The sequence below is a fragment of the Pseudalkalibacillus hwajinpoensis genome (assembly GCF_015234585.1).
GTDB classification, from domain to species: domain Bacteria; phylum Bacillota; class Bacilli; order Bacillales; family Guptibacillaceae; genus Guptibacillus; species Guptibacillus hwajinpoensis_B.
In genome coordinates, this window is sequence record NZ_JADFCM010000001.1 from 57,672 (window position 1) to 115,342 (window position 57,671).

The 57,671-nt window shown below is 40.7% G+C and carries 50 protein-coding genes and 1 riboswitch (2 of these 51 cut by a window edge); of the genes, 33 read left to right on the forward strand and 17 right to left on the reverse strand.

The window, feature by feature from the left end; genetic code table 11:
- Nucleotides 1-1,313, reverse strand: partial view of an N-acetylglucosamine-specific PTS transporter subunit IIBC gene (gene nagE, locus IQ283_RS00285; protein ID WP_194218182.1) — the 5' portion only. The gene continues 553 nt to the left of window position 1, outside the view; 1,313 of the gene's 1,866 nt are visible here — the first part of the coding sequence; it begins with the start codon at nt 1,311-1,313; its stop codon lies beyond the left edge, outside the window.
- Nucleotides 1,314-1,498: 185 nt separating this feature from the next.
- On the opposite strand from nagE, the gene nagA reads away from it, so the two are divergent.
- From nagA to IQ283_RS00305, 4 genes are read left to right on the forward strand one after another with little or no spacing between them, the layout of a single operon-like run.
- A complete protein-coding gene (gene nagA, locus IQ283_RS00290) occupies nt 1,499-2,707 on the forward strand; it encodes an N-acetylglucosamine-6-phosphate deacetylase (RefSeq protein WP_408962572.1) in 1,209 nt (402 codons plus the stop codon).
- Entirely contained in the window at nt 2,694-3,428 is a 735-nt protein-coding gene (nagB, locus tag IQ283_RS00295; RefSeq protein ID WP_194218184.1) for a glucosamine-6-phosphate deaminase, read from the forward strand. Before nagA ends, nagB begins: the two co-directional genes overlap by 14 nt.
- A 15-nt stretch (nt 3,429-3,443) precedes the next feature.
- Nucleotides 3,444-4,166, forward strand: coding sequence for a GntR family transcriptional regulator (locus tag IQ283_RS00300; RefSeq protein ID WP_194218185.1), 723 nt, complete (start codon nt 3,444-3,446; stop codon nt 4,164-4,166).
- A gap of 21 nt (nt 4,167-4,187) precedes the next feature.
- A complete protein-coding gene (locus IQ283_RS00305) occupies nt 4,188-4,937 on the forward strand; it encodes an SIS domain-containing protein (protein ID WP_194218186.1) in 750 nt (249 codons plus the stop codon).
- A gap of 423 nt (nt 4,938-5,360) precedes the next feature.
- Here IQ283_RS00305 and liaG read toward each other — a convergent pair whose 3' ends face one another.
- Nucleotides 5,361-6,215: a LiaG family protein gene (liaG, locus tag IQ283_RS00310; RefSeq protein ID WP_194218187.1), complete on the reverse strand. Its 855-nt coding sequence runs from the start codon at nt 6,213-6,215 to the stop codon at nt 5,361-5,363.
- A 138-nt stretch (nt 6,216-6,353) separates the two neighbouring features.
- On the opposite strand from liaG, the gene IQ283_RS00315 reads away from it, so the two are divergent.
- A complete protein-coding gene (locus IQ283_RS00315; RefSeq protein ID WP_194218188.1) occupies nt 6,354-6,584 on the forward strand; it encodes an excisionase family DNA-binding protein in 231 nt (76 codons plus the stop codon).
- A 48-nt stretch (nt 6,585-6,632) separates the two neighbouring features.
- Here IQ283_RS00315 and IQ283_RS00320 read toward each other — a convergent pair whose 3' ends face one another.
- Together IQ283_RS00320 and IQ283_RS00325 are read right to left on the reverse strand one after the other, a co-directional pair.
- A complete protein-coding gene (locus IQ283_RS00320) occupies nt 6,633-7,001 on the reverse strand; it encodes a VOC family protein (protein ID WP_194218189.1) in 369 nt (122 codons plus the stop codon).
- Nucleotides 7,002-7,266: 265 nt separating this feature from the next.
- Nucleotides 7,267-8,721: a phospholipase D family protein gene (locus tag IQ283_RS00325; RefSeq protein WP_242057207.1), complete on the reverse strand. Its 1,455-nt coding sequence runs from the start codon at nt 8,719-8,721 to the stop codon at nt 7,267-7,269.
- 165 nt (nt 8,722-8,886) lie between these two features.
- Here IQ283_RS00325 and IQ283_RS00330 point away from each other — a divergent pair, with 165 nt between their 5' ends.
- The 3 genes from IQ283_RS00330 (at nt 8,887) to IQ283_RS00340 (ending at nt 12,997) form a co-directional block, all read left to right on the forward strand.
- A complete protein-coding gene (locus tag IQ283_RS00330) occupies nt 8,887-10,413 on the forward strand; it encodes an RQC-minor-2 family DNA-binding protein (RefSeq protein ID WP_194218190.1) in 1,527 nt (508 codons plus the stop codon).
- 161 nt (nt 10,414-10,574) lie between these two features.
- Nucleotides 10,575-11,369: an ABC transporter ATP-binding protein gene (locus IQ283_RS00335; RefSeq protein WP_194218191.1), complete on the forward strand. Its 795-nt coding sequence runs from the start codon at nt 10,575-10,577 to the stop codon at nt 11,367-11,369.
- Complete coding sequence (locus IQ283_RS00340) at nt 11,366-12,997, forward strand: hypothetical protein (protein WP_194218192.1); 1,632 nt, start codon at nt 11,366-11,368, stop codon at nt 12,995-12,997. The genes IQ283_RS00335 and IQ283_RS00340 overlap by 4 nt, the downstream gene beginning before the upstream one ends.
- A gap of 88 nt (nt 12,998-13,085) precedes the next feature.
- On the opposite strand, the gene IQ283_RS00345 is transcribed toward IQ283_RS00340, so the two are convergent.
- Complete coding sequence (locus IQ283_RS00345) at nt 13,086-14,420, reverse strand: MFS transporter (RefSeq protein ID WP_194218193.1); 1,335 nt, start codon at nt 14,418-14,420, stop codon at nt 13,086-13,088.
- Nucleotides 14,421-14,506: 86 nt separating this feature from the next.
- Nucleotides 14,507-14,629 carry a hypothetical protein gene (locus IQ283_RS24235; RefSeq protein WP_276511782.1) on the reverse strand — a complete coding sequence of 41 codons (123 nt, stop codon included), beginning with the start codon at nt 14,627-14,629 and terminating at the stop codon, nt 14,507-14,509.
- A 134-nt stretch (nt 14,630-14,763) separates the two neighbouring features.
- On the opposite strand from IQ283_RS24235, the gene IQ283_RS00350 reads away from it, so the two are divergent.
- Nucleotides 14,764-15,960, forward strand: a complete 1,197-nt coding sequence (locus IQ283_RS00350) for a class I SAM-dependent rRNA methyltransferase (protein WP_194218194.1) — start codon at nt 14,764-14,766, stop codon at nt 15,958-15,960.
- Between the two features lie 77 nt (nt 15,961-16,037).
- Nucleotides 16,038-16,655: an NAD(P)-dependent oxidoreductase gene (locus tag IQ283_RS00355; RefSeq protein WP_194218195.1), complete on the forward strand. Its 618-nt coding sequence runs from the start codon at nt 16,038-16,040 to the stop codon at nt 16,653-16,655.
- 33 nt (nt 16,656-16,688) lie between these two features.
- Here the strand turns inward: IQ283_RS00355 and IQ283_RS00360 are convergent, their stop codons facing one another.
- From IQ283_RS00360 to IQ283_RS00370, 3 genes are read right to left on the reverse strand one after another with little or no spacing between them, the layout of a single operon-like run.
- Nucleotides 16,689-17,903, reverse strand: a complete 1,215-nt coding sequence (locus IQ283_RS00360) for an iron-containing alcohol dehydrogenase (RefSeq protein ID WP_194218196.1) — start codon at nt 17,901-17,903, stop codon at nt 16,689-16,691.
- An 18-nt stretch (nt 17,904-17,921) separates the two neighbouring features.
- Nucleotides 17,922-19,448 carry an aldehyde dehydrogenase family protein gene (locus IQ283_RS00365; protein ID WP_194218197.1) on the reverse strand — a complete coding sequence of 509 codons (1,527 nt, stop codon included), beginning with the start codon at nt 19,446-19,448 and terminating at the stop codon, nt 17,922-17,924.
- Nucleotides 19,449-19,466: 18 nt separating this feature from the next.
- Nucleotides 19,467-20,357: a R2-like ligand-binding oxidase gene (locus IQ283_RS00370; RefSeq protein ID WP_194218198.1), complete on the reverse strand. Its 891-nt coding sequence runs from the start codon at nt 20,355-20,357 to the stop codon at nt 19,467-19,469.
- Between the two features lie 135 nt (nt 20,358-20,492).
- On the opposite strand from IQ283_RS00370, the gene IQ283_RS00375 reads away from it, so the two are divergent.
- The 3 genes from IQ283_RS00375 to IQ283_RS00385 all read left to right on the forward strand — a co-directional run bounded on the left by IQ283_RS00375 (nt 20,493) and on the right by IQ283_RS00385 (nt 23,850).
- On the forward strand, nt 20,493-21,188 hold the full coding sequence (locus IQ283_RS00375; RefSeq protein WP_194218199.1) for a helix-turn-helix domain-containing protein: 696 nt from the start codon (nt 20,493-20,495) through the stop codon (nt 21,186-21,188).
- Nucleotides 21,189-21,290: 102 nt separating this feature from the next.
- A complete protein-coding gene (locus IQ283_RS00380) occupies nt 21,291-23,561 on the forward strand; it encodes a molybdopterin-dependent oxidoreductase (protein ID WP_194218200.1) in 2,271 nt (756 codons plus the stop codon).
- A complete protein-coding gene (locus tag IQ283_RS00385; protein ID WP_194218201.1) occupies nt 23,533-23,850 on the forward strand; it encodes a DUF1330 domain-containing protein in 318 nt (105 codons plus the stop codon). Before IQ283_RS00380 ends, IQ283_RS00385 begins: the two co-directional genes overlap by 29 nt.
- Nucleotides 23,851-23,892: 42 nt before the next feature.
- Here IQ283_RS00385 and IQ283_RS00390 read toward each other — a convergent pair whose 3' ends face one another.
- Together IQ283_RS00390 and IQ283_RS00395 are read right to left on the reverse strand one after the other, a co-directional pair.
- Complete coding sequence (locus IQ283_RS00390; protein ID WP_194219541.1) at nt 23,893-25,005, reverse strand: NADH-dependent flavin oxidoreductase; 1,113 nt, start codon at nt 25,003-25,005, stop codon at nt 23,893-23,895.
- A 152-nt stretch (nt 25,006-25,157) separates the two neighbouring features.
- Nucleotides 25,158-26,015 (reverse strand): MurR/RpiR family transcriptional regulator, encoded by an 858-nt coding sequence (locus IQ283_RS00395; RefSeq protein WP_194218202.1) that lies wholly within the window; start codon nt 26,013-26,015, stop codon nt 25,158-25,160.
- A 154-nt stretch (nt 26,016-26,169) separates the two neighbouring features.
- Here IQ283_RS00395 and gnd point away from each other — a divergent pair, with 154 nt between their 5' ends.
- Together gnd and gntK are read left to right on the forward strand one after the other, a co-directional pair.
- Nucleotides 26,170-27,069, forward strand: coding sequence for a phosphogluconate dehydrogenase (NAD(+)-dependent, decarboxylating) (gene gnd, locus IQ283_RS00400; protein WP_194218203.1), 900 nt, complete (start codon nt 26,170-26,172; stop codon nt 27,067-27,069).
- Nucleotides 27,070-27,277: 208 nt separating this feature from the next.
- The gene (gntK, locus tag IQ283_RS00405; protein WP_194219542.1) at nt 27,278-28,810 is read left to right on the forward strand and encodes a gluconokinase; all 1,533 of its coding nucleotides are present in this window, start codon (nt 27,278-27,280) and stop codon (nt 28,808-28,810) included.
- 346 nt (nt 28,811-29,156) lie between these two features.
- Here the strand turns inward: gntK and IQ283_RS00410 are convergent, their stop codons facing one another.
- Nucleotides 29,157-29,642, reverse strand: coding sequence for a CarD family transcriptional regulator (locus IQ283_RS00410; protein WP_194218204.1), 486 nt, complete (start codon nt 29,640-29,642; stop codon nt 29,157-29,159).
- 173 nt (nt 29,643-29,815) lie between these two features.
- Between IQ283_RS00410 and IQ283_RS00415 the strand changes: the two genes are divergently transcribed.
- Both IQ283_RS00415 and IQ283_RS00420 read left to right on the forward strand, forming a co-directional pair.
- Nucleotides 29,816-30,787, forward strand: a complete 972-nt coding sequence (locus IQ283_RS00415) for a Gfo/Idh/MocA family protein (protein ID WP_242057208.1) — start codon at nt 29,816-29,818, stop codon at nt 30,785-30,787.
- A gap of 66 nt (nt 30,788-30,853) precedes the next feature.
- Nucleotides 30,854-32,017, forward strand: coding sequence for an iron-containing alcohol dehydrogenase (locus tag IQ283_RS00420; protein ID WP_194218205.1), 1,164 nt, complete (start codon nt 30,854-30,856; stop codon nt 32,015-32,017).
- Between the two features lie 47 nt (nt 32,018-32,064).
- Here IQ283_RS00420 and ade read toward each other — a convergent pair whose 3' ends face one another.
- Nucleotides 32,065-33,780: an adenine deaminase gene (ade, locus tag IQ283_RS00425; RefSeq protein WP_194218206.1), complete on the reverse strand. Its 1,716-nt coding sequence runs from the start codon at nt 33,778-33,780 to the stop codon at nt 32,065-32,067.
- 40 nt (nt 33,781-33,820) lie between these two features.
- A riboswitch (purine riboswitch) is annotated at nt 33,821-33,922 on the reverse strand.
- Between the two features lie 209 nt (nt 33,923-34,131).
- On the opposite strand from ade, the gene IQ283_RS00430 reads away from it, so the two are divergent.
- The 5 genes from IQ283_RS00430 (at nt 34,132) to IQ283_RS00450 (ending at nt 42,086) form a co-directional block, all read left to right on the forward strand.
- A complete protein-coding gene (locus IQ283_RS00430) occupies nt 34,132-35,793 on the forward strand; it encodes a glycoside hydrolase family 13 protein (RefSeq protein WP_194218207.1) in 1,662 nt (553 codons plus the stop codon).
- Nucleotides 35,794-36,009: 216 nt separating this feature from the next.
- Nucleotides 36,010-36,492, forward strand: a complete 483-nt coding sequence (locus IQ283_RS00435; protein WP_194218208.1) for a hypothetical protein — start codon at nt 36,010-36,012, stop codon at nt 36,490-36,492.
- 114 nt (nt 36,493-36,606) lie between these two features.
- Complete coding sequence (locus IQ283_RS00440) at nt 36,607-37,515, forward strand: HD-GYP domain-containing protein (protein WP_194218209.1); 909 nt, start codon at nt 36,607-36,609, stop codon at nt 37,513-37,515.
- A 164-nt stretch (nt 37,516-37,679) separates the two neighbouring features.
- Nucleotides 37,680-39,842, forward strand: coding sequence for a DNA topoisomerase III (locus IQ283_RS00445; protein ID WP_194218210.1), 2,163 nt, complete (start codon nt 37,680-37,682; stop codon nt 39,840-39,842).
- Between the two features lie 351 nt (nt 39,843-40,193).
- Nucleotides 40,194-42,086, forward strand: a complete 1,893-nt coding sequence (locus IQ283_RS00450) for a cation:proton antiporter (protein WP_194218211.1) — start codon at nt 40,194-40,196, stop codon at nt 42,084-42,086.
- A gap of 82 nt (nt 42,087-42,168) precedes the next feature.
- Here IQ283_RS00450 and IQ283_RS00455 read toward each other — a convergent pair whose 3' ends face one another.
- Nucleotides 42,169-43,245, reverse strand: a complete 1,077-nt coding sequence (locus tag IQ283_RS00455) for a CotH kinase family protein (protein WP_194218212.1) — start codon at nt 43,243-43,245, stop codon at nt 42,169-42,171.
- Between the two features lie 232 nt (nt 43,246-43,477).
- On the opposite strand from IQ283_RS00455, the gene IQ283_RS00460 reads away from it, so the two are divergent.
- Together IQ283_RS00460 and IQ283_RS00465 are read left to right on the forward strand one after the other, a co-directional pair.
- Nucleotides 43,478-43,819 (forward strand): hypothetical protein, encoded by a 342-nt coding sequence (locus tag IQ283_RS00460; protein ID WP_194218213.1) that lies wholly within the window; start codon nt 43,478-43,480, stop codon nt 43,817-43,819.
- 88 nt (nt 43,820-43,907) lie between these two features.
- The gene (locus IQ283_RS00465) at nt 43,908-45,239 is read left to right on the forward strand and encodes an NAD(P)/FAD-dependent oxidoreductase (protein ID WP_194218214.1); all 1,332 of its coding nucleotides are present in this window, start codon (nt 43,908-43,910) and stop codon (nt 45,237-45,239) included.
- A gap of 39 nt (nt 45,240-45,278) precedes the next feature.
- Here IQ283_RS00465 and IQ283_RS00470 read toward each other — a convergent pair whose 3' ends face one another.
- Nucleotides 45,279-46,676, reverse strand: a complete 1,398-nt coding sequence (locus IQ283_RS00470; RefSeq protein WP_194218215.1) for an MFS transporter — start codon at nt 46,674-46,676, stop codon at nt 45,279-45,281.
- A gap of 229 nt (nt 46,677-46,905) precedes the next feature.
- Here IQ283_RS00470 and IQ283_RS00475 point away from each other — a divergent pair, with 229 nt between their 5' ends.
- From IQ283_RS00475 to IQ283_RS00485, 3 genes are all read left to right on the forward strand, one after another.
- The gene (locus IQ283_RS00475; RefSeq protein WP_194218216.1) at nt 46,906-47,895 is read left to right on the forward strand and encodes a LacI family DNA-binding transcriptional regulator; all 990 of its coding nucleotides are present in this window, start codon (nt 46,906-46,908) and stop codon (nt 47,893-47,895) included.
- Between the two features lie 176 nt (nt 47,896-48,071).
- The gene (locus tag IQ283_RS00480; RefSeq protein ID WP_194218217.1) at nt 48,072-49,466 is read left to right on the forward strand and encodes a sucrose-specific PTS transporter subunit IIBC; all 1,395 of its coding nucleotides are present in this window, start codon (nt 48,072-48,074) and stop codon (nt 49,464-49,466) included.
- Between the two features lie 66 nt (nt 49,467-49,532).
- Nucleotides 49,533-50,978, forward strand: coding sequence for a glycoside hydrolase family 32 protein (locus IQ283_RS00485; RefSeq protein ID WP_194218218.1), 1,446 nt, complete (start codon nt 49,533-49,535; stop codon nt 50,976-50,978).
- A 51-nt stretch (nt 50,979-51,029) separates the two neighbouring features.
- Here IQ283_RS00485 and IQ283_RS00490 read toward each other — a convergent pair whose 3' ends face one another.
- Nucleotides 51,030-51,821: an SDR family NAD(P)-dependent oxidoreductase gene (locus tag IQ283_RS00490; RefSeq protein ID WP_194218219.1), complete on the reverse strand. Its 792-nt coding sequence runs from the start codon at nt 51,819-51,821 to the stop codon at nt 51,030-51,032.
- 331 nt (nt 51,822-52,152) lie between these two features.
- On the opposite strand from IQ283_RS00490, the gene qoxA reads away from it, so the two are divergent.
- The 4 genes from qoxA to qoxD are packed head-to-tail and all read left to right on the forward strand — an operon-like array spanning nt 52,153 to nt 56,000.
- Nucleotides 52,153-53,088, forward strand: coding sequence for a cytochrome aa3 quinol oxidase subunit II (gene qoxA / locus IQ283_RS00495; protein ID WP_194218220.1), 936 nt, complete (start codon nt 52,153-52,155; stop codon nt 53,086-53,088).
- Nucleotides 53,089-53,105: 17 nt separating this feature from the next.
- Nucleotides 53,106-55,049, forward strand: coding sequence for a cytochrome aa3 quinol oxidase subunit I (gene qoxB / locus IQ283_RS00500; protein ID WP_194218221.1), 1,944 nt, complete (start codon nt 53,106-53,108; stop codon nt 55,047-55,049).
- A 14-nt stretch (nt 55,050-55,063) separates the two neighbouring features.
- Nucleotides 55,064-55,672, forward strand: a complete 609-nt coding sequence (qoxC, locus tag IQ283_RS00505) for a cytochrome aa3 quinol oxidase subunit III (protein WP_194218222.1) — start codon at nt 55,064-55,066, stop codon at nt 55,670-55,672.
- A gap of 1 nt (nt 55,673) precedes the next feature.
- Nucleotides 55,674-56,000 (forward strand): cytochrome aa3 quinol oxidase subunit IV, encoded by a 327-nt coding sequence (gene qoxD / locus IQ283_RS00510; RefSeq protein WP_194218223.1) that lies wholly within the window; start codon nt 55,674-55,676, stop codon nt 55,998-56,000.
- 93 nt (nt 56,001-56,093) lie between these two features.
- Here qoxD and IQ283_RS00515 read toward each other — a convergent pair whose 3' ends face one another.
- Nucleotides 56,094-56,378, reverse strand: a complete 285-nt coding sequence (locus IQ283_RS00515) for a spore morphogenesis/germination protein YwcE (RefSeq protein ID WP_194218224.1) — start codon at nt 56,376-56,378, stop codon at nt 56,094-56,096.
- Between the two features lie 180 nt (nt 56,379-56,558).
- Between IQ283_RS00515 and IQ283_RS00520 the strand changes: the two genes are divergently transcribed.
- Nucleotides 56,559-57,140, forward strand: a complete 582-nt coding sequence (locus tag IQ283_RS00520; protein WP_194218225.1) for a hypothetical protein — start codon at nt 56,559-56,561, stop codon at nt 57,138-57,140.
- A 15-nt stretch (nt 57,141-57,155) separates the two neighbouring features.
- A protein-coding gene (locus tag IQ283_RS00525) for a GNAT family N-acetyltransferase (protein WP_194218226.1) crosses the window boundary here: on the forward strand, nt 57,156-57,671 show its beginning. Its footprint extends 660 nt past the window's final position; 516 of the gene's 1,176 nt are visible here — the first part of the coding sequence; the start codon lies at nt 57,156-57,158; the stop codon falls past the right edge of the window.

Below are 57,671 nucleotides of genomic sequence, written 5' to 3' on the forward strand. Positions count from 1 at the left end.
ATCTGCAAGTTGCGGTTGTTAACTTTCACTACACCTCGAGCACCGTGACGCTTTAATTCTGCTTCGTCTACTTTTGCCATGTCATTCATTTGTAAACGGAGTCTTGTTGTACAATTATCAATAGATGAGATGTTATCAATGCCACCAATGCTGCGGATAAAGTGACCTGCCATTACATCGTATTTGTCTTCTTTTGTAGCTGGTGCATTTGTTGGATATGACATGTCTTCATCTTCACGTCCAGGTGTTTTGAGATTTAATTTTTTAATAAGGAAATAGAATACAACAAAATAGATTCCTCCGTAAATGATCCCAATAACAAGGAGTAAACCTGCCTTCTGTGCCAAGCCGTAATTCAGGAAAAAGTCAATGGCTCCTGCAGAAAAACCGAAGCCGTGATGGATATCCAGCACATACGCCAGAACCATCGAACTGGCAGTTAATAGAGCGTGAATCCCATACAATAATGGTGATAAGAACATAAAGGCAAATTCAATTGGTTCAGTAATCCCTGTTAAGAAGGATGCAAATGCGATTCCGATTAACATTCCGCTTACTTCTGCTCTTCTATCCTTTTTAGCAGCTGCAATCATTGCAAAACACGCTGCCGGAAGTCCGAACATCATAATTGGGAAGAAACCAGCCATAAATATACCAGCGGTTGGATCTCCAGCAAAGAATCGATTCAAGTCTCCAGTTGCTCCGTTGTAATCACCAAAGACAAACCAAACTAAACTATTTAGGACATGGTGTAGTCCGAATGGAATAAGGAGTCGATTTAAGAATCCGAATGCACCAACACCAAGTGCTCCTGCATCGATAATCCATTGTCCGATCGAATTAATGCCCTCTTGAATCGGAGGCCAAACAAATCCAAATATCCCTGCTAGAATAACCATTGCTGTGGCTGTGACGATAGGGACAAAGCGTCGTCCACCAAAGAAACCAAGCCAGGTTGGAAGTTTAATATCATGAAATCGATTATAAAGAAGTCCCGCAACGATACCAGAAAGGATTCCTCCAAGTATCGCCATATTAATATTCTCATTAACTGCTTGAGTCCCCTGTGTAAGAACAAGATAACCGATGGCACCGGCTAGACCGGCCGCACCATTGCTATCTTTAGAAAATCCAATGGCTACACCTATTGCGAAGATAAGTGCGAGATTATCAAATATGGCTCCCCCTGCTGCTGCTACAAATGGAATACCAAGTAAGTCATCCTGCCCTAACCTCAATAGCAAGGCAGCAGCCGGAAGTACAGCAATTGGTAGCATTAAGGACTTACCAATACGTTGTAAAGCTCCGAGCATTTACGTTCAACCCCTTTCGAAATTTGAAAACGTTTTATTGTCATGTTCATCATAACAGCACTAAATATAGTTGTCTATACCAATTTCCTCGTACAGGACGAATTTGGGTTTATGCTGGTATAGACAACTGTACTTAATGGTGGTACGATTTTAATAACAAGATGAACCGAAAAAAGGAGTGTCTCATCGTGAATGAAACGTGTTTTGTTATTGATCATGTGACAGTTTATAGCGAAGAACAAACGATTCAAAACGGCTATCTTAAAGTCGATAACGGTAAAATTATTGAAATAGGACATACAGATGAACGTACTATAGCAGGACAAGAAAAAGTCTATTCGTTTAATGAAAGCGTATCTGTGCTTCCTGGAATGATTGATGTCCATATTCATGGCGTGAATGGAGCCGATACGATGGACGCTTCTACTGAAGCGCTTGATACTATTACGAAAGCACTTCCAGGTGAAGGAACAACGAGCTTTCTAGCAACGACTATTACTCAAGAAGCAAAGGCGATTGAGCGTGCTATTCAGAATGCAGGCGAGTACTTAATGGAGAGACAACAACCAGGACATGCGGAAGTACTTGGCATTCACTTAGAAGGTCCATTCCTTAATAGTAAGCGGGCAGGTGCACAGCCGCCACATGCCATGCAGCGACCAGATGTGGATGTATTTAAAACGTGGAATAAACTAGCAAATAACACGATTAAGCTAGTTACCCTGGCACCTGAAATAGAAGGTGGCATGGAACTTGTTCGATATTTAACAGAAAGAGGTATTGTGGCTTCAATTGGTCATTCCGATGCTTCATATGAGCAGGTCATGAAGGCAGTTGAATGTGGTGCCTCTCACGTTACCCACCTCTATAATGGGATGAGAGGTCTCCATCATCGTGAACCGGGTGTAGCAGGTGCTGCTCTGTTAAGTAAGCAATTGAAAACAGAAGTGATTGCAGATGGGTATCATGTGAGACCTGAAATGATTAAGTTAGCTTATTTTCAAAAATCAGATGCTGGGATGATTTTAATCACCGATGCGATGAGAGCCAAATGTCTAAAAAATGGTCGCTATGATTTGGGTGGACAAGATGTTGAAGTGAAAGATGGTAAAGCGCTATTAGATAATGGAACTTTGGCAGGTAGTGTGCTGAAAATGAAGGATGCACTTGCTAACATCCAGGCTTTTACCGGCTGTACTCTTGAAAACGCGATAAAAATGGCATCGGAAAATCCTGCGAAACAGCTTGGTGTTTTTGATCGAAAAGGAAGCCTTGCCGTGGGAAAAGATGCAGACTTTTTCTTACGATCCATTGATGGAGAAGTGATGATGACATTTTGTAATGGACATCTTGCATATACGAATAAAGGGGATGTAGAAAATGAGAATCATTGAAGCACATGACTATGAGCATATGAGTGAACTGGCAGCGAATTATCTTATTGATAAAATCCATACAAATCCAAGTATGGTTTTGGGACTTGCGACTGGAGGAACTCCGCAAGGGACTTATAAGCATTTAATTCAGGATCATCAACGAAATCATACTACCTACAAGGAGATTACTACTTATAACCTTGATGAATATGTCGGTTTTTCAGCTGATAATCCGAACAGCTACCATGCTTTCATGTATGAGAAACTTTTTGGGAAAATCGATATTCCAAGTGCGAATATACATCTTCCAAATGGTACGGCGATTGATCTTAATGATGAATGTAAAACATATGAAGAAAGCATTAAAGAGTCAGGTGGAATTGATGTGCAACTACTCGGAATGGGTAGTAACGGGCATATCGGATTTAATGAGCCTGGGACTTCTTTTGAAGCTACAACACAAATAGTTCAGCTAGCTCAATCTACTAGAGAAGCCAACGCTCGTTTTTTTCACGATATTAACGAAGTACCACATGAAGCTATTACGATGGGGATTGCAACCATTATGAAAAGCAAAGAGATTTTGCTACTTGTTGCTGGTGAAGCAAAGAACGAGGCAATGAGGAAATTGGTTGAAGGTGAAGTGGACGAATCCTTTCCTGCATCGGTGTTAAACAGGCATTCTCATGTTACAATTATTGCTGATAAAAAAGCGTTATCAGGCGTAACAGTGCGCTGAAAGGAGTTATTTCCGATGATTGATAAGACGTCCCCATTACCTATTTATTATCAGTTAGTTGAGTGGATAAAAGGACTGATTGAAAGAGGCGAGTTAACCCCAGGAGATTCGCTTCCATCCGAGCGAGAATATGCAGAGCGCTTTGGCATTAGTCGCATGACAGTAAGACAGGCCATTACAGAGCTCGTTAATGAGGGTTACCTCTATCGACAAAAGGGAGTAGGTACCTTTGTTGCTGAGAAAAAAATTGAGCAACAGCTGATGGGGTTAACAAGTTTTACCGAAGATATGAAATCACGTGGCATGGAACCAAGTAGTAAACTAGTAGGGTTTGAAATTGTACCTGCTCCACCTTATATATCGGAGCAGTTAAAAATACAGGATCACGCACCTGTTTACGAAATTAAACGGGTCAGACTTGCTGATGGTATCCCAATGGCACTTGAGAAGACGTACATCTCGGCTAACCTCGTAAAAGGGTTGACGGAAGAAACTGTACAGCACTCTTTATATCATCACATTGAAAATCAGCTAGCGATCAAGATTGAGGAAGCGACCCAAGTGTTAGAGTCTTCTGTAGCAACTCAGCAGGAAGCAGAATACCTAAATATACAAAAAGGAGCACCGATACTGCTCATTCAGAGGAATACGAAACTAGCGGATGATACACCGCTTGAAGTAGTGAAGTCTTCGTACAGAGCAGATCGGTATAAATTTATGATTACACTTAAGCGTTAATTTCATTGAGGAGGCGTTCATTTGTTTCATGATTACTTCAACAAAATTAGAACATCCCTTCAAGTAATTGAAGAGAAAGAAGCCGTTTCTATCGAGCGAGCAGCAGTCGCTCTAGCTGATAGCATCGAAAACGGAAAAATCATTCATGTATTTGGATGTGGACATTCTCATATGATGGCGGAAGAAGTTTTTTACCGTGCAGGTGGGCTTGTGCCAATTCGTCCTATTTTTATTGAAGACTTAATGCTCCATAGAGGCGGAACGAGATCTTCTGCTCTAGAGCGAACGAATGGATTAGCCCGGGAATTCATGGCGGACCAGGATATTCAAAAAGGCGATGTAGTGATCGTTGTATCGACGTCAGGTCGTAACCCGGTTCCGATTGATGTTGCCCTTCTTAGTAAAGAAAGAGGAGCGTACGTTATCGGCTTAACCTCACGAAAAGCTTCAAATGGACAATCATCTCGTCACAAAGAAGGAAAGTACTTGTACGATGTAGTAGATCAAGTGATTGATAACCATGTTGAGGTGGGTGATGCGGTGATTCAAGATACAGAGAATCAAGTCTCATTTGGTTCAATCTCTACCGTTATAGGAATGGGGATCCTCAACGGTATTACTGTAGAAACTATTCATCAGTTGATTGAACGGGGAATAACTCCTCCTGTGTTTAAGAGCGGGAATGTAGACGGGTCAGATGAATCGAATCAGGCATTGATTGAGAGATACAAATCACGTATTCCGCTCCTCGAAGGCAATCAAGATTTTTAGCAAAAAAATCTCTTATTTTAAAGACTATGTAATTGAATGTTGTTGATATTAGATTCATTTACGCCCTGTGGTGACCAATCGGATTGGTCATCATAGGGCGCCCTTTCAGCAGAGCTGAAAAGTGGTTTTTTTCTTTATAGCGAGGTATTTTGTAAGCTTGCTTTGTATGCTTTGTTTCTGATTTCTGAATGAAGAGAATGCTCAAGATTCCTATAATGGTAATGAGCGTTCCACCGAGTATAATTACGAAGGCAGGGCTATAAATATTACCTAGAACATGTTAAGGAATATTTTCATGGAAATAATTTGGTGATGTGAAATGATAAATGCCGTTAAAGTAACCGACGAGTAAACCAAATCGTTTATTTTCCATTGAAAACTCAAAAATAACCTGCCATCCTATTGGAAAGCAGGTGTTCCTTTTTAATAAACGCTGGCGCTTCCACTTGAAAGGGATATCTTCACGTGATACTTCCCTGAACCATGTACTCCTGATATTTCCTTATTGCTAATCGTCTGCTCTTCTAAAGTGAATTTGGTTGAGATGTCCCCGCTGCTTGCCTCACTATCCAATGTGAAATCAGCATTGTCCGGAAGGTCCAAATCGACATCACCTGAACTAAGGTCAAACGATACATCCCCTGTTAACTGATCCATTTGAACTTTCATGTCACCTGATGACATTTCTCCCTCAAGTGGGCCAGAATAATGGGTTAAAATCACGTCTCCAGAACTTATATCAAAGCTTCCCTTCTCGGTTGAAAGTCGATCAATGATAAGACGACCAGATGAGCCGTCATGCTCGAAGCTTTTTGTTTCCAGGTTGGAAAGTTCAACATCACCCGAACTCATATCAATATCTACTTCGTTTAAAATGGTAGGATTTTCTTCATTATTGAAGACAACACTTCCTGAGCCAACCTCAAGCTTGAGATCGTGTTTAAAGTCTTCTGGGAGGTAAACAGTAACATCTGATCCCCCGTTAAAGTTAAAAAACTTATACCACTTTCGCTTCACTTCAACTTCAATCGCATTTCCCTTCTTTCTCACCGAAAGCTCTCCACTACCATTTAAGGTTGCTTTCACATCATCACGTGATTCAGTGACTATGTTCATATCACTGCTGTGCGTCAAAATACTAACTTGATTAATTTTTTCACTTAACTCAATGCTGTTCTCATCACTTCCTCGTGCAAAAAGAGAGGTGTTTTCAAATAAAATTAATAAAACCGCCCCTACTGCAAGCAACCCAACAATGACCATAAATCCACTTCTCACTATATTTCCTCCCCGAGTTTCCGTCGTTATGCTATTCCCTATGGTAATCTTATAGTAGTTCAAGTCATCTAAACATCATCTAGAGTATTAAATTGGAATAAGACTTGAGACGTAATGACGTATATTGGAGGCAGGCGCATGTACCTCACTATTAAAGAAACGGCAGAATATTTATCTTTACCAGAATCCTATATCGAAACGCTCATTCGAGAGAAGCGCGTTCGCACCATTTTTGATGGTGAGCAATATTTGCTATATAAAGAGCAGTTTAATACTCATTTTGAACAGTTGGAAAAAATGAAGAGACGATTAGAAGAAGAAGCCAATGAGCCGCTTCCAGAAGATCCAGATGTAAAAGATGAAGATTAAGTAAGGTTTAGAACTCAAGTAAGAAAGGATGCCACCGGCATCCTTTCTTTATTTTGTTAGCACTTCACTCATGATGGCATGTGTGTTTTGCTCACTATCTTCAAAAAACGCCATCCACGTTTCAACGTCATCTGTTTTCGCAACTAGGTGAGGTTTACTAATGAAAATCACCCCATTCTTCATTAAACGTTCGTAGCTTTTCTCAATATGACTTACTTCAAAATAAAGAACTGAACTTGCATGTGCGAAAGTTTCTTTCTCTGGAAGACTTAGTAGCAAGCGCAGCCCATTACAATCAAAAAAAGCCATCTGATTTGTTTCAAATAATAATTTAAGTTCCAAATGCTCTTTGTAGAATTGGACCGCTCGCTCCATCTTTTTGACGGGAATCGCTATTTGGCTCACCTGTTTGATCATAAGAGAAATCGTCCTCCTAATTATCTGGTTATTTTCTATTTCTCTCCAGTCCATTGAATCTCCTCTAATCTTTCGTTTAGGTAATAAGAAATCGGGAATAAAGGATAGTACTAGAGGAGGGTATCCTTTTATGAGAAATTTGATTAAAAAAGCGATTAAATACGGTCCCATTATTTATCCGATTGTAAAGAAAATGCGAAATAAAAGAAGAACAAGGTAAGCTAAAAATCCCCGGGAAATTTTTCCCGGGGATTTTTAATGATAGTTAATATGTGGTTACTTGGAATAATTTTTGAAGAATATACATGACATATTTATAGGGGGAAAGAGAGTTTTGATATTTTTCGTAGTCAGCTGTATAGGTTCCATCTTTATTTGACCAAATTCGCTCAAAATAGCGGTCAACATCCTGGACGACTTTAGTATCGTTAGGTGCTTTTAAATGAATATTCGTTTCCATATTGTAATCATCCAGGTTTCTAGAGGTATAGTTGCCTGATCCACCGATGATTGTGCTCTCTTTATTTCCTTTTATATACAATAGTTTTGTGTGAAATTGCTCTTTATTTGTGTCATACCAGCGAATTGTAAGATGCTCACTTCCTTGTTTCTCTAGCTCAGCTGTCACAGGAAGGTTAGGTAAGCCGATTTTTTGCTGTCCAAAGGCATTTTGATTGGGATCTAGTACTAGACGTACGTCGACCTCTCGTTCGGTTGCGTCAACAAGCGCATCAACGATATCCCGGTCTGCCAGATAAAACATTCCAATATAGATAAGCTCTTCTTTTTTGGCATCATCAATAGCTGTCACAACACTATCCTGAATTTTATTTTCTGTCACAATTTGAGCTTTAACATTAGAAGGAGTCTCGGGACTCTCATCGGTCAACTTAGTGTCTGGAAATGAAGATACGTTTCCTCCAGAATAGGCGGCAACTGCTTTTTCAGTTTCGATAAGGTCATTTAGAATCTCGCCTTTCACTTTAAAGGCAATGTTAGAATGAAAACCGCTCGCATCATGAGGGTTTGCAGACATGATAATACCCGCATCTTCTGTAGTCACTGTTTTACGATGGTTCGCTTTCACATTAAGCAATTCTAGATAAGATCGTGCAGTGACTTTTGGTGCTGAGGGTGCCATTGGGTTTGGAAGCCATCCTTTGCCTTCTTGCCCAAACCAGGTGATCCCCATTCTCCAAAGCCCTGAATAAAATAAGTTTGGATCTCGCAGCCGATCAAGATCAGTGAAAATAACTTCGGCGCCCATTTCCTTAATTTTATTTATTTGGTCAGCCTCGTGAGATCCATATGTTGTGTTCACTTCATCGCTAATAAGGACAACCTTCAGGTTAGGCTTCGCCTTCATTACTTCAACTACTGTATTCGCTAAGTCTTCACTGATTTTTGGATAATCTCTTTTCCCATCCGTGTATCCGTTAAATAAGAAAAGGTCTAAAATAAGGAAATCATCGGCTTCTTGAATCGTACTGTTGATTTCATCAAAAATACTATGATCATAAACTTCTTTCTCCTTTTTGTCGTAAGTTAAGTCAAAAAGAAACTCGATGTCTTCATCATTTATTTGATGAACTTCACCTGCGTAGGATACGCCTTCAGGTAAAGGCTTGAAGCGGTGATAAGTGATAACGCCTACATAAATAACTAAAAATATAATGAATATCATCCAACGTTTTTTGCGATACCATGATCGTTTCTTCAATTGTAGTGCTCCTCAATTTCTATTTTCTCTTTATATACCCCGCATCGTACAAATGTATCCCTCCTCTGAATGTGTTTTTTTGCATGCTGTAAGGTTGTTTCCATACCAATTTCCGCCGTATACTGTTGGATAAACAGCTGAAAGACAGAAAGCGGGTTTTGCATAATGACAGTTGAACATCATACTTATCATTTTGATGCCTATCCGATGTTTGCGTTTGTTCCAATGGGAAAGAAAAATAAACGAATTAGAACGGTAGGTCAGAAAGTACAAAAAGGCATGATTCATCGTCTTCACGAACATGTGAAACGGAAGATTGGCGCTCTTATCCAGGAAGAGAAGCAGAAGTTGCAAACGTTTCTTGAACAGGAAAACGAAGCCGTTTTACCTATTCCTTTAAATAAAGAAGATGAGCTTTACCCACATCTTATCAAACCAGAGCAATTATTGTGGCAAACTTTTTCACCGATGCATGGCCTCCCCATCCATAACAATTCTACTTATCAAGAGTTTTATTTACAGTTATCAACGGAAGATCTTGATCGTCATCTCGATCGGGTTATTCGAGATTACCTTTTTTGCGCGGAGTTAGCTGAAAAGTCTCGTGTAGAATGGGAAGAGCGCATTATAGAGGCGTATCAACTTCATCCGTTTATTCAATTGGCTAGAGAGAAAGAAAACGTTGTAAAAGCGGTTGAAAGGATGAATCACTCGCCTCTTATCTCCCTTTTAAATTCTCCTGAAGATCTTGCTTACTGGCGACAACGAGTCGACATTGTGATGAGACCTTACCGCGAAGTTCCAGATGAATGGTTATGGACCGAAAAGGGAGTTTGTCATCATGAGAAGAAGATGATGCTTCACCCTTCTAGTAGTGATGTTGAATTTTATTGTGAGGCCTGCGGATATGCGATTTATTATGATATAGAGGAAAACCATGTCCATTTTAAAGAGGAAATTGACATGGACCGTGCGAAGAAACGTATCGGAACGATTGAACGACAATTCAATAAAATGGTAGACAAGACTCCACGTTTAGTAGAAAAAATAGAGGAAGTGTCTCAAGCGATTCAAGCATTCAAGCCGTATGCACCGCTTTATGCTGAAGTGCTACAAGTTCAGCATACTTTATCAGAAGAAGAACTTGCTTTATTTGAAGCGCCATCTACGGTTACGGTTTATCAGCAGCTCAAAAGCGTGAGACTGCCAGAAGATCGAGCAGGCTCACCACTTATTTGGTTTTCCCATGTATTAACCGATACCATAGCACCTTTTAAGCCTCGGACAGTTTTTCCGGATTTGGATCAAAGGGAAATCACCTTTGTTCGAGACTACCTGGAAAAAGTAAAGTCAATCAGTCAAAATGTCCCTTCGAATGAGGAAGAATACATGAATGTAAAGCAACATACGATGACATTTGGTCAGATGAAGTTATTGCTTCACTTCATTATCAGGCATGAAAATGAGCCACTTCATGTGCTCTCAAAAGTCTTTACCGGACAAGCAACAAATGCGATACGAGCACAGAGACTACATGAAAATGAGGTGTTCGGTCTTTTACAGAATTGGCAAGAAAAACATGTTGTCAAAGGGATCAAATACATGGAGAAAGACGGCTTGCTGCTTAAAATCTCCAAAGGCTATGGGCTGACAGAGAAGGCCAATCGAATGTTAAGTAGAGAGGGCGAATAGCTGGAAAGACGATGTGAGTAGCATCGTCTTTTTTGTTGACGAAATGAATTTTCGGTGGGAAAGTACCTGATTATACTACCTAAAGGGTTTGTGGACAGGATGAAACCTTTTATCGTAAGTTTCGTAGAAATAAGTAGAAGTTTACATATGGAGGGGATTGTATGGAACACGGACCGGGAAAAGTACTTTCTTTGAAAGGATTGACGAAGTGGTACGGAGAAAAGCTCGTTCTAGATAATATTGATCTTGATGTTTATGAAGGGCAAATTATTGGTTACATTGGTCCGAATGGGGCTGGTAAGAGTACCACCGTTAAAATCATGCTCGGATTAGAAGCTACTTACGCTGGTGAAGTTGAGATATTTGGAGAAAATATTAAAAAGAATAGCGTTGATTATAAAAAGAGAATCGGGTATGTTCCAGAATCGGCGGACCTTTATGATAACTTATCTGCGCAGGAGTACCTAACGTTTACAGGTGAACTCTACGGATTAGATGCTGATACAGCGGAATATAAAGCTAGATTGCTGATGAGAGTGTTTGAGCTTGAAGACGTTTATGAATCTCGTATTTCATCCTACTCAAAAGGTATGAAGCAAAAAGTCTTACTGATTTCTAGCTTGCTTCATGACCCTGATATTCTTTTTCTCGATGAACCGATCAATGGTCTTGATGCGAATAGTGTCATGGTGTTTAAAGAAATCCTTGCTCAGCTTGCGGCTCAGGGGAAAACGATTTTCTACTCTTCGCACATTATGGAGGTCGTTCAGAAAATTAGTAGCCGTATTCTCCTTCTAAATGATGGCAAGATTGTTGCGGATGGAAGCTTTGAACAGCTTCGTCAAAAAAATAAAGAGGGCTCACTTGAGGAGATATTTAATCAATTAACAGGTTTTAATGAGCATCAAAATCTTGCGGAGGATTTTGTGCAGATCGTGCAGCGTGAAGATGTATGAAGAACTTTCCAACACTAAAGATTCTTGACCTCTTTCGGTTCCTATTTGAGCGGCTGGATATTGATTATCCAACCTTGCGTCGAATACTTCAGGTAAAGCTAACGATGGATGGGAGACGCCCTACTACGATAATGAGTCAGAACATGAGTGGGAACAAAAAGAAAGATTCCAACCAGTTTCTGAAATCACTCTGGTTTTATGCTTTTATTGGCCTAACGTTGATTCCGATCCTGTTTTTTGGTGACAATTTTATGTTTCAGATGAGCTTGATTTTCGGTGTTTTAATGTTTTTAATTATGACGGCGATGATCTCAGATTTCTCTTCTGTTCTTTTAGACGTACGAGACCAAACGGTTATTGGCACAAGACCTGTCGATCGTCGAACGATCAGTGCAGCACGGGCTGTCCACGTTACGATATATTTATTTTTCTTAACGGCTGCGATTGTTGCTGTTCCACTTATTGTAGGAACTGTGCAGTATGGAATTTTATTTGGAGTGTTATTTGTCATTACAGTGTTTTTTAGTGATTTGTTAATTGTTGCGCTTACAGCGTTGCTGTATTACATCATTTTAAAATTTTTTGGCGGAGAACGCTTAAGAGATGTCATTAATTATGTGCAAATAGGGTTATCGATCACCATCGTAGTCGGTTATCAAGTACTTGCTCGTGCTTTTGAATTTGCGGGATTACAGGTAGGCTTTTCACCAACATGGTGGAATCTCCTTTTACCGCCAGTTTGGTTTGGCGCACCGTTTGCTGTAGTGTTGAATGGGGCTAACGGAGCTTATTACTATATCTTTATCGCATTAGCTATTTTGATACCACTAATCGCTCTGTGGCTATATTTATCATTGTTACCTACGTTTGAGAAGAACCTTCTTAAGCTCATCGATCAGACTGGCCCATCGAAAAAGAAGACATTTAAGGGAATGGAACGTTTGGCTTCATTTATCACGCGAAGCAGAGAAGAGCATGCGTTTTATCAATTTGCGGGGAGAATGCTAAAGAATGAACGTGATTTAAAACTGAAGATCTATCCTTCTCTTGGGTTTGCTATGATCTTTCCTTTTGTTTTTCTGTATAATAGCTATTCTGCTGGGCAGTCATTTGAAGCCCTTACTTCAGGTAACTCCTATTTAACGATTTATGCGAGCATGATGATGGTTCCGGGAATAGTGATCATGCTTCAATATTCGAGTAAAAGTAAAGGGTCATGGATTTATCATGTCACACCTATACAAAATTCTGGAGTGATTATTAAGGGTACGTTAAAGGCTTTTCTACTTCGCCTATTTGCACCTGTGTTTGTGGCTATCAGTGCGATTTATACCTTTTTATTCGGTGTTCGAATTATTCCAGATTTGATCATCGTATGCTTAATCGCTCTTATTTATAGCGTCATTTGTTTTCGAATATTGAAAGGCACGCTTCCTTTTTCGGAGCCTTTTGAATCAGCCGGGCAAAGTGATGGTTGGAAGACTATCCCGTTTGCGTTATTGATCCCTGTATTCTGGGTCGTACACTTCATACTAACCAAAGTTCCATTCGGTACCTGGGCGTATCTCCTTGTTCTCGCGCTTATCTTACCGCTTATTTGGAATCGGGGATTAAAACATAGCGAGTAGCGAGTGACAGGCACTCCTCGATTCCTGTCGAATCAATAACCCACCTCATCATGAGGTGGGTTATTTAGTCTTCTAGTGCTTATATGATCTATACTGAGGTTTTCAATTTGCGGGCGTATACCCACATGATGATGGCTGATAGTGCCATTAGGATCAATAAGAAGATATACGTTAGCTGGAATGATTCTGTGCTATACGTTAATCCGTTAAGTTCAAGCATGATCCCACCAGCTACAGATCCTGAGGCGCTCCCGACAAATTGTATGAGCTGTTTCATACCAATGCCAGTGGCGATTTCTTCAGAAGGAAGAATGCGTGACACCTCGTTCGTGGTACTAGATGAAAGGCTTGAGAAGCCAAAGCTTGTGAACATATAGCCAATCATAATCATGTACTCATTTAGAGGTGATAGGAAATAGAAAATCACGGTGGAGATGAGAAGCAGACCGTGAGCAAGATAAATCACTTTCATGTTTCCGTATCGATCAAGTAGTCTACCAACATAAATAGCGGCAACTGCGGAAAGCATGGCGCCTGGAAAAATAATATACCCTACGACAGAAGGTCCTTTTTCATAAACGTTCTGAAGCATGAGTGGCATAAGAAGTAAAATGGCAAAGTGGGTCGTGAACCCAAGGTAGCTCATATACAATAGCTTTCGATATCCTTTGTTTTTAAAAAGAGACGGTTGAATAAAAGGGATATCTGTTCTTGTAATTCGAAGCCAGAGGAGTCCGCCTACGATAATGCCCAGAGCTAAAAACAGCCAATTAAAAGTTGAAATATAGAGTAGAAAGCTTGTAACAGTAGCCCCTGTCAATAGTCCTCCTATAATGTCAAAGCTTCCTTTACGAACCTCCTCTTCCGGAAGACGACGAAAGAGAATTGGTATGAGTAAAACTACAAATAAAGTTACAGTGAAAAGATAATTCCAATCAAGATACTCCGTTACGACTCCCCCAACGACAGGGCCAAGTCCGAATCCGAGCGATGATGCTGAAGCAATCATGGCCATCGCCCGTCCGCGACTTGAAAATGGAATAAATCGTCCCGCAAAAACCATAGATAGTCCAGGTATTGCAGCTGCTCCGGTTGCTTGTAAAAGACGTGCAGCTAATAGTAGTGGAAATGTCTCTGAAAAGAAGCCAAGAACTGATCCGAGTCCAAATATGACAATCCCTGAAATTAAGAGGCGTCTGATCGGTAGATAATCCGATAGACGAGTATACGTAATCGTGAAAATTGCGAGGATAATGGAGTATCCAGACACAATCCAGGCGCCATCTGCAGGGGAAAGGTTAAATTCAGTTAATACATTTGGTAAAGCAACATTAAACATTGTTGTATTCATGACAACAAGCCAGACCGCCACACTTAAAAGAAGAATGGTTTTGAAATAGCTTGAAGTTGTTTTCTCGTTCATTAAAACCCTCCTGATGCGTTAGTAAAGCACCAGCTTATTGTAAACGATAAGCGCATGATTCGTCTCATTTCACGGTTTCAATAAAATTAACTCTTTTCTTTCTTGATCTTTTTAGCCAAGATTTCTTTTGCCTGGTTATAGGTAAGCCCTGAATTTGCATTGAGACGTTTCACTGTCTCAATATCCGTTCCTGTTTTCGTTTTCACCATTCATCACCACCTTTCGTCATTAGTTTCTGAATGAATCAACCTATTTATCCAGAGGGAAGTTCGGTTTATGGAGCAGGTAGGATACGTGATATAATGCAAGCAGATTAAAAAACTCGAAAAGTTAGGATGACACGATGAGGAACGAACGAAGCGTGCAGGTGCAAGCAAAGCATCAAAAGAAATTTTATAAAGGATATCCCCTTATATTCAAGGAAGCGATTGTGAATGCAGACGTCTTGAAAGAAGAAGGGACGATTCTAAGACTAGAAGATGAGAAAGGTCAGTTTATTGCTAGAGGCTATTATGGAAGGCAAAACAAGGGGTATGGCTGGGTGCTCTCACAAAATGAACAAGAAGCAATTGATCAGGACTTTTTTGTGAGGAAAATCCAGCAAGCCCTTCGTCATCGTACTTCGTTCTTTGAAGATCCAACAACAACGGCATTTCGCGTGGTGAATGGTGAAGGAGATGGCCTGGGAGGCGTAACCATCGATTATTTCGACGGTTATTACCTTATTAACTGGTACAGTGAAGGGATTTATTCGTTTAAAAATGTTGTAGTAGAGGCGTTAAAACAGCTTGTGGATTTTAAAGGTATCTATGAGAAGAAACGCTTTGATGCGAAAGGTCAGTATGTAGAAGATGATGATTTTGTTGAAGGAGAACGCGGCGAATTTCCGCTAATTGTGAAAGAAAATGGCGTGAACTTTGCAGTGTATTTAAATGAAGGTGCCATGGTTGGAGTATTTCTTGATCAGCGCCCTGTTCGAAAGCTAATCCGTGATCAATACGCGAAGGGAAAAACAGTATTAAATACGTTCTCCTACACAGGTGCTTTCTCGGTATTTGCGGTTGAAGGTGGTGCGACGGGTACAACAAGCGTTGATCTTGCTAATCGAAGCTTGAATAAGACGATCGAGCAGTTTAGCGTCAACGGCATTGATTATGAAGAGCAAAACATCCTCGTGATGGATGTATTTAAATACTTCAAGTACGCCGTTAAAAAGAACTTATCTTTTGATATGGTGATTCTTGATCCTCCAAGTTTTGCACGTTCTAAGAAACATACATTTAGTGCTGCTAAAGATTATAAAGATCTGTTGAAAGATGCAATTTCAATTACGGAAGATAATGGTGTGATTGTCGCTTCAACGAACTATAGCGGCTATGATATGAAGAAATTTAAGGGGTTTGTTGATCAGGCATTTAAAGAAACGAACGGCAAATATGAGCTGCTTGAAGAATTTACACTACCTGAAGATTTTCGTACAATCAAAGAGTTTCGTGAAGGAAACTATCTTAAGGTTGTTTTCATAAAGAAAATAAAATAGGTTATTCGCGTTTCACTGATATCTATTAACGGGGATAAAAAGGTAAAGATCGTTGAATAGAGAGAGAGGTCGTACTCATGAAACTAATTGTATTCGGAGCTACAGGCGGTACAGGAAATGCTTTTGTGAAACTGGCCATTGCAGCGGGCCATACCGTCACTGCATTTGTTCGAACACCTTCAAAACTTGAAACGACTCACAAAAATTTATCAGTTGAAATTGGCGATGCGATGCAGTCTGCTGATGTGAAGCAGGCGATAACTTCTGACGTTGATGCCGTTATTTCATGTTTGGGTGCTAATGGACTTGGAAAAACAACAGATCTTTCTACAATGACGGCAAATATCCTCGATGCGATGAGCATTCATGATGTAAAGCGGATCGTTTATATGGCTTCTGCTGGGATTAATAAAGAGATTCCTGGAGTGACAGGGTTTGTTGCAGGCAAGCTGTTGCAGAACGTCCTTGCTGATCATCGAAGAGCAGTCGACCTTCTTGCTGCAAGTGAAGCAGAGTGGACAGTGGCTCGTCCAATGGGATTAACGAATGATGATCGGACTGGAGAGTATCGGAAAGCGCGAAGTGGCATTCCAAAAGGGGGACGTCGCATCGCTCGATCAGATGTAGCTGATTTTATGCTTCATACCGTAACAGATCATCTCTACATTCGAGAATCGATCGGACTTGCATACTAAGAACCGTGAAGCTTAAGCTTCACGGTTCTTTCGTTATACGGATACCTTCTGGGAATGAATGACGCGCTCGCCAACTGCACGAATTAATTCTGGTGGAAGTGGATAATTGAGAGCAGCAGGATCCATTTTTACCGCTGCGATTGTAGCGTCAAGTGCATCAGGCTTAATGTCATAATCTTTGAAATTAGCTGGAAGACCAACGTTCTGCTGCATTTCATTTAGTTTATGAATGACAGCTTGTAGCAACGCGTCATTATTCTTGCCGGTTGTCTCTAAATGAAGGGCACGAGCAAGTTCCTTTATTTTTGGAAGATAGAGATCAGGGAGCATTTCCATCACAACCGGAAGAAAAACGGCATTCGCAAGGCCGTGTGGAATGCGGAAAAGAGCTCCATACGCATGCGCAAAATTATGCACAGGAATGGCATTAAGGGCGAAGCTAAATGCCGTTATACCCATCATACTCGCTTGGAGCATTTCCATACGTGCTGTGAGGTTATCTCCCTGGTTGACGGCAGTTGAGAGATGTGACTCAATCAAGCGAATAGACTGGAGGGCATAAGCATCAGTTAGCGATGTGGCTGATGGTGAGACGAATGCTTCAATTGCGTGAGTTAACGCATCAAATCCAGTAAAAGCCGTAATGATAGGTGGTAATCCCGTTGTCAATTCTGGATCCAATATAGCCATATCGGCATTAATAAATGGATGAATAATGTTTGTCTTCATCTTGATTTCTTCGTTATAAATCACGGCAATAGGAGATACCTCTGATCCTGTACCAGCGGTTGTAGGGATCGAGATGTGGGGAATTGGTATATGAGTGGCCTCTGGCCAGGATAAATAGAGAAGTCCTCCTGGAGTAGCTTCTTTAATATCTGTTAATCCGTTGTGAAGGGCGTATTTCACCCCTTTCACGGTGTCCATCACGCTGCCACCGCCAACAGCGAGTAGCCCATCCGCACTTACTTCCCTGGCAAATTGAAGCGCTGCATTAACATCATGACTCCCTGCATCTTGATTGATATCAAGATAAATCCCTGCAAGTTCAGGGCCAGTCCCATGTGGTGTCAGCTCGAATATCTCTTTGATCTTTTCAACGACACCAGCTTTTTCAAGTCCGTGGTCACTAAAGAGAACCACACGCTTTGCTTGAAGTCCTCTGAACAGATCGGGTACAAGTGCCCGAGTTCCTGCCCCGCTATGAATGGCCGTTCGAAGCATATATTGAGAATATGTTAATGTCATACAGTTTTACCTCCTTTATTAAGATTGGTTAGAAAAGAGAAGACTGTACCAATTTCTCCGTTCGATTTCTGGCACCATGGAGGTGTGCACATGCTTCACCTGAGTATATGCGTCAAGAGAATGCTTGCCCATTTCTCTACCAATGCCACTTTGTTTGTATCCGCCAAACGGTGCATCATTTCTGAGCATATGCCAATCATTTATCCAAACAACACCGGCACGCAGTTTTCTTACTACCTTATAGGCTTTATTCACATCAGTTGACCAAACACCTGCTGCTAGTCCGTAAATCGTATCGTTCGCCATACGGATGGCATCATCAACATCGCTATACCGGATAACAGAAAGCACAGGCCCGAAGATTTCTTCTTTGGCGATCGTCATGTCGTTCGTGACATCGGCAAAAATTGTTGGAGCAATAAAATGTCCTTTCTCACAGCCCTTCACGTTAACTTCATTCCCGCCACAAATAAGACGAGCCCCTTCCCGCTTACCTTTCTCAATGTATGATAAGATCGCTTCTTTTTGCGTAGCAGAAACCACCGGACCCATATCTGTCGCCGGATCAATTGGATTTCCAATCACAAGCTTCTCAGAAAGCTCTTTGAGTCCATCGATTACCTGATCATACAGTTTATCTGGCACAAAGAGTCTCGTTCCGGATTCGCACAATTGACCAGAGTGAAGGAAGACGCCGAACAGACTGCCAGGAAGGGCGATTGAAAGATCTGCATCATCCAGGATAATGGAAGGTGATTTCCCACCAAGTTCAAGCGTTGTGTTCTTCACTGTTTTAGTAGCTAGACTCATAATGTGACGTCCCACTTCAGTAGAACCAGTGAAAGCTATCTTATCGACTTTAGGGTGCGTAGCGAGTGGTTCACCAACGTCTTTTCCACTACCCGTGACAACATTTATCACTCCTCTGGGAACTATTTCAGAAATAATTTCAGCGAGACGGAGCGTTGTAAGTGGTGTATAACTCGCTGGTTTAATAACGATGGTGTTCCCCATGGCAAGGGCAGGTGCGATCTTCCACGTTGCAATAAGCATAGGCATGTTCCATGGCGTTATGGCGGCACAGACGCCGATTGGCTCACGCCAGATAAAGTTATGAGCTGGTCCTGGAAACGGAGGAGATGGCAGTGTTTCTGAATAGGTGTAATCGAGCACAAATTTACCGAGAGTCTGGAATAGATCCACCATCTGAATGATGTCATTGGATCCAAGTCTTCTAACGGTGCCACCTGAAGAGAGCGCTTCTAAGGCAACAAGTTCTTCTGCATTTTCCATGATTTTCTGAGCGATGGAATAAAGGACTTTCGATCGCTCTTTTGGAGGCATCTCACGCCATTCTTCATTATCGAATGCTTTGGATGCTGCCTCTACAGCTCGGTCAACATCTTTAGCGTTACCGCTCGTTACTTTTGCGATTACATCTCCAGTAGCAGGATTCATCACCTCGAACAGTTGACCACTTTCTGAAGGAGACCATTCTCCATTAATAAAAAGCGGAAATGACTTTATTTCTACGTTTACTGACATAGCTCTTCCTCCTTTACTTTAAAGAACGCCAACATCGGATTCAGAAGTACGGTAAATCTCGTTGATGTCTTTTCCTTTTGCGCGTGCAAGGATGTTCATCCTTATCGATAGCTGTTTCATAGAAAAGGCCATTGTGGCATCAAGTGTATTTCCGAATGCGCTATGTGTTTTTTCTCCTATTCCTTCCTGTGTTAACTGCTCTGCAAGTGGGGCGAGCTGATTCATCTTATTTTGCACAATCTCAAAGAGGTGGGGATGTTCAGCAATCAGGCGCTGTAACAAGAAGGTTCCATAGCCGATATGACGTGATTCATCTTTTTTAAGCAATCCAACGCCTTTCATTAATCCTGGCATAACCTTGGCTTTATCAAGAGATTCGTAGAAAGAAAAATAGCCCGTTTCAGCAAGAACCCCTTCCACAAACATATTGTAGACAGTAGAAGCTTCAGCTAGCGCTTCAGGAGAATGGTCCTGGTGGAGTTTCCCCATTGCTTCCGGTAATATAGAATAAAAAATTTCACGATAGGTGTCGGAGTGAAAACGGGACAGGTCCCCGGTTTGACCAATCTCATTTAGAAATACACGAAAGAACTCCGTGTGCTTTGCTTCCTCAAAAAGAAAAGTTGTTAAGTACATCTCTTCTTCTAATCTTCCTTCTTTTGCGATCACCATGATTAATGGCAGAAGGTCCAATGTGACTGCTTCTTCACCAGCCTGAAATTGAGAAATAAGTCTCAGTATCTCTTCTTGTTGATCCCCGGTTAGAAACTTCCAATCTTTTACGTCTTGAGTAAAATCAATCTCTCTTGGGTCCCATCCGCCAAATTTCTTCGCTTTTTGATAAAGACGAAATGGCAGGGAATCTTCCTGAAGTCCGCGGTTGCTTGTCGTTATCATTTCTTTCCGCATCTTTGACCACCTTTCAATACTTGCGATTTAATCTAGCAAATTTTATAATGAAGGAGCTATCAGAGAAAGCGCTTACATATACAGTTTAACGATTTTTGTACGGCAGTTCGATTCCTGAAAAGATAGGGGTGAATCATGTCGATGCATGAGGAAACGTGGATGCGATCTTTTCATCGGATATTAGAGATGAAAGATCCGATCCAACGTTGCGAAGTAATGATTAAACAATGTCTTGCCCATTTTCCATTCATGCGTGCCAGTCTCTTTACTTTTTCCTATTTTACAGGTGTTGGAGAAGGCATTCTTCGCGTTGATCGTAGTGGAGTGTTTTCTATGAGCGCTATACGTGAGGATATACGGCGCATCCCACCCATTCAACGAGTCCTTCTAAGTAACAAGCCTTCTTTCCTGGTGATGGATCAGCATCATCAGCTCTTCCCCACAGAATATATCGAAGCTTATGATTTAACATCTGTCTTAATTATTCCATTAAGCATTGAGCGAATTGCTATTGGCTGTGTCCTAATTGATAAAAACGAAGAGGGTGTTACGGTTCATCAAGGGCTTATTGATGATGTGATGATTTATTTTCAACAGGCACTTGCTTATATGCTCCCACCAATCTCTCAGTCACCCAATCCCTTAAGCAAACGTGAAACAGAAGTTCTTCAATATGCAGCTGATGGCTACAGTACGAAAGAAATGGCCAGGTTATTACGAATCAGTGATTTTACAGCGAGAGATTATATAAGTACGGCGATTCGAAAGTTACAAGCTAATCATCGTGCCGAAGCAGTTGCAAAAGCATTAAGAGAAAAATGGATTCTGTAACTAACGGAATCCTTTTACTTTCGCTTGAATAGTGATGGAATTTTCAGTAAACTTTAAATACTAACCAGTTGGTATTTAAAAGAACATAAGGAGGAATATGCGATGACCACTGCGGAGGAGAAGATTCACTACCGTACTTGCCCGCTCTGTGAAGCCACATGCGGCTTAGAAATTCACACGGTGAATGGAGAAGTAACGCATATTGAGGGTGATAAGAAAGATCCTTTCAGTAAGGGATATTTGTGCCCGAAAGGATTTAGTTTAAAAGAACTTCATCATGATCCAGAGCGCATTCGAGAGCCAATGATTCGAAAAGGAACAGAGTGGTTTACAGTAAGCTACGAGGAGGCATTTAAGGAAGTTAGGAAAGGGCTTCGTCGTGTGATTGAAAAGTATGGTCGCGATGCAGTGGGCGTCTACCTCGGTAACCCTAATGTTCATAATCTCTCAGGTTTACTTTATTTACCTCTCTTTCTTCGTGCTCTCGGTAGTCGAAATCAATATTCAGCAAGCACAGTCGATCAGATTCCAAAGCAGCTAGCAGCTGAGTTTATGTATGGTAGTGATTTCAGTATACCGATCCCTGATATCGATCGAACGCAGTATTTTCTTGTGATCGGAGCGAATCCAATTGTTTCAAATGGTAGCTTAATGACAGGACCAAATATGAGAGGAAGGCTGAAGGCATTACAAGATCGCGGTGGGCGTCTTGTTGTTGTTGATCCCATTCGTACAGCCACAGCTAAAGTAGCAGATGATCATCATTTTATTAAACCAGGAACAGATGGTTATTTTTTGTTTAGTATCCTCCATACGTTGTTTGATGAAAAGTTAGCGAAGGAAACTCACCTATCGGGTCATGTGAATGGACTTGAAACAGTGAAAGAGCTCGCGAAAGATTTTCCACCTGATAAGGTTGCTTCGATATGTGGTCTCGATTCAGAAACGATTCGCACCATTGCAAGGGATATTTCTTCCGCAACGTGTGCTGCTGTGTATGGAAGAATGGGGACATGTACACAAACATTTGGCACAGTAAATAGCTGGTTGATTGATGTGATCAATGTTGTGACAGGTAATCTTGATCGCGAAGGTGGTGTTATGTTCACAACTCCTGCAGCCGGTGGCAAGACATCTAAGAAAAAAGGCTACCGATTTGATCGCTTTAGAAGCAGAGTGAGCGAACTGCCAGAAGTACTCGGTGAGCTTCCAGTTGCGTGTTTAGCAGAAGAAATGGATACGCCAGGGGAAGGACAGATCCGTGCATTTGTAACTGTAGCTGGTAATCCTATCTTGTCAACACCAAATAGTAAGCGCTTACAAAATGGCATTGAAAATCTCGACTTTATGGTAAGCATTGACTGTTACCTGAATGAAACAACAAGAAATGCTAACGTGATTCTTCCAGCTCCTACACCACTTGAACGCTCACACTATGATCTTTCATTTTATCAACTGTCTGTTCGAAACATTTCTCACTACTCGCCTCCTGTTTTCGAAAAGAAAGAATCCCAGCTGGATGAGTGGGAAATCCTCCTAAAGCTTGCGACATTAGTTGGAGAAGAAGAGCCTGATGACAATGCAGCAGCGAAATTAGATGAGAAATCGATTCATTACCTCATTAAAAAAGACGTGCAAAATGAACAATCGCCACTTTTCGACCAGGATCCGAAAGAAATTATTAGCGTCCTTGAGGGCAGAATTGGTCCAGAGAGAATGCTTGATTATATGCTTAGGTCAGGTCCTTATGGAGACCATTTCAAAAAGCAAGGTGGTTTAAGCCTAAATAAACTTGAACAAAACCCGCACGGAATTGATTTAGGAGCGTTAAAGCCAAGAATTCCTGAAGTATTACTGACTCACACAGGTAAGGTTGAGTTAGCCCCTGAAGTCATTGTAAAAGACGTGGCAAGACTTAAAGAAGAATCGTCTGAACAAGTAGATATGGTATTGATCGGTCGAAGAAATTTACGATCAAACAATTCCTGGATGCATAATTTGCCTGTTCTTATGAAGGGGAAGGACCGCTGTACGTTATTGCTTCACCCAGAAGATGGCAAGCGACTTGACCTTCAAGATGGTGACCTCGCACAAGTTCTATCAGATACAGGTAGTCTTGAAGTAAATGTAGCATTAACAGAAGACATTATGCCTGGAGTAGGCAGCATCCCACATGGATATGGTCATAACCTAGATGGGATGAAAATGACGGTGGCTAAGGAAAATAAAGGCGTCAATACGAATATATTAAGTAATGAAAAAAGACTTGATGCTGTTTCAGGAACAGCTGTATTAAATGGTATACCGATTGTCGTTAGAAAAGCAAATAGTGGGAGGAATGAACATGGCTTTGTACGCTCTGAATCTATTTAACGTAAAAGATGGAGAAGAATATGCTGAATACGCAAAAAGGGCAGAGGAGCCAGTACGTAAATACGGAGGGAAGGTTGTTGCGATTGGCAAGTTACATTCATCACCAGAAGGGGATATCGAGCCGAGACAAGTGATGATGCTTGTTGAATGGGAATCCAAAGAAGGTATATACAAATATGTAAGTGATCCAGATCTTGAGGATTTGCATCCACATCGTGAGCTTGGAGTCGATGATTTTGTCTGGCATTTATTTGATAAGTTAGAGGATTTGAGCCCCGTTCTAAAATGAGCAAAGCCCCCGCACTTTAAAACGCGGGGGCTTTGCTTTTTTCTATTCTTCGATTGGGAACCAGCCTGGTACGCTAAAAATGGCATTCCAGAGTGGATCAGGTAATACAAGTTCTTGCTGAGCGTCTTTTCGTAACGTCACTCGAATGCTATCTTCGTCACCGTTTTGAACTTTCTCAACCCAATTCGGCTCCATGATCATTTCACGGCCAAGAGCAATAAGAGGTACACCAGTCTCAAGCGCTTTTTCCACTTCATCAGGGGTATGAAGTGAGCCGACACCAATGACAGGAACGTTGTGACCAATTCGTTCTTTGATCATCTCCATGCGTGGTGTAGCATCTTCTTCGCGCATTGAACCTTGATAGAAGTTAGATAGTGAAACGTGAACATAGTCCAAGTTTCGTGAAGCAAGCTCATCAACAAACTGAAGCGTATCATCCATTGTGATTCCAGGATTTTCGCGTTCTTCAGGTGAGATCCGATAGCCAAGAACGAAAGCGCCATTAGCATGTTTTTTGATTGCTTCCTGAACAGATTCTAGAACAGCTAATGGGAATTTCATACGATTTTCAAGGCTGCCACCCCATGTGTCTTCTCTGCGGTTAGAATGCGGAGAAAAGAACTGTTGAAGAAGGTATGTATTGGCACCATGAAGCTCAACACCATCAAACCCAGCTTCGATAGCTCTTCGCGTTGCTTCGCCGAAAGCACGGATTGTTTCTTGAATTTCGTCTTCTGTCATTGCACGAGGAGTTTTCGAACCTTCACGCTCAGCGGGTACAGCACTTGCGCTAAGAATTTCTTCATTCGGAACGAGCTCAGGAGGGCACATTCTACCTCCGTGGAATATTTGTAGAATCGCCTTTGCACCTTCTGCATGAATGGTGTCAGCTAATTTCTTCAAACCAGGAATCTGTTCATCACGGTTAGCGCCAATTTCACCAGCAAAGCCTTTCCCGTGTGGGAGCACATAAGCACATGCCGTAATAACTGCGCCAACTCCACCAGAACGCTTTTCATAATAAGCAAGCTCTTGTGCGGATACTGTACCATCATCATTTGATAAGAAGTTTGTCATTGGAGCAAGCATGACACGGTTTTTCAATTCTACGCCAGAAGGTAGAGTATAAGATTGAAGCATTTTTCGATTCATAGTCATTGTTGTCCTCCTTTTAATACACGTACTGTAATTCCAACTCTTACAGTTTAGCATGACAGCTCTTTTCTTGTCTTTCAATGTGCTTTTATGATGTGTTAGTAAAACCTATAAAAAAACCGCCAATGATGGCGGGTTTTAGTATGAGGCTATATTCGTTTAGAAGAGATTGCCTCTCGCATAAGCTGAAGAGAGTGCTTAGATTTTTCTTTTCGAGCGATCATGACGTTCACATAAAGCGCATCAACGAGACTTAGCTGTGCAATTCTTGATGCGAGCGCTTCAGAGCGGAAATCGGTTTCTTGTGAAACAGTATAAAGAGGAATATCAACTTTTTTACTTAGTGGAGATGTCGCCAGGTTTGTGATGGCGATCGTAGTTGCACCTGTTTCTTTTGCGATGTCAGCTACACGAAGCATATCTTTGTTCGTTCCAGAATGAGAAATTAAGACAGCCACATCGCTACTTGATAGCTGAGAAGCGGACATGATTTGTAAATGTGCATCACTGTATGAGGTTGAGCGTAATCCTGTTCGAATAAACTTATGCTGGGCGTCCATCGCAATAATCCCAGAACCACCATTTCCGTAGAATTCAATATGAGTTGCATTTAATAAAATCTGCACAGCTTGATCAATGGTTGCATTATCGAGTATGTGATAGGTATCTTCAAGCGTTCGTATGTTGGAACGGAGGACCTTTTCTGCTACCTCTTTCGTTGAATCCGTTTCTGTGATGGTCTCATGGATATCCTGAATGGGATTCACGATTTCCGCAGCAAGGGCAATTTTCATCGCTTGAAAGCCTTTAAAGCCAATTCGCTTACAAAAGCGGAAAACGGTTGCATCTGCAACGTTTAAATCTTCTGCCACCTGATTAATGGTACTATGGATAATTTTATTAGAATGGTTCAAAATATAATCCGCCACCTGTCGTTCTTTTTCGCTAAATTGCGAATAGGAAGAGCGAATTCTTGGAAGGCAGTGACGGGTTTCCGTATCGGACATTTACATTCTCCTCTCTATCACTCCTGATTGTATAATTGTAACCGATTACAATTAAGATGAAAATAGATTCCACTCAACCAATTGAAACAAAAAATATTTAATGTATAATTAAATTATAGGAAAAAATATTTCATTCACTTAAGGAGTTTTTAATATGAACGTCGGATTAATTGGTTTAGGTAAAATGGGATACAACCTTGCTTTAAACTTACGTGATCATGGACATAACGTTGTTGTACATGATGCCAATGATGAGCAAGTACAAAAAATGAACGAAGAAGGTTTTAATGGTAAGTCTTCTCTTAAGGACGTTGTAGAATCGCTAGAAACGCCTCGTATTCTTTGGATGATGGTTCCTGCAGGTGAGATTACTCAAGCTGTGACAACAGAATTGTCGACACTTCTTGATCGTGGTGACATTGTCATTGATGGAGGAAACTCTCACTACAAAGATTCAAAAAGCCGAGGTGAGATGCTCCTAGAAAAGGGAATTTCTTTCTTTGATGTTGGGACAAGCGGTGGTAAGTCAGGAGCTCGTAATGGCGCTTGTACAATGATTGGTGGAGATAGCGAAGTTTTCAAAACGATCGAACCACTGTTTAAAGATATTTGTGTTGAAGATGGTTACCTTTATGCCGGAGAATCAGGTAGTGGACACTTCCTAAAAATGGTTCATAACGGCGTGGAATACGGTATGATGCAGTCCATTGCAGAAGGCTTTGATCTATTAAGCAAAAGTGAATATGATTTCGACTACGAGAAAGTGGCGCGCGTATGGAACAACGGTTCTGTTATTCGCTCATGGTTAATGGAATTAACAGAGCAGGCATTCTCTAAAGATGCTAACCTTGATGAGATTCGTGGTGTTATGAACTCTTCAGGTGAAGGGAAATGGACAGTAGAAACAGCTCTTGATCTTCAGACAGCAACGCCTGTTATTGCTCTTGCATTAATGATGCGCTATCGTTCTTTAGAAGACGATACATTTACAGGTAAAGTTGTAGCTGCGCTTCGCAATGAGTTCGGCGGTCACGCAACTGAAAAAAGCAATTAATTTGGAAGATAAAGGAGGAAGCATGTTTGTATAAACATGCTTCCTGATCTTTTCTTACCAAAACATCTTGCGTTAATTGAACGCGCTTACAGATCTTCATCATAGGCAAGTTCGTAATAAGGACTACGAAAAGCTATACTAGTCAGTGAATAGGTCAATTACAATTACGATGTAGGAGGAATGGCTCATGACGATGAACAAGCAATACATGATCGGTGTAGATATCGGTACAACAAGTACAAAAGCCGTTCTATATAAAGAAAATGGGCAACCCGTTTCAAAACATAATGTGGAATATCCATTGTATACACCAACACCAGCAACAGCTGAGCAAGATCCTGAAGAAATTTTGTTAGCTGTAGTAGAGTCGATTCGAAAAGTGATTCAAGATAACTTATTAAAAGGGGAACAAGTAAAATTTGTTTCATTTAGCTCAGCGATGCACAGTTTAATTGGGGTAGATGAAAAAGGAAAATCACTTACAAACTGCATTACATGGGCAGATAATCGAAGTGCGAAGTGGGCAGAGAAAATAAAAAATGAGATGGACGGTCATGAAATTTACCGCCGCACAGGAACGCCTATTCATCCAATGTCTCCCCTGTCCAAGCTTGTTTGGCTAAAAAATGATGAAACAGAATTGTTTCAGTCAATATCAAAGTTTATTTCCATTAAAGAATATGTTTTCTACCGCTTTTTCCAGGAGTATGTCATTGATTATTCCATTGCTTCAGCAACAGGATTATTTAATTTGGAGCAGCTCGACTGGGACGATGAAGCGTTAAAAATCGCTGGAGTGACAGCAGATCAGCTATCAAAACCCGTTTCAACTACTCATATGATGAGTGGTTTAAAAGCGCCGTATATTGAAGAGACAGGATTAACTTCTTCAACGAACTTTATAGTTGGTGCAAGTGATGGTGTGCTTTCAAACCTTGGCGTTAACGCAATTGAACCAGGTGTCGTTGCTGTAACAATTGGAACAAGCGGAGCGATTCGAGCGGTAACAGATCGCCCTGTAACAGACCCTAAAGGACGAATTTTCTGCTATGCATTAACAGAAGATAAATGGGTAGTTGGCGGCCCTGTGAATAATGGAGGCATCACATTCCGCTGGGTTCGTGATCAATTCGCCGCATCCGAAACAGAAACGGCGAAACGACTTGGGATTGATACGTATGAAATCCTAACAAGAATTGCAGAGCAGGTTAACCCAGGTGCCGATGGACTTCTCTTCCATCCTTATCTTGCGGGTGAACGTGCACCACTATGGAATTCCGATGCACGCGGAAGCTTCTTTGGTCTTGCCATGCACCATAAAAAAGAACATATGATTCGAGCAGTACTAGAAGGCGTAATTTATAACTTATATAGCGTTCTTCTTGCATTAGAAGAACTAATCGGAGAGCCTAAACAAATTAAAGCAACAGGCGGCTTTGCACGATCCGCACTATGGCGTCAGATGATGGCTGATATCTTTAACCAAGAAGTAACCGTTCCAGAAAGCTACGAAAGCTCCTGCCTCGGTGCAATCGTTCTCGGTAAAAAAGCACTCGGCGAAATCGATTCACTAAGCATCGTATCCGACCTCGTCGGAGACACATTCAGCCATCAACCCAAAAAAGAAAACGTAGAAACCTACGCCGAACTACTACCAATCTACATCAGAATCTCAAGAAAACTAACCGAAGAATACACAGCCATAGCCAACTACCAAAATAAAAAATTGGGGAAAAACTAAAGCGTATGTGCCACGCTTAGACCCGTCAGGCACTGGAGGCCTTCAAAATGAACACGCCCTTTGTGTTCAGGTTGAAGGCCGAAGTGACCGAGGGTCTGTGGCACAGGAGCTGGATGAAAACTAAAGCGGAAACACACCGTTTAGGACCGGCAGGCGCTGGAGCCTTTCAATATGAACACGTTTTTTGTGTTCAGGTTGAATGGTGAAGCGACCGAGGTTCTGGTGTGTTGTAGCTGGATGAAACTAAAGCGGCAAAACCCCGTTTAGACCCGTCAGACACTGGAATCCTTTCAACACCACACAAAAAGACAGCCCGATTGGGCTGTCTTTTGTTATCCATCGAGCATTAATGCTTAATGGCTTCCTTCAATATTACCGTTGCTTGATCTAACTCGACGTCTTTCGTCAAAACGATCTCGCTTATGAGAAACTGCTGGGCATTCTCCAGTAGTTTTTTATCGTCGGTTCCGAGCGGTCTTTTCTTGTTAAGGGCAACGAGCTCACGGATCACTTCCACGTGATTGTGGATGTCTCCCGTTTTAAGCTTGTTCATATTATCCCGGTAACGCTGGTTCCTATTAGCACTGGGCTCTTCTACGTCAACTTCTTCATTAAAAGAAGTTAGCACTTCGTCCATCGTACTGACATCAGACACTTCACGAATCTTCAGGTTTTCCGTCTTACCTTTTGGAATCATCACCTGAATATCACGAAAAGGCATATTAAGAATATAATAGATCTGAGTTTCGCCCAGTATTTCTTTTTCCTCAATTGCTTCGACTATACCTGCACCGTACATGGGATAAAAAATCTTATCGCCTACCTCAAACAAGCGCCCACCCCCAAATTTATAAATTATAGCACATTTACTATTATAACATAAACAATTAATTTGTACGAATGTAATATTTTTTTCGTTGTAGCGGTATGTTTGATTGATCAGTGTAAACTCCATTACAATAATAGACATATATGGGCTTAACTAATAATGGAGGCGTTTACAAAATGAGGATTGGAATGATTAGTTTCTGGCACGTTCATGCAAAAGATTATGCCAAAGAGGCGCAGATTCATCCTGATACAGATATAAAAGCGATCTGGGATGAGAACGAAGAACGTGGAAGAAAAGAAGCGCAGGAAAGAGCGGTGGAGTACATAAGTGATCTAGACGTCCTTCTTAATCGAGAAGATATCGATGCTGTTGTAGTGAGCTCACCTACAAACATGCATAAGGAGATCATGATTCGAGCAGCGAGGGCAGGAAAGCATATCTTTACTGAAAAAGTCCTAGCGGCTAAAGAAAATGAGGCGCTGGAGATTCTAGAAGCGGTGAATGAGACTGGGGTAAAGTTATTTGTTTCTTTGCCCCGCGTTTATGATGGTTATACGGAAGCTATTCAGCAGTTGATTGAATCAGGTGATCTTGGCGACATTACACAGACACGTGTACGCCTTGCTCATAATGGAGCGACTGCTGATTGGCTTCCACAGCATTTCTATCAGAAAGAAGAGTGTCAGGGCGGAGCATTAATCGACCTTGGCTGTCATCCATTGTACTTAACGAGGCTATTCCAAGGAATGCCGCAACGTGTCACAGCTCAGTTCGGTTATGTAACGGAGAAAGAAGTAGAGGACCAGGCTGTCGTGACACTTGGATATCAAAGCGGTTCCTACGGTATTGCAGAAACAGGGTTTGTAAATGATCACTCCCCATTTACCATTGAAATAAATGGCACTAAAGGATCAGCGGTATATGGCATGCCAGAGAAGGTTTTACTAAAGAAAGTATCTGATCAGTGGGAAGAGGTAGCGGTTCCAGATGACCGCCCATCCCCATTCTTTCAGTGGATCGACCACATTCAAAAGGATATCAAAACTGATGAAAACCTAGGACTTGCCCTTGAATTAACAGTGCTGATGGAGGCTGCTTATCGTGCGGAGGAGCAAAGGCGTGAAGTCGTCATCACTAACCGATAGTTTAACGTACGTTTTTAGGAAGTGAATGTGTTACACTAACTTCGACTAAAGATAATGAGGTGTCTTATGAATACATTTTTACAATACAATCCAACTCGTCTTTATTTCGGGAAAGATCAGATCACTCAATTGCAAGGTGAACTTAAATATGGTGCGAAAGTTCTTGTTGTATATGGTGGAGGAAGTATTAAACGAAACGGCGTATATGATGCTGTCATGTCAGAACTTAAAAAAGTAAATGCAGAGGTGCATGAGCTTTCTGGTGTTGAACCAAACCCACGTTTAACAACAGTTGAGAAAGGTTCTGCCATCTGTAAGAAAGAAGGAATAGACTTCCTTCTAGCCGTTGGTGGTGGCAGTGTAATTGACTGTACGAAAGCGATCGCGGCAGGTGCCCATTACGAAGGTTCTGCATGGGATTTAATTACGCAGAAGGAGCCGATTGAATCAGCTCTCCCATTTGGTACGGTATTAACCCTTGCTGCAACTGGATCTGAGATGAATTCAGTTTCAGTTATTACAAATTGGGAAACAAAAGAGAAGCTCGGTTGGGGTTCTCCTCATGTATTTCCGACGTTTTCGGTATTAGATCCTACTTATACATTCTCGGTTCCGGAGAATCAAACGGTGTATGGCATTGTTGACAGTATGTCACATGCGCTAGAGCATTACTTCCATCGTACAAACAATACACCAATGATCGATGGATTTATTGAATCACTTCTTCGCACGGCAATTCAAACTGGTCCTAAGCTACTAAATGATCTTGAATCATATGAACATCGTGAAACGATGATGTACATTAGTACAACAGCCTTTAACGGAACATTAAGTAATGGTACAGATGGTGGGGACTGGGCAACACATCGAATCGAGCATGCGGTATCTGCTGTTTACGATATTCCTCACGGAGGCGGATTGGCGATTCTATTCCCGAACTGGTTAGAACATGTTCTTAAAGAAGATCCTTCCCGTGTGAAACAGCTAGCGGTAAACGTTCTTGGCGTTTCATCAGAAGGGAAAAGTGATCAAGAAGTAGCAGTTGAAGGGGCGAAAGCGCTTCGCGAGTTCTGGAATTCCCTTGGCGCTCCATCACGTCTTGCTGATTACGAAATTGACGATGCTGAATTTGATGGTATGGTTGAGAAAACATTTATTAAGCCAGGCGTTGGCACTTATAAAGAACTGGATCGTGAGAGCGTTCGAGATATTTTACAACGCTCTCTATAATTCAAAAGCAGCATGGCGATTTTGCCATGCTGCTTTCTTCATGTCGTCTATTCATCTATATTAATATGGCGAAACTCTCCTACATGAAAAAGTCCGAGGTCCGTTAATTTTAGCTCCGGAATAACAGGGAGGCTTAAAAACGAAAGGGTAAGAAAAGGATTGAAGTGATCTGGAGCACCAATTTCCTTTAATGCTTTTTCGATTTCTTCAAGTTCCTCTATGACAGTAGGATAGTCTTTATCCGAAAGTAGTCCAGCTATTGGCAGCGGTAGCTTACCAATCACTTTCTTTCCTCGAATAACAGCCAACCCACCTTGCATTTCCTGAATGACTTCTGCAGCCTTAATCATGTCTTCATCGTTCGTTCCTGCCATAATTAAGTTGTGCGAATCATGACCGACGGTTGTTGCTATTGCCCCATCATGAAATTGAAAACCTTTCACAACCCCAAGGCCAATGTTGCCTGTATGATGATGGCGCTCAATCACAGCCAGCTTCATAAGGTCTTTTCTAGAACAAGAAACAAACCCACCATTTTCATCATGATCAACCGTTAATTTTCTGGCCTTTGTAACTATTTGATTAGGAATGAGTTCAATAACATTCGCTTCTTCCTTCGAAACGGCTAGTTTCAGGTGATCTTTTCTTAGTGTGGGGAGATGAACAGAGCTTGTAATCCGATTCGAAGGAGTAACCTTTGCTCCCATTTTTGTCTTTCCAGACTCTGCAACAAGTTCTCCAGCACGATAAACATGAGAGATAGAAAAGGACTCAATGTCATCGAGCATAAGAAAATCAGCATCAAGGCCAGGCGCAATAGCCCCTTTCGTTGATAACCCAAAACATTCAGCCACATTTAATGATGCCATTTGAATGGCTAGAAGTGGATCTACCCCTTCTTGAATAGCAAGTCGAATATTATGATCGACGCTTCCTTCATTGATCAGGTCATCGATATGTTTATCGTCTGTACAAAACATGAATCTTCTAGCATTTCGTTCAGTTACAGCGGGAATGAGTTGTTTTAAGTTTTTGGCTACGGACCCTTCGCGAATGAATACATACATCCCACGTTTTATCCGCTCGAGCGCTTCTTCAGCCGTGATGCATTCATGATCCGTCGTAATTCCTGCCGATTTATAAATGTTTAGAGCATTGGAATGGAGCCCAGCAGCATGTCCGTCTATTTTCTTGTTTTGCGCATCGAATAACTTTTGCATCATAGAAGGTGAAGTATGAGCGACTGAAGGATAATCCATCACTTCAGCTAGGCCAAGGACGCGGCTGTGCTCATAGAAAGGTTTGAGATCTTCGGCAGAAAGGGTGGCGCCTGAATTCTCAAAGGATGTAGAAGGCACACTTGAGGGAAGCATAAAGAATATATCCATCGGAACGTTTTCAGAATCCTGAAGCATATAAGAGATACCTTCGGATCCGCAGACATTCGCTATCTCATGGGGGTCAGTGACAATTGTCGTCACTCCACAAGGAAGAACAGCATTGGCGAATTCGGAAGGGGTGACCATTGCGGATTCGATATGAACATGAGCATCGATTAATGATGGTACGATGTATTTCCCATCCGCATCAATAATATGATGACCTTCGAAATCTCCAAGTCCAGCAATCACACCATCAACAATAGCTACATCTGTCTTAATCAGCTCTAGGTTGTAACTATCTAATACAATTCCATTTTTAATCACAAGATCTGCAGGGCGTTTCCCCGCAGCTGCTTGAACTCTTCTGGTTAACTTCTCCATTATTATTCTCCTCTCATTTAGACAGAGGATGACATATTCACATTGCCAGAATTGTCATCGTAGTCAAACCATTTACGGTAGTTTGGTAGAAACCTTTGGACCTTATCTCCAAATTTATACGAAACCTGGTACGCATTATTAGCGTATTCTATAGATCTCTTGAACTCTCGTCAATAGCATCTGTCATCATCTCGAAAAAATACTTTCATATTCATATTGATAAATGGGTGGAATACAAGTAAACTACAAGTAAGAACATCTAAATAGACAAAAGAAAGCGTTTTTTTTATCGAAAATTAGGCAAACGTTTGCACTTTACTAACTTTAACTAAAAGATGAGGGTGTAGAGACATGAATAGAATCTGGTGGAAAGAAGCAGTAGGCTATCAAATTTATCCTCGTAGCTTCCAGGATTCAAATGGTGATGGTATAGGTGATTTACAAGGGGTTATTCAAAGAATCGATTATATAAAAAATCTTGGCATTGATGTAATTTGGATTTGTCCCATGTACAAATCTCCAAACGATGACAATGGATACGACATTTCTGATTATCAGGATATAATGGAAGATTTCGGTACAATGAAAGATTTTGATGCGCTTCTAGAGGAAGTGCATAAGCGAGATATGAAGCTGATTATTGATCTCGTATTGAATCACACAAGTGATGAGCATCAATGGTTTATCGAGTCACGGTCCTCGAAGGAAGATCCGAAGCGTGATTGGTATATTTGGCGTGACGGTAAGAATGGCAAAGAACCGAATAACTGGGAAAGTATCTTTGGCGGCTCAGCATGGGAATACGATAGGAAAACAGATCAGTACTATCTCCATGTTTTCTCAACAAAGCAGCCGGATGTAAATTGGGAAAATCCCGCTGTTCGTGGAGCGCTTTATGATGCGGTGAATTGGTGGCTTGATAAGGGGATTGATGGTTTCCGTATTGATGCCATTAGTCACATTAAAAAACGCCCAGGATTCCCGGATATGCCCAATCCTGCAAATGAAAAATACGTCTCTTCCTTTGATATGCATATGAATCAGAAGGGTATTCAAGAATTTCTTCAAGAATTTAAGGATGAAACGTATTCTAATTATGACGTGATGACGGTTGGAGAAGCTAACGGCGTAAGCATTGATGAAGCTGATCAATGGGTCGACGAAAAAAATGGGAAAATGAATATGATTTTTCAATTTGAGCATCTTGGATTATGGGATGCAGTAGATAAACCTGAACTTGATATCGTATCTCTCAAGTCAGTGCTGACACGCTGGCAGAAAGGGCTTGAAAACAAAGGGTGGAATGCATTGTTTGTTGAGAACCATGATAAGCCACGTGTAGTATCAACATGGGGGAACGACAAGGAATACTGGCGAGAAAGTGCGACTTCAATGGGAGCGATGTACTTCCTCATGCAAGGAACGCCTTTCATTTATCAGGGACAGGAAATCGGCATGACAAATGTTCAATACCCTTCTATTGAAGATTATGACGATGTTGCAGATAAAAATCGCTATCGCATCCAACGTGAAGCTGGTGTATCACACGAATCGATTATGAAAGTGATTTGGGCTTCTTCTCGTGATAATAGTCGCACACCAATGCAGTGGAACAGCGACTATAATGCTGGGTTTTCTTCAGGGACCCCGTGGCTAAAAGTCAATCCGAATTTTGTAGACATTAATGTACAAAAGCAAGAGAATGATGCCAACTCTATTCTAACTTTCTACAAAAAAATGATTCAGCTGAAGAAAGAAAACCTAGTTTTCACTTACGGGACCTATGATTTGCTTCTTGAAAAGCATCCGCAGCTTTATGCCTATACGAGAACAACAGAAGAAGATCAAGTTCTTGTTGTGACGAACCTATCAATAGAGCCAGCTGTATTTGAAACAGGACTGGTTCTAGAGCAAGATCAATTGCTTCTGAATAACTATCCTGTTGTGCAAGAAGTAAATGATTCGATTAATTTAAAGCCTTATGAAGCGAGAGTTTATCGAATAAATCGCTAATACAGACAGCCGATTCAATCGGCTGTTTATTTATTTTATAGAAATTATTTACATTTATAAATGATAAATATAATCTAATAATTTCCAAAAATGTCGAATGAAGAGGGTAAAAAAGAATAGATTTCTTGAAAAATTTACCGTATAGTGTTGATTAGTGGGAAGTATGACCCAATTCTATCTTTTCACAGAATACGAGTTTACTAAGGGAGGATTAAAATGAAAAAGTTAATCGTAGCTTTATTCTCAGTAGTTGCACTATTTATGTTCATGGGTACTGGAACTTTTGCAGCAGAAAATGATCATAGTGATATTTTACAGAAAATTGAAGAAACAAATGTTAAGATTGAAGAAGAGATTCAAACAGCACAGGTTAAAGGTAACAAACTATTGTCAACGCTTTCTCTTGAAACAACTAAGCTTGATGCAACACTCGCCACCGCTCGTCAGGATGGGAAATCAGACGCTGAAATTGCTAAGATTGAGAAAGAAGTAAAGACTAAGAAAGCTGAACTTACTTCTAAATACAATCAAGAACTTGATAAACTAATTGACAATCTAATTGATAAAACAAACAAAATGACTGCAGACATGATTGCAGAAGCTGCTAAAGAGGGCATTCAGGCTGAATGTTCATGGGTATACGTACAAATTGGAGACCGCTGGGTATGGGTTGATCCGATTCAAGTAGTTGGTCCATGATATAAAAAGGTTGGTACACTTGAACCTGAAGTGTACCTTTTATTTGATTTTTAGGTGTTATATAATAGATATACGTGTATTATTTGGCTTTTTTATTCAAAGGGGAGATAAGATTTGGAAGGATTGGAGTTTCGCCGTAAAAATGAATCTTTAGATAAAGCTGAACAAGAGTCTGCATCTTTAAGTCTTTTAGCTAAAGGTGCTGGCTTGGAAATAATGGAACATAAGATTAAAGCCAAGACAGCATTTTATCTATACCCTGCCAAAACATATGAAACCTTTGAATTTTTTTATATAATTGATGGGGAGATATTCAGTGAAGATTTAAACATCAGATTAACTAGAGGAGATTATTTTACAGTTAGAGGTTTGTATGAACTTGTCTTTTTTGAAGTAATTAAAGAAGTTACTTTTTTATGGGTAATAAATGAAGCTACATTCCGATTCCTAAGTGAAAAGATAGTAAAACTCATATCGAATGTTAAAAGTGTTGATGAAAAGGATAGATATACAAAGGAACACAGTGAAAGAGTTCAGAGTATGAGTATTAAAGTAAGTAAAAAAATGCATTTAACGCCAGAAGACACTGATAATCTGATAGTTGCATCAATCCTCCACGACGTTGGTAAAATTAACGTTCCTGAAGAAATTCTTAATAAACCGGGCGGTCTCACAGACGAGGAGTATGACATTATAAAAAAGCATCCTACCGATGGTGCAGAAATGGTACAAGATACGTATTATGCTGATATTAGCACGATCATTAGACAGCATCATGAGCGAATTAACGGATCTGGTTACCCTGATGGCCTTAAAGGTGATGAGATAACGATTGGAGCAAAAATTATTGGAGTCTGCGATTCTTATGACGCGATGACAGACGATCGTTCTTATCGAAAAGCGTATACGCCAGAATATGCCATGAATGAATTAAAGCGTCTTTCGGGTGTCTTATATGACGCTGAAGTCGTTGATGCTCTTGAAGAGGTTTTAATTGAAGATGGCATACTTAATAAGGTTTAACAAAAGGGGAGATGGGATAACATCTTCTTTTTTTGTATGTTCATATATCTTCTATAAACTTTATAGCGAAAGAAACAGTATCTTATTTCCATTGTTTCACGTGTAACATCGAAGCTGGTATGATAGTAAATAGAAAAGAATCGATATTTGAGGAGATTGGTATTGTGGGTAAACAGCTTATTCTTGCGGAAAAACCCTCTGTTGGACGTGATATTGCTAGGGTATTGAATTGTACAAAAGGTGGAAATGGTTTTCTTGAAGGAGACCGTTATATCGTCACATGGGCGCTTGGTCATCTTGTGACACTAGCTGATCCAGAAGTTTATGATGAAGCATACAAGACGTGGAAGCTAGAGGACTTACCGATGCTTCCTGCCCCACTGAAGCTAGTTGTTATTAAAAGAAGTGGGAAGCAATTTAGCGTTGTAAAAACGCAAATGAATCGGAAAGATGTTAGCGAAATTGTCATTGCCACTGATGCGGGACGAGAAGGGGAGCTTGTGGCACGATGGATTATTGAAAAAGCACGTGTCCAAAAACCGTTAAAAAGACTTTGGATTTCTTCTGTAACGGATAAAGCGATTCGTGATGGTTTTAAGAATTTGAAAGAGGCAAATCAGTACAAGAACCTATACCAGGCAGCTGCAGCTAGGTCTGAAGCGGATTGGTATGTAGGTCTTAATGCAACTCGAGCGCTTACGACAAAATACAATGCACAGCTTTCTAGTGGCAGAGTACAAACACCAACGCTTTCGATTATTGCAAAGCGAGAGGAAGAAATAAAAGCCTTTGAACCTGAACGCTATTATGGGATTTCTGCTGTTGTGGATGGTTTTACATTAACTTATCGCGATGCGAAATCGAATGATTCGCGGGTATTTGATCGAGACAGAATAGATACTTACCTAAAGAATTTATCGGGCAAACCAGCTCAGATTGAAGAAGTGAAAAAAGCAAAGAAAAAGACGTTCGCTCCAGGTTTATATGATTTAACGGAGCTACAGAGAGACGCTCATAAACGCTATGGTTTCTCTGCAAAGGAAACTCTTTCAGCTACACAACGACTGTACGAGCAGCATAAGCTCGTCACATATCCTCGAACAGATTCTCGCTTTTTGTCTTCTGATATGAAGGATACGTTAAAAGAACGGCTAGAAGCAGTGGCACCTTATGAGAAAACGGCTCGAAAAGTACTTGGGAACCCAATTCAAACTGGAAAGCACATTGTTGACGATCGAAAAGTTTCTGATCATCATGCTATTATTCCTACGGAGCAAACACCCATTATTCGCGAGCTTAGCGATAAGGATCGTAAGGTTTATGATCTCATAGTAAAGCGATTTGTTGCAGCACTATACTTTCCATTTGAATACGAACAAGTCACGGTTGTTGCGAAGATTGGCCAAGAGCGTTTTGATGCGAAAGGCAAACGTGTTCTTTCAGCCGGTTGGAAAGAAGTTTACGATACTGAAGAAGAGGATGTCATTCTTCCAGAGCTAAAAGAAAAACAGGAACTTCGCGTTCTTTCTCTTACAAGAACAGAAGGGAAAACAACTCCGCCGTCTCGTTTTAACGAAGGAACTCTTTTAACTGCAATGGAGAAGCCAGCTCAATTTCTTGGTAATCAGGATAAGAAGCTAGCCCAAACACTTGGTGAGACAGGCGGGCTAGGAACCGTTGCAACGCGTGCAGATATTATTGAGAAATTATTTAATAGCTTTTTGATTGAAAAGAATGGCAAAGACTTAACAATTACATCTAAAGGAAAGCAATTGTTAGACATTGTCCCAGACGAATTACAATCCCCGGCTCTAACGGCAGAATGGGAACAAAAGCTTGAAGCGATTGGAAAAGGCGAACTATCGAAGCAGGCATTTATTGAAGAGATGAAGGCTTACGCAAATGAAACTGTTCAGAAGATCAAATCAAGTACGAAGAAATATAAGCACGATAACGTGACGGGAACCAAATGCCCCGACTGTGGGAATTTAATGCTCGAAGTGAAAAGTAAGAAGGGGAAAATGCTCGTTTGTCAGGACCGAGAATGTGGGTACCGTAAAGGTAAAAGTAAAGTAACGAATGCTAGATGCCCTAAGTGTAAGAAAAAGCTCGAGCTTCATGGACAGGGAGACGCACAGACATTTATATGCAAGTGCGGTCATCGTGAAAAGCTATCGACGTTTAATGAACGACGGAAAAAGGAAAAGAATACCAAAGCAACAAAGAAAGACGTATCAAAATATATGAAAAACCAAGGCCAGGATGAACCAGTTAATACCGCTCTTGCTGATGCTTTAGCGAAATTAAAACTTGATCAAGATAAATAACAGGAAGCAGGGGGACCTGCTTCTTTTTTCATACCGATGTTATTCTTGTAATGAGAAAATAATAAAGTGTGGAAATGGGTTCGTTTTGTAGATTGAAGGGTAATACTTCATTCACAACACATACCTTGTCATTCTAGATTGATTAGATAGAAAAGAGTAGATAGTTGCCTTGAAGCAGTGATTACGTATAAAATGACGGCAGGTAATAGATGTTTCCTTCTTTTTTACTAATATCTACAAATTTGAGCATATTTTCAAACATTTCTGTTCACTTCGATTATAGTGAAGTTATGTACAAAGGACAGAATAGAAATGAAGAACTAGCAGTTGTTAAACATAAGGAGGCTATCCATGGTCGATTCGATTTTATTTAATATTATGCTTGTGGGTGCCCTTGGCATCTTTTCACAGTGGATTGCCTGGCGTTTTCACTTCCCTGCCATTGTCGTTATGTCCATCATTGGATTGCTTGTCGGTCCGCTTTTTGGATTACTTCATCCAGAAGATGTATTTGGTGACTTATTTGACCCGTTTGTATCTATCGCAGTTGCCATTATTTTATTTGAAGGAAGTCTAAATCTTGATTTTCGTGAGATTAAAGGGCTTGGGAGACCGGTCGGAAGAATTGTAACGATAGGAGCTTTTCTAGCGTGGCTCCTTGGTTCGTTATCAGCCCATTACGTTGCAGGTCTATCTTGGGGCGTAGCATTTGTTATTGGTGGATTATTTATTGTCACTGGCCCTACGGTCATTTTGCCGTTATTGAGGCAAGCCAAACTAAAACCAAGACCCGCGAAAATATTAAAGTGGGAAGGGATTATCGTTGATCCACTTGGAGCTCTTCTCGCTGTATTTGCATTCGAAATTATTAAATTCTTAAAAGTAGAAGAAGCAACGGCAACTGTCCTACTTGTCTTTTTCTTAGGATCCCTTTTTGCCACATTATTTGGCTTCTTATGTGGTCGCGGAGTAGGTTGGATGTTCGAGAAAGGTTATGTACCTGAATTCTTGAAATCTCCAGTCGTGTTCGCAGTGGTGATTCTTTGTTTCGCAGTGGCTGATGAAATCACGCATGAAACTGGACTGCTTGCTGTTACGGCAATGGGTATTACTCTTGCCAATATGCATATCTCTTCGATTGATGATATGAGGCATTTTAAAGAAAATATATCAGTGCTATTGATCTCTACGATTTTCATCATGCTAACAGCTTCTTTATCAGTTGACACTTTGCTTGAAATTTTCCATTGGCAAATTCTGGTCTTCGTAATTCTGATGTTATTTGTAGTAAGACCACTATCCATTTGGTTATCAACCATTGGAACGGATTTATCATGGCAAGAAAAAACGCTTGTTGGCTGGATCGCGCCACGAGGTATTGTGGCATTAACTGTAGCGAGCTATTTTGCTAGTGTTTTACTTGATGCAGGATTTGAGGATGCAAAAATATTAATGTCACTTACGTTTGCATTAGTATTCGCTACTGTTGTAGTTCACGGCTTTTCTATTCGTTGGACTGCTGAGAAGCTTGGACTAGCGAGTGATGGCCAGCCCGGTGTTCTGATTGTTGGGGGTAGTACGTTCTCTACGGCATTATCCAAAACGCTGAAAGAACTTAAAATCCCTGTATTAATAACAGACTCATCATGGCAAAGGCTGCTTACAACGAGAAAAGCAGGAGTACCTTTTTATAGAGGAGAAATACTCTCTGAGCAAACAGAGTATCGCCTTGATCTCACCCCTTACGAGTATATGCTTGCAGCTACGGAGCTTGATTCTTATAATGCGCTCGTTTGTACGACTTTCGTTCCGGAGATTGGTCGTAATAACCTCTTCCAGTTAAGCTTACGTAACGATCGAGGAGATGATCTGGAGGAGCTTGTTCACACGATCGGTGGACGTGTAGCCTTTAAAGAAGGAGCTACATGGGAAAGCCTGAATCGTAAGGTAGAAAGTGGTTATGTTTTCCGTAAAACAAACATCACTCAGCAATATGCTTATGATCAATACCTGGAAGAAAGAGACGATGAAACGATCATGCTCTTTGTGAAAAAGCCCTCTGGAAGTTTGGAGTTCTTCGCCCATGACTCTCAAACTAGAGCTGAAGCAGGTGATGTTATTGTTAGTTTGATGCCACCTAGTAAAGAATTTAATCGGATTAGAGAAAAGCTTGAGAAGCAGCGATCCGATGAGAAACTAGAAAAAGATAAAGAACAGAAGAAACAGAAGGAAGAAAATGAGTAAAAGCCCCCGTTCGGGGGCTTTTTGGTTATTTTCATTTAGTGTTTAGGCTCATTAGAGTGACAGGCACCGGCCAAAAATTCTTTTAAAAATCGGTCAATTCTTTCTTTATAAAATTCACGCGGTCTCGGATGTATTTAAGTATAAAGTCAGGTTCTGAATCAAAGTAGCTTAGTTTATTTTTTAGAAAAGTATCGTTAAGGGCATAAGGTCTCAAAATTTGGTGAAGTTCATTGATCTCTTTTTCAAGTTCTTTGGTGGTAAAGAATGTTTCGATTGTTTGCTCAAGTTTTAATTTGTATCGAGCTCTAAAGGTAGGACAGGCTAGTAGTCTCGCTGTAAGCGTATTGTAGCCACTGATGGGGATATAGTCATGTTCCATCATTCTTCCGTTAATATCTCGCCCCCACGTAGCGTCGTAATCCCATGGAATAACTTCAAACCGATTGGTTTCTCTGTTTTGGTAAAGGGCGTAGTTTTGAATAAAGGCATCAAAGTTTTGTGTGCAAACGACGCCACATAGCCAGCTTAAATATTTTTCAACGTCTATAAAATTGTTTATTTCAGTTATAAACTTTTCTTGTGATAATGTGTTGATTTTATATAGAAGAATTTCAACTGAATGATCGTCTGACTCCAATCCGTATTTTCTCATATATCCATCAAGCAATGATTTCTTCGGTTTGTAATCATCAGGTCGAAGGAGTGAAAAATTGGCGTCATCATTTTGAGCATAGTAAATGGGCCCATCTGGTAGGTTATGATTGTTAAGATAAAATTCATCTATCGAATCCAGTTTTAAGTAGATGCTTGAGAAGTGGTTATTGTGTGTGAGCATAATGTGTTCAGCATTAGGAGTTAGTACATTCAATTTATGAAATAAATTGAAAGAAAGCTTACTTCTTAATAATGAATAATCATTGAATTCGGCATTTAAGTGCAGTGTTTTTTGATGATGAAATAAGTTCGTGTCATTAAACTCAACCATATACGATTTTTTTTTGAATTTTCGCGTGTGTGCGCCACGATAAGTTGTTTTCACCTCATAATTCGTTTGGTCTACTTGTAAAACAGCTGGTACAAGTTGATCGCTCCATTTATCTTTCTTTAGCTTTTTCATACCTTTTTTATCGATCGATAAATGATAGTGTGGAATGCTCATACGTCACTTCCTTTATCCTTTTCCTACTCATAACAAGATATGAGGTCATATGAGATCATGCCACTTAAATGGGAGAGAGTGGAATTTTCCGTAGGAACTGAACAAGCTCTTCATTTCTTCATATCATATAGTAATGCTAAAGCAGAAGATAAGGGAAGGGAGCAAACAGTGTTGAAGAATGTTTCAATGAATGTAGAGGTGCTATTACAACAAGCTCAGGAAGCAGGACTTGATGAGTTTCTTATTCAAAACCCGATCGAAGCTAGAGGTGGCAAGCGTAAGTCAGGGAAGAAATCTGGTCGTCGTTCAGGTAAAGGTTCAAGCGGTTGTCGTAGTCGTCGCTCAAGTGGAAAACGTAGCTCAGGGAAGCGTTCACGTTCAGGACGTCGTAGCTCAGGAAGACGTTCAGGTAGGCGCTCAAGCGGCAGACGTAGCTCAGGCAAACGCTCGTGCGGCGTGCGCTCTGGACTTTTCTCGACAGGGAGACGTAGTAACCGTCGCAGCCGACGCTCAGGTAGGCGTTCAAGCGGCAGACGTAGCTCAGGAAGACGTTCAAGAGGACGTCGTTAGATAATATTCGCTTTCATTTAAAGGACTGATTTTTTAGAGATCAGTCCTTTTGATGTGATATGCTTTTAAATAAAATGATTGGAGGTAGTGCCATGTACGATGTCACGATCATTGGAGCTGGAGTTAGTGGTATTTTTATGGCATATCAGTTAACGGAGCTACATCCAGAATATAAAATCATGTTAATCGATAAAGGAAAGAAGCTTTCCGACCGAAATTGTAGGCTTGGTTCACAACAAGAATGTTCTTGTGACATTTGTGACCAATACATAGGGTTTGCTGGGCTAGGTAAATCAGAAGGTAAATTTAATTATACGAATGATTTTGGTGGTAGTCTCGGTAGAAAAATAGGTACTGCTCAGTCGGAAAAATTGATGTGGGAAGTCGACCGCATTCTTTGTTCTTTTGGCGGGGACAAGGCTGAGCTCTATCATACATACAGTTCGGAGTTAGAGGAGAAAGCCAAAAACGTAGGGTTAGATGTGTTCACGACTTCAGTTAGACACCTTGGGACAAACCTTTCTTTTGAAGTGTTTCAAAATTTGTATGAGTATTTGTTAGAAAGAATTGATTTAAGATTTGAAACGGATGTTTACTCGATTGAAAAAGCGGAATGCTTTGAGGTAACTACCTCAACAGGAAACGTGAAAACAAAAAATGTTGTTATCTCGACAGGTAATAGCGGAAGTGAGTGGATGTATGCCCAATGTGAACAGTTAGGTCTAGTGCCTGGTCCTGCTCGCCTTGATTTGGGTATTCGAGTAGAAATGCGAGGTGATCAGCTCACATCCATCTTGAAGGATACGTTCGAAACGAAGCTTCATATTCAACGAGAGGCATTTGAAGGAACGACGTACTGTATGAACCCAAATGGGCGAATTATAAGGAAATATCAACACGGGCTTGTTATGCCGGATGGACAGAATAAAAGAGAAAATAATGCGCCAGGAAACAATTTGAACTTCACCTTATTTGTTCCTTCTTTTTATTCTTCGAAAGAGGAAGCGGATAACACTGCACAGCAAATTATTGGAGGGATTAATAGAGGTGGGGAGCGAATTGTTGTCCAGCGTCTGCGGGAATTAAAAAAACAAGAGGCTACAACTTCGACAATTCTAAGTTCGAATTCAATTGTTCCTTCCCTTGATGGAGAAGCTGGGAACTTGATAGACGAAGTGCCGAACATCTATCTTCGTGCGCTTCAGGAGTTTCTTTATTGCCTCGAAAAGCTTATCGGTGAGCCAATTGATGGAGAGACGTTATTATATGGTATGGATGGAAAGTTTTACGAAGCAAAGATCCAGACAAATGATCATTTTGAAACAGAAGTAGAAGGTCTCTTTTTGATCGGAGATTGCTCTGGTGAAACGCATTCTCTATCACAGGCAGCAGCAAGCGGTTTATATGTTGCAAATTTGATGTAAGAAAAAGATCGGCTCTATGGCCGATCTTTTGATTGCTTATTAAGACGCAGATGATTCGGATAGTGCTTTTTCACGTTTTGATAGAAATTTCAACGTGAAGATGGCAAATGCGAGCAGAGCAATACAGGTTAACCCAAGGTACAAGTTACTAAAAATGAGATTACTTCCTGATCGTGAAAGTGGATTCATCGAAAAAGTAACGTTTTTCATTTCAAGAAGCCTTCCGAAAATAGCTGAACTAAAAGCGCCAGCAAGGAAGTTCAATAAATTGAAAACCCCCATACCTACACCATTTTGGTTATCAGGTAGAATGGAAGACAGGAGATCAGCTGTTGAACTCTGGATGAGTGGAAACCCAAGGTAAGCTATTAATAGACACGGTGCAATAACCCATGCGTTGTAACCTGAAAACGTTGAGATGAAAAATGTTCCACTTGCGATCAGAAGAAGCGCTATTTTTACAACAAGTATTGCGCCACGCTGTTCGATGATTCTACCACCGATTTGGCCGATTAAACCAGCAGCCATTGCCCCGGGAAATAAGACAAGACCGATATTTAAGGTTGATAGCCCGTTAAGCTCTCGCAACATTATTGGGATGACGAAGATCAATCCAAAGAGCGCGGAAGTTCCAAGGAAACTAGTTAACACGGTGATCGTGTATTTGGTATTTTTCAATATAACGGGATCGATAAATGGGTGTGTAATCGTAAACGTTCGCCATAAGAATAGAATGAAAAAGACGGTAAAGAGGACGAGTAAATACCAAAGGAACGTTGTAATATAGAACAACAATGATGCTACCGATACAGCCATAAGCGCAGCACCTGGTAAATCAATGGATCCTGAACGCTTTTCTTCATTCGGTAGCCATTTTCTAAAGAGCGGAATGGCAAATACAGTCGCAACAGAGAAAAGGAAAAGGAAGCGCCAATTCAGCGTACCTCCTACAACACCACCGATTATAGGACCGACACCTGAAGCAAAGGCAACGGTGGAAGAGATCAATCCAAACACTCTTCCTTTTTCTTTAGGGAGAAACCGAATTGGAACAATAAAGGCAAGCGCTGGAATTGTTGCGCCACCAATTGCTTGAAGTATTCGTGCTGCTAGAAGAGTAGGATAGTTGGGAGAAAGAAAACCAATAAAGGCCCCTGTAGCAAAAATACTAATCCCTATAGTAAAAAGAGTTTTGATTGGATAGATATCCGCTAGCTTACCGTACATAAGGGAGCCAATGGCAAATACAAGAATATATCCAGTTAACACCCAGCTTACTTCTGATGGACTGAGATTAAAAGATGCAGCAATATCGGGAATGGCAACGTTGAACATCGTTCCATTCATAACGGCAAAAGCTAGAATCGTACAGACAAGAATAATTAGCTTTTTCCGCGCTGATGCATCTAAATTTTCATGTTCATAGTGGTCTGTCATAGCAGCCCTCCTTTAAATAAAGTTATTTTTTTGGAGTATCTATTAACGCTATTTATTTAGTATCACGAAATAACACACACTCTTCTACATCATAGAGGGCATTACATTAGAAGTAAACTGAGGAGACTTACAAAATCGGTCCTCCCTACACATATTTCCAGTTATAGACAACAGCAGTGAGATCGATTATGATGAATTAAGGAAAGACTGTCATGATGGAGGAACGGTTATGCCAACAATTAAGGATGTAGCAAAACGAGCAGGTGTTTCACGAACAACAGTCTCGCGAGTGCTAAATGACAATGGTTATGTTAGTCATGAAGCAAGGCAGCGCGTCGTTGAAGCAGTGGAAGAGATGGGATATATTCCGAGTGCACATGCGAAAACAATGCGTACGAAGCGTTCGGGCGTTATAGGCGTTATTCTGCCAAGAATCAGTACTGAAACAGCCAGTCGTGTTGTTAATGGGATCGAGAATGAGCTTGCGGCCAACGGTTATCAGATTCTTCTAACCAATACCCAATTACAGCCTGAGAAAGAAATACAAAATATAAAGCTATTAAAAAGTCGTCAGGTGGACGGTATTATTTTGCTTGCCACAAATCGGAACCAAGAATTACTTGATACCATTTCAGATGCTTCTATTCCTTTTGTTGCAATTGGACAGGAATTAAATGGCGTCATGTCTGTCGTATACGATGACTATCATTCTTCATATAGTGTGACAGAGTCACTTATAGAAAAAGGTCACCGCCACATTGGTTTTATAGGTGTACCAGAAACAGACCATGCTGTTGGGATCGTGAGGAAACAGGGTTACCTTGATGCAATGAAAAAGCACGGTTTAACAGTGGAAAAAGGTTGGATTCAATATGGGAACTTTACATTTGAGTCCGGATATGAAGCTGCCAAACAATTAGTGGAGCAATCTGAATTAAAACCAACCGCTATTTTTGCCGTAACGGATCGCATGGCGATTGGAGCGCTTGGCTTGTTGAAAGAGCAGGGGATTCGCATTCCAGAAGATATGGCATTATTCGGTATCGGTGCTTCTGACTTATCCCGCCACGTGACGCCGGCATTATCAACTGTGGACTATTTTAATGAAGATGCTGGACAGAAAACGGCTCAGCTTATTTTAGAGCAGCTATCAGGGAAAGTTTTGGAAAAGAAAAAGCTTAAACTTAACTATAGACTTATTGAAAGGGATAGTGTATAGTAACTAGTGAAAGCGATGTCAATTTCTTTTTAACCAATGTGGAATCGTTCACATATCACTCATTATTTAATTACTTAACGATAGACTAAAAAGAGCGAGGAAATGAAAACGCTCTTATTTCGCCAAATATGGAATCGATACCATGCGCGAGATATAATGTGAAGGGAGTTAATGATATGGCTACAAACAGTGAGATTGCTCAGGAAGTCATTGATGCTATTGGTGGACAGGAGAATATTCAATCTGTTGCCCATTGTGCAACAAGACTAAGAATTATGGTACACGACAAAGAAAAAATTGATCAAGAAAGAGTAGAAGGGGTAGAGAAAGTAAAGGGTGCCTTCTATAATTCTGGACAATATCAGGTTATTTTTGGGACAGGGACTGTTAACCGAATTTATGATGAGGTGACAGCGCTAGGAGCAACTGGTTCTACTAAGTCCGAAATTAAAGAAGAATCATCGAAGCAAGGAAATGCGTTTCAACGTGCGATCCGCTCATTTGGTGATGTGTTCGTTCCAATCATTCCAGCGCTTGTAGCAACAGGGTTATTTATGGGACTACGCGGTCTTGTGCTTCAAGAAGAGATACTTGCTCTATTCGGCTTAACACCAGGGGATATCTCAGATAACTTTATTCTATTTACACAAGTTCTAACGGATACAGCATTTATCTTCCTACCAGCGCTTGTAGCATGGTCAACCTTCCGAGTGTTTGGAGGAAATCCGACGATCGGTCTCGTACTCGGATTGATGCTTGTTACGCCTGCTCTTCCGAACGCATGGGAAGTAGCGGCAGGAAATGCAGAGCCACTTAAGTTTCTAGGGTTTATTCCAGTAGTAGGCTATCAAGGTTCGGTTATTCCCGCTTTTGTTGCAGGTTTACTCGGAGCAAAGTTAGAAAAACGAATTCGTAAAATAGTACCAGAAGCACTAGATCTTATTTTAACTCCGTTCCTAGTATTGTTAATTATGATTACTTTGTCGCTATTTGCGATCGGACCTATTTTCCATACGGTAGAAGAGTACATCATGGATGGTACGATTTATATTCTTGATCTTCCATTTGGTCTAAGTGGTTTAATCATTGGATTCTTCCATCAAATTATTGTTATTACAGGTGTTCATCACATTTTCAACTTCCTTGAAATTCAGTTGTTTGAAAACCTTGGCTACAATCCATTTAACCCAATTATTTCTGCGGCAATCGCAGCTCAGGGTGGGGCAGCACTTGCTGTTGGCCTGAAAACAAAGTCTAAGAAATTGAAAGCATTAGCCCTTCCATCTTCTTTATCTGCTTTTCTTGGAATTACAGAGCCGGCTATCTTTGGTGTCAATCTCCGGTATATGAAGCCATTTATCATGGGATTAATCGGTGGTGCAGTCGGGGGATTCCTCGCATCACTCTTTAAATTAAAAGCGACGGGCCTTGCAGTTACTGTTATCCCAGGTACATTACTATTCTTGAATAGTCAGATTGTATTGTATCTACTTGTTAACATCATTTCGATTGGGATTGCCTTTGGTCTTACATGGGCATTTGGCTACAAAGACGGTATGCTAGATAAATAATAGCGAAGGGGATCCTCAATAAAGCGGATCCCCTTTTTCAAAATCTTAATGAACTAGGTGATTTTTATGACGGATCGAAACGAGCAGCTAAAGGATCTTGCAATGAAAGAAATAGAGGCACAACGTGAAACAGTTGAAAGTGACTACCGCCGCTCAGCATTTCACTTAATGCCACCTGCAGGGTTATTAAATGATCCAAATGGTTTTATACAATGGAAGGGCGTTTATCACGTTTTCTTTCAATGGATGCCTTTTAAAACGGATCATGGCGCTAAATTCTGGGGACATTATACGTCGACAGACCTCATTAACTGGGAGCTTGCCCCAATTGCCTTAGCCCCTGGGGACTGGTACGACAAGAATGGCTGCTATTCGGGAAGTGCGGTCGTCTCTGAAGATAAATTGATGCTTTTCTATACTGGGAATGTAAAAGATGAGCAGGGAAATCGTGAAACCTATCAGTGTCTGGCTGAATCAGAAGATGGGATTCACTTTGATAAAAAGGGCGTAGTATTAAACTTGCCTGAAGGATATACCCCTCATTTTCGAGATCCAAAAGTGTGGCAGCATTTAGAGAAATGGTACATGGTGGTTGGTACGCAGAACCTAAATGAAGAAGGTCGAGTCGCCTTATTTGAATCAACCAATTTAAAGGACTGGATGTTGAAAGGGGACGTCACAGCTTCTGGGGAAGAACCGATTGGTGATTTAGGATTCATGTGGGAATGCCCTGACTTATTTGAGTTAGATGGGAAGGATATTCTTCTCTTTTCCCCCCAAGGGCTAAAGCCTACAGGATACTTGTACCAAAATGTCTATCAAACAGGGTACCTTTCTGGAGAAATGAATTATGTGAGTGGAAAGATGAATCACGGATCGTTTACAGAGCTTGATCGAGGTTTTGAATTTTATGCACCACAATCGACACTTGATGAGAACGGAAGAAGGCTGATGATTGGTTGGATGGGTGTGCCTGAGCAGGGAGAAGAGCATCATCCAACAATCGAACACAAATGGATACACATGCTAACCATTCCAAGAGAGCTTTATTACGAAGGGGATAAACTTATCCAACGTCCTGTGAAGGAATTAGAAGCGATGCGACAGAATGAAGTGAAAAAAGAAATCACGCTTTCTAATGAAGAAAAGGAATGGGAGGAGTTTCACGGAACCACATATGAATTACTTCTTCATGTGCAGAAAGTGGAAAACTCGTTTGCTGTTAACTTCCGAAACAATGCCGAAATGATTTATGATGCTGATAAAGGAATATTAACGTTTAAACGAAAGAGTTTTGTTGATGGAAAGGATGAGTCGCGAAGCTGCTCCATCGATGAAGTTTATAACCTTCGATTCTATGTCGATTCATCCTCGATTGAAGTGTTTGTAAATGATGGTGAGGAAGTGTTCACATCAAGGTTTTTCCCTGAAGAACATGATGTAAGTCTTACCTTTAAAAGTAACGGCTATGTAGATGTGCAAGCGACAAAGTGGCTACTTGAAGCAAAATAGCAGAAAACCCCTCTGACCAAGTCAGAGGGGTTTTCATATTGGGTGGTGCTATTAAACGGAGCGAATAATTCCGCCCTCTACACGCTGAGCTGATCCATTTATCGCTGATGATAATGGTGACGCGAGAAAGGCTACTGTGTTTGCCACTTCTTCGACTCGTGCAAAACGTTGAATTAACGATGTTGGTTCGTTGTCTTTAAAGTAGTCTCGTGTAAAGTTATCAAGATCTTTCTTTTCTTCGGCAGCTGCGCCTTCCATGAAGCTTGCTACGCCATCTGTCCATGTTGGACCCGGTAGTACAGAGTTAACAGTAACATTTGAGCCTTTTGTTATTTCAGCAAGTCCGCGTGATAAGCTAATTAAAGAACTTTTCGTTACCGAGTATGGAAGCATTTGGGATAGTGGTTTAACGCCTGCTTCACTCGCGATATTCAGGATTCGTCCTGTATCCCTTGATAGCATAGTAGGGAGAAATTCGCGACTCAGTCTCACGGCACTAATGACGTTTGTTTGGAAATAACTCATCCACTCTTCATCTGATACGTCTGTGAACGGCTTAACTTCAAATGCCCCCATATTATTAATTAAGATGTCGAGCTGACCAATCTTGTTTACTTCTTCAATGAGTTGCTTGCTTTCGCCTTGCTTTGAAAGATCTCCAACAACGCCGTGTACATTCCCGAGTGATGATAGTTCCTTCACCACATCCTGTACACGCTCATACGTACGTCCGTTGATAATAACTTCTGCACCTTCTTTTAATAGTACTTCCGCAATTCCTTTACCTATTCCGGATGTTGACCCTGTAACAAGTGCTAGTTTGTCAGTTAATTGTAAGTTCATGATAAGCTCCTTTCAAAATACAGTCATACTTTATCAATTAGTCTATTGAACAGACAACGATCGTGCTTGAAGAAAAGCAGAGACAAATGAAGCAAGCGCTGTTATATCCATTAAAGTTAAATCATTCCACAAATTTGAACAAAATATGTATGAAATGTGACAAAAAAGTGATAAATACATGAGCAACTTTTGACATCTTGTGACACCTGTCACATTTATGAAAGGAACCTGCTACAATAGCCAATGGTAACAGTTGTTTCTGTCATTTTTTGTTTAAAATCTACTTAACTAATATATAGGAAGAAAGGAAGGTGGCCTGGCGGTGAAGCGAATGAAATCATTTTTTGCGCTCAGTATGTTTCTTGCAGTGATGGTATTGAGTGGCTGTAGTAACTTAACCGTTCTTGATCCAAAAGGACCTGTAGCAGAACAACAAGCGAATTTAATTCTTTTCTCTATTGGCTTTATGCTGTTTATTGTTTTGGTCGTGTTCGTGCTATTTACACTCATCCTTGTTAAATATCGTGAGCGTAAGAGTGGTCCTGAATACGAACCTCCACATATCGAGGGGAATGTGTTCCTTGAAATTGTTTGGACTGTAATTCCGGTAATTATTCTTATTGTCCTTGCAGTGCCGACTGTACAAACGATTTTTGCACTAGAAGAGGCACCGGAAGCGACGTCTCATAAAGATCCAATCGTGATTCATGCGACATCAGTCGATTGGAAATGGGTGTTTAGCTATCCAGAAGAAAATATTGAAACGGTGAACTATCTTCATATCCCTGAAGATCACCCAATTCTATTTAAATTAGCATCGGCAGATTCAATGGGATCATTTTGGATTCCGTCACTTGGTGGGCAGGAATACACAATGTCTGGCATGATGACAGAACTTTATTTGCAAGCTGATGAAATTGGTGAGTATCGCGGACGTAATGCCAACTTCACTGGTGAAGGATTTACTGAGCAGGTATTTACTGTAACAGCTGAATCTCAAGAAGATTACGATGAGTGGGTAGAAGAGGCGCAAGACGCACCTGAACTTACTCAAGAGAAATACAATGAGTTGATGCTTAAAGGTCATACAGAAGAGCAGACATTCTCAGAAACTCACCTTCAGTGGGTTGATCATGGAATGGACGCTGAATACGCAACAAAGGTCCGTAATGGCGAATCAACTGATGAAGATGAGTCCTCAGAAATGGATCATTCAGAAATGAACCATGAAGACTCTGAAAAAGATTCCGAGGAACACTCGCATTAAGAGAGGAGGAAGACACCATGAAATTGGATGAATTTTTTGTCACCGGGGATCCGCTGATCTATGGGGCGGATGTATCAATTGCACTAACATTGATTGGCGCAATCTTCGCCTTAACGTATTTCAAAAAGTGGAAATGGTTATGGACGGAATGGCTAACCACTGTTGACCATAAAAAACTCGGTATCATGTATATCATCGCAGCAGTTCTTATGCTTTTCCGCGGTGGTGTAGATGCCATGCTCATGAGGGCGCAATTAACGGTTCCAGATTCAAGCTTTTTGGATGCGAACCACTATAATGAAATATTTACAACGCACGGTACAATCATGATTATTTTCATGGCTATGCCGTTCTTAATTGGTTTAATAAACGTTGTTGTACCATTACAAATTGGTGCACGAGACGTTGCTTATCCGTTTTTAAACGCAGTAAGTTTCTGGACTTTCTTCATGGGGGCTATGCTCTTTAACATTTCATTTGTTATTGGTGGATCTCCATCTGCTGGTTGGACAAGTTATGTTCCATTAGCTGGTCTCGAACTAAGCCCAGGAGTAGGGCAGAACTATTACTTACTCGGCTTACAAATTGCAGGTATCGGTACATTATTAACGGGTATTAACTTCCTCGTTACGATTTTGAAAATGAGAGTACCATCTATGAAGCTTATGCAAATGCCTATGTTTACATGGTCTTCATTAATTACGATGGTTATCATCATCTTTGCATTCCCGGTTCTTACCGTGGCACTTGCACTTATGACGTTTGATCGTCTGTTTGGAAGTCACTTCTTTACAATGATGGATGGCGGTATGCCAATGCTTTGGGCAAACCTCTTCTGGATTTGGGGCCACCCTGAAGTGTACATTGTTATTCTTCCGGCGTTTGGTATGTTCTCAGAAATTATTAGTACATTTGCACGTAAGACACTTTTCGGTTATAAAGCAATGGTTTATTCCATGGTCGTTATTGCCGGACTAAGCTTCCTAGTATGGGTTCACCACTTCTTTACGATGGGAGCAGGTGGAGCAGTTAACTCATTCTTCTCCATCACTACGATGTTAATCGCCGTTCCGACAGGTGTGAAGATCTTTAACTGGCTATTCACTCTGTACAAAGGGCGAATACGATTTACGACAGCGATGCTTTGGTCGCTTGCCTTTATCCCGAACTTCGTTATCGGTGGGGTAACAGGTGTTATGCTAGCGATGGCAGCTGCTGACTATCAGTACCACAATACGTACTTCCTAGTTGCTCACTTCCACTACGTGCTCATCTCGGGTACTGTGTATGCTTGTTTCGCAGGTCTATACTTCTGGTATCCAAAAATGTTCAATCACCGTTTGAACGAGCGTCTTGGTAAATGGAGTTTCTGGATTTTCGTTGCAGGATTTAACTTATGTTTCTTCCCGATGTATTTCCTAGGTCTTGCAGGAATGCCTCGTCGTATTTACACTTATGGAATTGGAGACGGATGGATGAGCTTGAACGTACTTGCTACGTTCGGTGGTATGCTAATGGGAATCGGATTCTTGATTCTTGTTTATAACATCTACTATAGCTTCCGTTACTCTCCACGTGAAACAACTGGTGACCCTTGGGATGCTAGAACACTTGAATGGTCAACACCAGCTCCAGTACCGCATTATAACTTCGCTCATCTTCCTGAAGCGAAAGGACATGATGCATTCTGGATTATGAAAGAAGAGAAGAAACAAGGGAAAACACCTGAGAAGAAACCTTATAAACCAATTCATATGCCTAGTTACTCTGGCGTGCCGATTGTGATGAGTGTATTCTTCTTTATTGCAGGATTTGGTATGGTATTCTCTTGGACTTGGATGTCTATTCTTGGGCTAATTGGTGTCCTTGCAACAATGGTGATCCGTTCATTTGATTATGATAAAGGTTTCTACGTTAGCGTAGAAGAAATAGAAGAAGATGAGAAAAAAACTACTTTATAAAGGAGGCGTGAAGCATGGAATCAGTCGAATATTCTCCTAACACGCCTTTAGAATATCAGTCGGAAACTGGCCGACTGAATATTCTAGGCTTCTGGATTTTCCTCGGTGCCGAAATCGCTTTGTTCTCAACGCTGTTTGCCACTTATCTAGTATTAGTTGGTCGTACAGCTGGCGGTCCAGGACCAGAAGAGCTTTTTGAAATTAGTGGTGTGTTAATTGAAACATTTTTGCTACTAACAAGTAGTTTCACATGTGGACTTGCTATTCACTATATGAGAAATCATTCTCTTAAAGGATTGTTTCTCTGGTTAGGTATTACACTCGCATTAGGTTTAGGATTCCTAGGGTTTGAAATTTATGAATTTGTTCATTACATTCATGAAGGTGCTGCACTAACAACTAGTGCCTATTGGTCTGGCTTCTTTGTATTAGTCGGAACGCACGGTGCCCACGTAACAATGGGTATTGCATGGATTTCACTTATTTTGATTCAATTGAAGCAACGCGGATTAACACCTGACACAACAAGGAAGGTCTTTATTTCAAGTTTATACTGGCACTTCCTTGACGTTGTGTGGATCTTTATCTTCACAGCAGTCTACTTGTATGGGATGGTGATGTAAGATGGCCTCAAACAACGAGCAGACAAATAGTCATAGCCACTTCCCATGGAGCCACTTAGTTGGTTTCGGTCTATCGATTGTTTTAACACTACTTGCTTTATGGGTCGGATTCGCTTCAGACTTTAGTTTTAGAACGATTATGATTATTGTTGTCATCCTGGCATTGATTCAGGCAGCGATTCAGCTCTTAATGTTTATGCATATTACTGAGAGTGATAGTAGCCGAATTCAGGTCGGAACGATTCTTTACGCAGTTTTCATTGCGGTTGCAGTCGTTGCCGGTACAATCTGGGTTATGTCATTCGGCATGCACAATATGAATATGTGATTCAAAAAAAGCTGTTCACCTCTTGAGGTGAACAGCTTTTTTTAAATTGAAATTTTGTAGAGATTTAAGAATCTCCACAGTACTGTTGAAAATTTAGTCTTCTATTTGTGACATTTTCTTTGCAAGTGAACGTTCCTTAAGGAATGGGCGAGCAAAGATGAGATAAGCCGCTAAATGAGCGAAAAGAACATTAATCGCGAAAAGAGTAATAAAGAGTGTATGTGCTACTGGAGTCATACCGCCACCAATGTAGAAAATAAGTAGCGCCCAGATTGCCACAATAAACGGTGTGTGTAAGAAAGCAAGCTTCTTATAATCCTGCCACAGAAACAACGGTGTAGCCGTGATAACGAAAAGATAGACCATATAGACATCCATAGTTAACAACTCCTTTTTATGATACCGCTTACAAACTAAACTTATGTCGAAATAAAGAATAATTTGTGAATGTTTTGTTACAATTAGTATACCACAATTGTTCGAAAATTCTACACATATTTGAGATTTTTTCAGGATAACTTTATGATTTAGAAAGATAAAGAGGAAAGAAGGTGCATGATGAAGAGATTCATCTTACTTATCATATGGCTTGGGTTTATACTGTATTCAGTTTTTCTAGCGCCAGAAGGAAATGGTCCTTATCTTTCTGAATTATTAACGATGAATCAACCCGATCCCAGTTTACTTGCCATGTTTTCACTACTCGGAGTATTTCCTGCTGTTTTTGCTGTATTGCTGTTACGGAGCGACCGTGGTTCAATACCAGCATGGCCATTTGTACTTGGTTCATTTGTAGCTGGGGCATTTAGCTTAATGCCATATTTTATTTTAAATAAGAAGAAGGATGCCCCCAATCGAACGCCAGATAAGTTGAGGATAATACTTCAATCTCGTGGTCTTTCCCTTGTCCTTATTATGATAGCTCTTGGTTTAATGATTTACGGACTAGTTGCTGGAGATGCTTCTATTTATCAAAAAGCTTTTCTAGAATCGAATTTTGTTCATGTGATGACGATCGATTTTCTAGTTTTAACAGGACTCTCTATTCTGGCTTTACGTGAACGCGACCATGTGTCAGGAATACATGGTGTTCTACCGATTATTGGTCCACTCATGATTGTAATAAAAGGAAAACATTAAAATAGGAGGCTTAACATGCGAAGATTAGAAAAAAGCGAAGTAATTGATGCCGTACGACTTTCAGAATATGCTTTTCAATATAAAGTTCCTGATAAAGATTTAGAAGAAAAAATTAGGGGCTATAGTCAACATGAAATATGGGGAGATTTTGAAGGCGACGAGCTTGCCGCTAAGCTTCATTTAATTGATTTTGAAACATGGATTGCTGGGAAAAAGTTCGCTATGGGCGGTATTGCGTCGGTTGCAACATACCCTGAGCATAGAAGAGGTGGGAGAGTAGCACGTTTACTACAAAACGCCCTATTGGAAATGAAGAATAGAGGACAAACAATCTCTTTTCTCCATCCTTTCCAAATTCCCTTTTACCGTAAGTTTGGTTTTGAAGTTCTGAATGACTGGAAAAAGTTAAATTTTAAGAAGGAAGATTTCAAACTGTTACCACGTGTAAATGGTAAAGTTCGACGAATTGCACTAGAACACGTTTACGAAACGCTTAATCCAGTATATGAAGAATTTGCTAATCGATTTAAT

What these genes read in the sequence shown, in the direction of transcription:
- IQ283_RS00485 (WP_194218218.1), top strand. Translation starts at nt 49,533, where the DNA reads ATGACGGATCGAAACGAGCAGCTAAAGGATCTTGCAATGAAAGAAATA.
- IQ283_RS00300 (WP_194218185.1), top strand. Translation starts at nt 3,444, where the DNA reads ATGATTGATAAGACGTCCCCATTACCTATTTATTATCAGTTAGTTGAG.
- IQ283_RS00460 (WP_194218213.1), top strand. Translation starts at nt 43,478, where the DNA reads ATGAGTTTCTTATTCAAAACCCGATCGAAGCTAGAGGTGGCAAGCGTA.
- IQ283_RS00490 (WP_194218219.1), bottom strand. Translation starts at nt 51,821, where the DNA reads ATGAACTTACAATTAACTGACAAACTAGCACTTGTTACAGGGTCAACA.
- qoxC (WP_194218222.1), top strand. Translation starts at nt 55,064, where the DNA reads ATGGAATCAGTCGAATATTCTCCTAACACGCCTTTAGAATATCAGTCG.
- IQ283_RS00450 (WP_194218211.1), top strand. Translation starts at nt 40,194, where the DNA reads ATGGTCGATTCGATTTTATTTAATATTATGCTTGTGGGTGCCCTTGGC.
- IQ283_RS00475 (WP_194218216.1), top strand. Translation starts at nt 46,906, where the DNA reads ATGCCAACAATTAAGGATGTAGCAAAACGAGCAGGTGTTTCACGAACA.
- IQ283_RS00350 (WP_194218194.1), top strand. Translation starts at nt 14,764, where the DNA reads ATGAGGAACGAACGAAGCGTGCAGGTGCAAGCAAAGCATCAAAAGAAA.
- IQ283_RS00340 (WP_194218192.1), top strand. Translation starts at nt 11,366, where the DNA reads ATGAAGAACTTTCCAACACTAAAGATTCTTGACCTCTTTCGGTTCCTA.
- IQ283_RS00315 (WP_194218188.1), top strand. Translation starts at nt 6,354, where the DNA reads ATGTACCTCACTATTAAAGAAACGGCAGAATATTTATCTTTACCAGAA.
- IQ283_RS00515 (WP_194218224.1), bottom strand. Translation starts at nt 56,378, where the DNA reads ATGGATGTCTATATGGTCTATCTTTTCGTTATCACGGCTACACCGTTG.
- IQ283_RS00355 (WP_194218195.1), top strand. Translation starts at nt 16,038, where the DNA reads ATGAAACTAATTGTATTCGGAGCTACAGGCGGTACAGGAAATGCTTTT.
- IQ283_RS00395 (WP_194218202.1), bottom strand. Translation starts at nt 26,015, where the DNA reads ATGTCCGATACGGAAACCCGTCACTGCCTTCCAAGAATTCGCTCTTCC.
- IQ283_RS00365 (WP_194218197.1), bottom strand. Translation starts at nt 19,448, where the DNA reads ATGTCAGTAAACGTAGAAATAAAGTCATTTCCGCTTTTTATTAATGGA.
- IQ283_RS00470 (WP_194218215.1), bottom strand. Translation starts at nt 46,676, where the DNA reads ATGACAGACCACTATGAACATGAAAATTTAGATGCATCAGCGCGGAAA.
- IQ283_RS00465 (WP_194218214.1), top strand. Translation starts at nt 43,908, where the DNA reads ATGTACGATGTCACGATCATTGGAGCTGGAGTTAGTGGTATTTTTATG.
- gntK (WP_194219542.1), top strand. Translation starts at nt 27,278, where the DNA reads ATGATCGGTGTAGATATCGGTACAACAAGTACAAAAGCCGTTCTATAT.
- IQ283_RS00375 (WP_194218199.1), top strand. Translation starts at nt 20,493, where the DNA reads ATGTCGATGCATGAGGAAACGTGGATGCGATCTTTTCATCGGATATTA.
- IQ283_RS00430 (WP_194218207.1), top strand. Translation starts at nt 34,132, where the DNA reads ATGAATAGAATCTGGTGGAAAGAAGCAGTAGGCTATCAAATTTATCCT.
- qoxD (WP_194218223.1), top strand. Translation starts at nt 55,674, where the DNA reads ATGGCCTCAAACAACGAGCAGACAAATAGTCATAGCCACTTCCCATGG.
- gnd (WP_194218203.1), top strand. Translation starts at nt 26,170, where the DNA reads ATGAACGTCGGATTAATTGGTTTAGGTAAAATGGGATACAACCTTGCT.
- nagB (WP_194218184.1), top strand. Translation starts at nt 2,694, where the DNA reads ATGAGAATCATTGAAGCACATGACTATGAGCATATGAGTGAACTGGCA.
- IQ283_RS00455 (WP_194218212.1), bottom strand. Translation starts at nt 43,245, where the DNA reads ATGAGCATTCCACACTATCATTTATCGATCGATAAAAAAGGTATGAAA.
- IQ283_RS00520 (WP_194218225.1), top strand. Translation starts at nt 56,559, where the DNA reads ATGAAGAGATTCATCTTACTTATCATATGGCTTGGGTTTATACTGTAT.
- IQ283_RS00435 (WP_194218208.1), top strand. Translation starts at nt 36,010, where the DNA reads ATGAAAAAGTTAATCGTAGCTTTATTCTCAGTAGTTGCACTATTTATG.
- ade (WP_194218206.1), bottom strand. Translation starts at nt 33,780, where the DNA reads ATGGAGAAGTTAACCAGAAGAGTTCAAGCAGCTGCGGGGAAACGCCCT.
- IQ283_RS00335 (WP_194218191.1), top strand. Translation starts at nt 10,575, where the DNA reads ATGGAACACGGACCGGGAAAAGTACTTTCTTTGAAAGGATTGACGAAG.
- qoxB (WP_194218221.1), top strand. Translation starts at nt 53,106, where the DNA reads ATGAAATTGGATGAATTTTTTGTCACCGGGGATCCGCTGATCTATGGG.
- IQ283_RS00345 (WP_194218193.1), bottom strand. Translation starts at nt 14,420, where the DNA reads ATGAACGAGAAAACAACTTCAAGCTATTTCAAAACCATTCTTCTTTTA.
- IQ283_RS00330 (WP_194218190.1), top strand. Translation starts at nt 8,887, where the DNA reads ATGACAGTTGAACATCATACTTATCATTTTGATGCCTATCCGATGTTT.
- IQ283_RS00385 (WP_194218201.1), top strand. Translation starts at nt 23,533, where the DNA reads ATGGCTTTGTACGCTCTGAATCTATTTAACGTAAAAGATGGAGAAGAA.
- IQ283_RS00420 (WP_194218205.1), top strand. Translation starts at nt 30,854, where the DNA reads ATGAATACATTTTTACAATACAATCCAACTCGTCTTTATTTCGGGAAA.
- IQ283_RS00415 (WP_242057208.1), top strand. Translation starts at nt 29,816, where the DNA reads ATGAGGATTGGAATGATTAGTTTCTGGCACGTTCATGCAAAAGATTAT.
- IQ283_RS00380 (WP_194218200.1), top strand. Translation starts at nt 21,291, where the DNA reads ATGACCACTGCGGAGGAGAAGATTCACTACCGTACTTGCCCGCTCTGT.
- qoxA (WP_194218220.1), top strand. Translation starts at nt 52,153, where the DNA reads ATGAAATCATTTTTTGCGCTCAGTATGTTTCTTGCAGTGATGGTATTG.
- IQ283_RS00390 (WP_194219541.1), bottom strand. Translation starts at nt 25,005, where the DNA reads ATGAATCGAAAAATGCTTCAATCTTATACTCTACCTTCTGGCGTAGAA.
- IQ283_RS00480 (WP_194218217.1), top strand. Translation starts at nt 48,072, where the DNA reads ATGGCTACAAACAGTGAGATTGCTCAGGAAGTCATTGATGCTATTGGT.
- IQ283_RS00370 (WP_194218198.1), bottom strand. Translation starts at nt 20,357, where the DNA reads ATGCGGAAAGAAATGATAACGACAAGCAACCGCGGACTTCAGGAAGAT.
- IQ283_RS00360 (WP_194218196.1), bottom strand. Translation starts at nt 17,903, where the DNA reads ATGACATTAACATATTCTCAATATATGCTTCGAACGGCCATTCATAGC.
- IQ283_RS00320 (WP_194218189.1), bottom strand. Translation starts at nt 7,001, where the DNA reads ATGATCAAACAGGTGAGCCAAATAGCGATTCCCGTCAAAAAGATGGAG.
- IQ283_RS24235 (WP_276511782.1), bottom strand. Translation starts at nt 14,629, where the DNA reads ATGGTGAAAACGAAAACAGGAACGGATATTGAGACAGTGAAACGTCTC.